55 protein-coding genes and 1 pseudogene (2 of these 56 running past the window's edge) are annotated in these 55,111 nt (G+C 64.6%); 27 read left to right on the top strand and 29 right to left on the bottom strand.

The window, feature by feature from the left end; all coding sequences use genetic code 11:
- Positions 1-391, top strand: the 3' portion of a protein-coding gene (locus LY284_RS04650; RefSeq protein ID WP_014191475.1) for a carbonic anhydrase. 311 nt of this gene lie to the left of the window's left edge; only the last 391 of its 702 coding nucleotides appear in the window; its start codon lies off the left edge, out of view; it ends in the stop codon at positions 389-391.
- A 28-nt stretch (positions 392-419) separates the two neighbouring features.
- Here LY284_RS04650 and LY284_RS04645 read toward each other — a convergent pair whose 3' ends face one another.
- Positions 420-968, bottom strand: a complete 549-nt coding sequence (locus LY284_RS04645) for a DUF4142 domain-containing protein (protein WP_014191476.1) — start codon at positions 966-968, stop codon at positions 420-422.
- 136 nt (positions 969-1,104) lie between these two features.
- On the opposite strand from LY284_RS04645, the gene LY284_RS04640 reads away from it, so the two are divergent.
- Together LY284_RS04640 and LY284_RS04635 are read left to right on the top strand one after the other, a co-directional pair.
- A complete protein-coding gene (locus tag LY284_RS04640) occupies positions 1,105-1,329 on the top strand; it encodes a zinc ribbon domain-containing protein (RefSeq protein ID WP_014191477.1) in 225 nt (74 codons plus the stop codon).
- A 216-nt stretch (positions 1,330-1,545) separates the two neighbouring features.
- A complete protein-coding gene (locus LY284_RS04635) occupies positions 1,546-1,821 on the top strand; it encodes a DUF1488 domain-containing protein (RefSeq protein ID WP_014191478.1) in 276 nt (91 codons plus the stop codon).
- A gap of 81 nt (positions 1,822-1,902) precedes the next feature.
- On the opposite strand, the gene LY284_RS04630 is transcribed toward LY284_RS04635, so the two are convergent.
- Together LY284_RS04630 and LY284_RS04625 are read right to left on the bottom strand one after the other, a co-directional pair.
- Positions 1,903-2,298 (bottom strand): response regulator, encoded by a 396-nt coding sequence (locus LY284_RS04630; RefSeq protein WP_233384676.1) that lies wholly within the window; start codon positions 2,296-2,298, stop codon positions 1,903-1,905.
- A gap of 149 nt (positions 2,299-2,447) precedes the next feature.
- Positions 2,448-2,912, bottom strand: a complete 465-nt coding sequence (locus LY284_RS04625; RefSeq protein ID WP_041730417.1) for a YqjD family protein — start codon at positions 2,910-2,912, stop codon at positions 2,448-2,450.
- A 368-nt stretch (positions 2,913-3,280) separates the two neighbouring features.
- Between LY284_RS04625 and LY284_RS04620 the strand changes: the two genes are divergently transcribed.
- Positions 3,281-4,210, top strand: coding sequence for a DMT family transporter (locus LY284_RS04620; RefSeq protein ID WP_085952605.1), 930 nt, complete (start codon positions 3,281-3,283; stop codon positions 4,208-4,210).
- Between the two features lie 12 nt (positions 4,211-4,222).
- On the opposite strand, the gene LY284_RS04615 is transcribed toward LY284_RS04620, so the two are convergent.
- Genes LY284_RS04615 through LY284_RS04605 form a run of 3 tightly spaced genes read right to left on the bottom strand, consistent with a single transcriptional unit; the run spans position 4,223 to position 5,438 of the window.
- Entirely contained in the window at positions 4,223-4,756 is a 534-nt protein-coding gene (locus tag LY284_RS04615) for a cupin (RefSeq protein ID WP_014191483.1), read from the bottom strand.
- A gap of 58 nt (positions 4,757-4,814) precedes the next feature.
- Positions 4,815-5,069 carry a hypothetical protein gene (locus tag LY284_RS04610; protein ID WP_075644218.1) on the bottom strand — a complete coding sequence of 85 codons (255 nt, stop codon included), beginning with the start codon at positions 5,067-5,069 and terminating at the stop codon, positions 4,815-4,817.
- 30 nt (positions 5,070-5,099) lie between these two features.
- Entirely contained in the window at positions 5,100-5,438 is a 339-nt protein-coding gene (locus tag LY284_RS04605) for a hypothetical protein (RefSeq protein ID WP_014191484.1), read from the bottom strand.
- 224 nt (positions 5,439-5,662) lie between these two features.
- Here LY284_RS04605 and LY284_RS04600 point away from each other — a divergent pair, with 224 nt between their 5' ends.
- The 6 genes from LY284_RS04600 to LY284_RS04575 all read left to right on the top strand — a co-directional run bounded on the left by LY284_RS04600 (position 5,663) and on the right by LY284_RS04575 (position 14,481).
- On the top strand, positions 5,663-6,580 hold the full coding sequence (locus LY284_RS04600; protein WP_014191485.1) for a LysR family transcriptional regulator: 918 nt from the start codon (positions 5,663-5,665) through the stop codon (positions 6,578-6,580).
- Between the two features lie 152 nt (positions 6,581-6,732).
- Positions 6,733-9,054: a filamentous hemagglutinin N-terminal domain-containing protein gene (locus LY284_RS38945; RefSeq protein ID WP_304503005.1), complete on the top strand. Its 2,322-nt coding sequence runs from the start codon at positions 6,733-6,735 to the stop codon at positions 9,052-9,054.
- Positions 9,027-10,790, top strand: a complete 1,764-nt coding sequence (locus LY284_RS04590) for a ShlB/FhaC/HecB family hemolysin secretion/activation protein (RefSeq protein ID WP_233384666.1) — start codon at positions 9,027-9,029, stop codon at positions 10,788-10,790. Before LY284_RS38945 ends, LY284_RS04590 begins: the two co-directional genes overlap by 28 nt.
- A gap of 9 nt (positions 10,791-10,799) precedes the next feature.
- The gene (locus tag LY284_RS04585; protein ID WP_014191488.1) at positions 10,800-11,447 is read left to right on the top strand and encodes a FecR domain-containing protein; all 648 of its coding nucleotides are present in this window, start codon (positions 10,800-10,802) and stop codon (positions 11,445-11,447) included.
- Positions 11,448-11,458: 11 nt separating this feature from the next.
- Positions 11,459-13,687, top strand: coding sequence for a CHASE2 domain-containing protein (locus tag LY284_RS04580; protein ID WP_014191489.1), 2,229 nt, complete (start codon positions 11,459-11,461; stop codon positions 13,685-13,687).
- A gap of 8 nt (positions 13,688-13,695) precedes the next feature.
- Positions 13,696-14,481 carry a 3',5'-cyclic-nucleotide phosphodiesterase gene (locus LY284_RS04575; protein WP_014191490.1) on the top strand — a complete coding sequence of 262 codons (786 nt, stop codon included), beginning with the start codon at positions 13,696-13,698 and terminating at the stop codon, positions 14,479-14,481.
- Between the two features lie 428 nt (positions 14,482-14,909).
- On the opposite strand, the gene LY284_RS04570 is transcribed toward LY284_RS04575, so the two are convergent.
- From LY284_RS04570 to LY284_RS04560, 3 genes are all read right to left on the bottom strand, one after another.
- Positions 14,910-16,778, bottom strand: a complete 1,869-nt coding sequence (locus LY284_RS04570) for an FAD-dependent oxidoreductase (protein ID WP_233384658.1) — start codon at positions 16,776-16,778, stop codon at positions 14,910-14,912.
- Positions 16,779-18,099: 1,321 nt separating this feature from the next.
- Complete coding sequence (gene tehA / locus LY284_RS04565) at positions 18,100-19,137, bottom strand: dicarboxylate transporter/tellurite-resistance protein TehA (protein ID WP_014191491.1); 1,038 nt, start codon at positions 19,135-19,137, stop codon at positions 18,100-18,102.
- Positions 19,138-19,262: 125 nt separating this feature from the next.
- Positions 19,263-19,532, bottom strand: coding sequence for a hypothetical protein (locus tag LY284_RS04560; protein WP_041730426.1), 270 nt, complete (start codon positions 19,530-19,532; stop codon positions 19,263-19,265).
- A 171-nt stretch (positions 19,533-19,703) separates the two neighbouring features.
- Here LY284_RS04560 and LY284_RS04555 point away from each other — a divergent pair, with 171 nt between their 5' ends.
- Complete coding sequence (locus tag LY284_RS04555; RefSeq protein ID WP_014191492.1) at positions 19,704-20,138, top strand: diacylglycerol kinase; 435 nt, start codon at positions 19,704-19,706, stop codon at positions 20,136-20,138.
- A 16-nt stretch (positions 20,139-20,154) separates the two neighbouring features.
- Here LY284_RS04555 and LY284_RS04550 read toward each other — a convergent pair whose 3' ends face one another.
- Complete coding sequence (locus tag LY284_RS04550) at positions 20,155-21,105, bottom strand: alpha/beta fold hydrolase (protein WP_014191493.1); 951 nt, start codon at positions 21,103-21,105, stop codon at positions 20,155-20,157.
- Positions 21,106-21,223: 118 nt separating this feature from the next.
- Between LY284_RS04550 and LY284_RS04545 the strand changes: the two genes are divergently transcribed.
- A complete protein-coding gene (locus tag LY284_RS04545) occupies positions 21,224-21,547 on the top strand; it encodes a hypothetical protein (RefSeq protein ID WP_041730429.1) in 324 nt (107 codons plus the stop codon).
- 4 nt (positions 21,548-21,551) lie between these two features.
- Here LY284_RS04545 and LY284_RS04540 read toward each other — a convergent pair whose 3' ends face one another.
- Positions 21,552-23,030 (bottom strand): NCS1 family nucleobase:cation symporter-1, encoded by a 1,479-nt coding sequence (locus LY284_RS04540; protein ID WP_014191495.1) that lies wholly within the window; start codon positions 23,028-23,030, stop codon positions 21,552-21,554.
- Between the two features lie 161 nt (positions 23,031-23,191).
- On the opposite strand from LY284_RS04540, the gene LY284_RS04535 reads away from it, so the two are divergent.
- The 5 genes from LY284_RS04535 to LY284_RS04515 all read left to right on the top strand — a co-directional run bounded on the left by LY284_RS04535 (position 23,192) and on the right by LY284_RS04515 (position 27,706).
- Positions 23,192-23,362, top strand: a complete 171-nt coding sequence (locus LY284_RS04535) for a hypothetical protein (RefSeq protein ID WP_175582462.1) — start codon at positions 23,192-23,194, stop codon at positions 23,360-23,362.
- 98 nt (positions 23,363-23,460) lie between these two features.
- A complete protein-coding gene (locus LY284_RS04530) occupies positions 23,461-24,372 on the top strand; it encodes a YihY/virulence factor BrkB family protein (protein WP_050878279.1) in 912 nt (303 codons plus the stop codon).
- Between the two features lie 69 nt (positions 24,373-24,441).
- A complete protein-coding gene (locus LY284_RS04525) occupies positions 24,442-25,335 on the top strand; it encodes a DMT family transporter (protein WP_375294232.1) in 894 nt (297 codons plus the stop codon).
- A gap of 492 nt (positions 25,336-25,827) precedes the next feature.
- Entirely contained in the window at positions 25,828-26,598 is a 771-nt protein-coding gene (locus tag LY284_RS04520) for a hypothetical protein (RefSeq protein WP_014191498.1), read from the top strand.
- A 40-nt stretch (positions 26,599-26,638) separates the two neighbouring features.
- Complete coding sequence (locus LY284_RS04515; RefSeq protein WP_014191499.1) at positions 26,639-27,706, top strand: GGDEF domain-containing protein; 1,068 nt, start codon at positions 26,639-26,641, stop codon at positions 27,704-27,706.
- Positions 27,707-27,745: 39 nt separating this feature from the next.
- Here LY284_RS04515 and LY284_RS04510 read toward each other — a convergent pair whose 3' ends face one another.
- Entirely contained in the window at positions 27,746-28,657 is a 912-nt protein-coding gene (locus tag LY284_RS04510) for a recombination-associated protein RdgC (RefSeq protein ID WP_014191500.1), read from the bottom strand.
- 130 nt (positions 28,658-28,787) lie between these two features.
- Between LY284_RS04510 and LY284_RS04505 the strand changes: the two genes are divergently transcribed.
- Positions 28,788-29,102, top strand: a complete 315-nt coding sequence (locus LY284_RS04505) for a transcriptional regulator (RefSeq protein WP_041731077.1) — start codon at positions 28,788-28,790, stop codon at positions 29,100-29,102.
- On the top strand, positions 29,095-29,382 hold the full coding sequence (locus LY284_RS04500; protein WP_014191502.1) for a DNA-binding transcriptional regulator: 288 nt from the start codon (positions 29,095-29,097) through the stop codon (positions 29,380-29,382). Before LY284_RS04505 ends, LY284_RS04500 begins: the two co-directional genes overlap by 8 nt.
- A 13-nt stretch (positions 29,383-29,395) precedes the next feature.
- Here LY284_RS04500 and LY284_RS04495 read toward each other — a convergent pair whose 3' ends face one another.
- Positions 29,396-30,328: a DMT family transporter gene (locus LY284_RS04495; protein ID WP_050878284.1), complete on the bottom strand. Its 933-nt coding sequence runs from the start codon at positions 30,326-30,328 to the stop codon at positions 29,396-29,398.
- 111 nt (positions 30,329-30,439) lie between these two features.
- Here LY284_RS04495 and LY284_RS04490 point away from each other — a divergent pair, with 111 nt between their 5' ends.
- Both LY284_RS04490 and LY284_RS04485 read left to right on the top strand, forming a co-directional pair.
- On the top strand, positions 30,440-30,910 hold the full coding sequence (locus tag LY284_RS04490; RefSeq protein WP_014191504.1) for an Lrp/AsnC family transcriptional regulator: 471 nt from the start codon (positions 30,440-30,442) through the stop codon (positions 30,908-30,910).
- Between the two features lie 68 nt (positions 30,911-30,978).
- The gene (locus tag LY284_RS04485) at positions 30,979-31,302 is read left to right on the top strand and encodes a hypothetical protein (RefSeq protein WP_014191505.1); all 324 of its coding nucleotides are present in this window, start codon (positions 30,979-30,981) and stop codon (positions 31,300-31,302) included.
- Between the two features lie 66 nt (positions 31,303-31,368).
- Here LY284_RS04485 and LY284_RS04480 read toward each other — a convergent pair whose 3' ends face one another.
- Positions 31,369-31,524: a hypothetical protein gene (locus tag LY284_RS04480; RefSeq protein WP_167350985.1), complete on the bottom strand. Its 156-nt coding sequence runs from the start codon at positions 31,522-31,524 to the stop codon at positions 31,369-31,371.
- 190 nt (positions 31,525-31,714) lie between these two features.
- Here LY284_RS04480 and LY284_RS04475 point away from each other — a divergent pair, with 190 nt between their 5' ends.
- Both LY284_RS04475 and LY284_RS04470 read left to right on the top strand, forming a co-directional pair.
- Positions 31,715-33,121: a selenium-binding family protein gene (locus LY284_RS04475; RefSeq protein WP_053568257.1), complete on the top strand. Its 1,407-nt coding sequence runs from the start codon at positions 31,715-31,717 to the stop codon at positions 33,119-33,121.
- A pseudogene (locus tag LY284_RS04470) lies at positions 33,121-33,743 on the top strand (hypothetical protein). The gene LY284_RS04475 and the pseudogene LY284_RS04470 overlap by 1 nt, the downstream one beginning before the upstream one ends.
- A 70-nt stretch (positions 33,744-33,813) precedes the next feature.
- Here the strand turns inward: LY284_RS04470 and LY284_RS04465 are convergent.
- The 12 genes from LY284_RS04465 to LY284_RS04410 form a co-directional block, all read right to left on the bottom strand.
- Entirely contained in the window at positions 33,814-35,301 is a 1,488-nt protein-coding gene (locus LY284_RS04465) for an efflux transporter outer membrane subunit (protein ID WP_041730432.1), read from the bottom strand.
- Between the two features lie 2 nt (positions 35,302-35,303).
- Positions 35,304-36,500, bottom strand: a complete 1,197-nt coding sequence (locus LY284_RS04460) for an efflux RND transporter periplasmic adaptor subunit (RefSeq protein WP_014191509.1) — start codon at positions 36,498-36,500, stop codon at positions 35,304-35,306.
- An 18-nt stretch (positions 36,501-36,518) separates the two neighbouring features.
- A complete protein-coding gene (locus LY284_RS04455; RefSeq protein ID WP_014191510.1) occupies positions 36,519-39,707 on the bottom strand; it encodes an efflux RND transporter permease subunit in 3,189 nt (1,062 codons plus the stop codon).
- Between the two features lie 254 nt (positions 39,708-39,961).
- The gene (paaK, locus tag LY284_RS04450; RefSeq protein ID WP_045450642.1) at positions 39,962-41,302 is read right to left on the bottom strand and encodes a phenylacetate--CoA ligase PaaK; all 1,341 of its coding nucleotides are present in this window, start codon (positions 41,300-41,302) and stop codon (positions 39,962-39,964) included.
- Positions 41,303-41,332: 30 nt separating this feature from the next.
- Entirely contained in the window at positions 41,333-42,847 is a 1,515-nt protein-coding gene (locus LY284_RS04445; RefSeq protein ID WP_014191512.1) for a 3-hydroxyacyl-CoA dehydrogenase, read from the bottom strand.
- Between the two features lie 12 nt (positions 42,848-42,859).
- Complete coding sequence (gene pcaF / locus LY284_RS04440) at positions 42,860-44,062, bottom strand: 3-oxoadipyl-CoA thiolase (protein ID WP_014191513.1); 1,203 nt, start codon at positions 44,060-44,062, stop codon at positions 42,860-42,862.
- A gap of 163 nt (positions 44,063-44,225) precedes the next feature.
- Positions 44,226-45,314 carry a 1,2-phenylacetyl-CoA epoxidase subunit PaaE gene (paaE, locus tag LY284_RS04435; protein WP_014191514.1) on the bottom strand — a complete coding sequence of 363 codons (1,089 nt, stop codon included), beginning with the start codon at positions 45,312-45,314 and terminating at the stop codon, positions 44,226-44,228.
- A gap of 23 nt (positions 45,315-45,337) precedes the next feature.
- Positions 45,338-45,868, bottom strand: coding sequence for a 1,2-phenylacetyl-CoA epoxidase subunit PaaD (gene paaD, locus LY284_RS04430; RefSeq protein ID WP_014191515.1), 531 nt, complete (start codon positions 45,866-45,868; stop codon positions 45,338-45,340).
- Positions 45,869-46,660: a 1,2-phenylacetyl-CoA epoxidase subunit PaaC gene (paaC, locus tag LY284_RS04425; RefSeq protein WP_233384655.1), complete on the bottom strand. Its 792-nt coding sequence runs from the start codon at positions 46,658-46,660 to the stop codon at positions 45,869-45,871.
- Positions 46,661-46,670: 10 nt separating this feature from the next.
- Positions 46,671-46,955, bottom strand: coding sequence for a 1,2-phenylacetyl-CoA epoxidase subunit PaaB (gene paaB, locus LY284_RS04420; RefSeq protein ID WP_014191517.1), 285 nt, complete (start codon positions 46,953-46,955; stop codon positions 46,671-46,673).
- 17 nt (positions 46,956-46,972) lie between these two features.
- The gene (gene paaA, locus LY284_RS04415; protein WP_014191518.1) at positions 46,973-47,977 is read right to left on the bottom strand and encodes a 1,2-phenylacetyl-CoA epoxidase subunit PaaA; all 1,005 of its coding nucleotides are present in this window, start codon (positions 47,975-47,977) and stop codon (positions 46,973-46,975) included.
- A gap of 270 nt (positions 47,978-48,247) precedes the next feature.
- Entirely contained in the window at positions 48,248-48,562 is a 315-nt protein-coding gene (locus LY284_RS04410; protein WP_014191519.1) for a DUF4148 domain-containing protein, read from the bottom strand.
- Between the two features lie 382 nt (positions 48,563-48,944).
- Between LY284_RS04410 and LY284_RS04405 the strand changes: the two genes are divergently transcribed.
- A complete protein-coding gene (locus tag LY284_RS04405; protein WP_014191520.1) occupies positions 48,945-49,268 on the top strand; it encodes a DUF4148 domain-containing protein in 324 nt (107 codons plus the stop codon).
- A gap of 163 nt (positions 49,269-49,431) precedes the next feature.
- Here LY284_RS04405 and LY284_RS04400 read toward each other — a convergent pair whose 3' ends face one another.
- Together LY284_RS04400 and LY284_RS04395 are read right to left on the bottom strand one after the other, a co-directional pair.
- The gene (locus LY284_RS04400) at positions 49,432-50,550 is read right to left on the bottom strand and encodes a hypothetical protein (protein ID WP_014191521.1); all 1,119 of its coding nucleotides are present in this window, start codon (positions 50,548-50,550) and stop codon (positions 49,432-49,434) included.
- Between the two features lie 183 nt (positions 50,551-50,733).
- Positions 50,734-50,943 carry a hypothetical protein gene (locus LY284_RS04395; RefSeq protein ID WP_041730434.1) on the bottom strand — a complete coding sequence of 70 codons (210 nt, stop codon included), beginning with the start codon at positions 50,941-50,943 and terminating at the stop codon, positions 50,734-50,736.
- Between the two features lie 270 nt (positions 50,944-51,213).
- Here LY284_RS04395 and LY284_RS04390 point away from each other — a divergent pair, with 270 nt between their 5' ends.
- Together LY284_RS04390 and LY284_RS04385 are read left to right on the top strand one after the other, a co-directional pair.
- Positions 51,214-52,260, top strand: coding sequence for a DUF2235 domain-containing protein (locus LY284_RS04390; protein ID WP_014191522.1), 1,047 nt, complete (start codon positions 51,214-51,216; stop codon positions 52,258-52,260).
- 220 nt (positions 52,261-52,480) lie between these two features.
- A complete protein-coding gene (locus LY284_RS04385; protein WP_014191523.1) occupies positions 52,481-54,094 on the top strand; it encodes a hypothetical protein in 1,614 nt (537 codons plus the stop codon).
- A gap of 25 nt (positions 54,095-54,119) precedes the next feature.
- Here LY284_RS04385 and LY284_RS04380 read toward each other — a convergent pair whose 3' ends face one another.
- Complete coding sequence (locus tag LY284_RS04380) at positions 54,120-54,443, bottom strand: hypothetical protein (protein ID WP_233384644.1); 324 nt, start codon at positions 54,441-54,443, stop codon at positions 54,120-54,122.
- 161 nt (positions 54,444-54,604) lie between these two features.
- Here LY284_RS04380 and LY284_RS04375 point away from each other — a divergent pair, with 161 nt between their 5' ends.
- Positions 54,605-55,111 carry the 5' portion of an SDR family NAD(P)-dependent oxidoreductase gene (locus LY284_RS04375; RefSeq protein ID WP_014191525.1) on the top strand. Its footprint extends 252 nt past the window's final position, so 507 of the gene's 759 nt are visible here — the first part of the coding sequence; it begins with the start codon at positions 54,605-54,607; its stop codon lies off the right edge, out of view.

Below are 55,111 nucleotides of genomic sequence, written 5' to 3'. Positions count from 1 at the left end.
CGCGCTCAACGTGCGCCAGATCGTGATTTGCGGCCACTCGGACTGCGGCGCGATGAAAGGCCTGGCGTCGGGCGCAACCATCGCCGACGAAATGCCGACGGTCCACGCCTGGCTGCGCAATGCCGAAGCCGCGCGCAGCGTCGTGATGGCGAGAAAGCTGGAAGAGGAGCGCATCGTCGCCGCGATGGTCGAAGAGAACATCCGCCTGCAACTCACGCATTTGCGCACGCACCCGGCGGTCGCGGGGCATCTCGCGCTCGGCAAGCTGCAGGTTCAGGGCTGGGTGTACGACATCGGACGCGGCAAGGTCTCGGTCTTCGACGAAGCCGACGGCAAGTTCGAGTCGCTGGAAGAAGCGCGCCTGCGCATGCTGCGCACAGGCGCGCGTTAGGACGCCGGAGCCGGCCGCCACGCGGGCGTTATTGCACGCCCTTCTTCGCGGCGAGATCCTGCGCCATCTTCAAATGCTTCTGGATCGTCGGCAGTGCCTTTTGCGCGGCCTTCTTCAGATCGGCGTTCTGGCCTTGGTCGATTTCGGTCTGAAACACCTTCACGGCTTCCTCGTGGCCCGCTACGCCAACCTTCTGGATGTACGCCGTATCGAATTCCTTGCCGTGCAGGGATTTGAGCGAATCCAGCACCGCCGGGTCCGAATTGTCCTTCGGCACCGTCACGCCGTGCGGCGCGGCCATCTTGAGCTGCATCGTGAGCTTGGTGTGATCGATCATCATGTGATGGGCGAAGTTCTTCACGTCCTTGTCCTGTGACTGTTTCGTGGCGAGCTTGGCCGCGTCGATCTCGGTCGATCCCGCCGCCGACGCCGCCTGCACGAACGCCTTGTCGGCGGGCGGCAGGTCGTTGCCCATCGTGGCGCTGGCCGCCTGGGTCTGAGCGAGCGCGGAAAGCGGCAGTGCCGCGATGAAGGTCGCGGCGAGCGCCGCGCATAGAGTAGTGGCATTGCGTTTCATGGGGCCTCCCTGGGCAAGGTATGTTGTGATCTTTTCAGCAATGCCGATGCCACAGCCAGCCGGGGCCAGGCCGGGCGTGCGGCATGCTTGCTAAACTCGCCGGTCGCGAGTCGTTATTTTTTCGAATGGGAGCGCCATGCCTGTCTACGATTACGAATGCGCGGAATGCGGCGCATTCGAAGCCGTCCGCCGTATCGCCGAGCGCGACGAACCCGCCGCCTGTCCGCATTGCGGTGCGATCGCCGCGCGCGTGACCGTCGGCGCGCCGAGCGTCGGCGGCCCGAGTTCGCCGGATGGCGGCGCGGAGGAAACCGGCAGCTACGGCATGTCGCATCGCGGCGGTTGTCTCTGTTGCCGCTAATGTTTCATCGCCGCGCTGGGCACGGCCATTGCAAGGTCAGCGTGGCGCCCGCCTCGCGCAGCGCGGGCGTATCATGCAAGACGACGGCGCGTCGTGCGCAAGGCTGCGCGCCGTCAAGGGCATCGCCATTGCAAGGCGCGCTGCGTTCTGTCGTATTCGCGTCTTGCGGTGCGCGCGCTTGAGCGTGTTCCGAACGAATAACAGGAGGTGATAAGGATGACGATAGAGTTCAGCGGGCGACGTCATGTCGTGGCGGCAGCGCGTGTCGCTTTCGAAGCCAGGGTGGACGGGCGCGAGGTCTGGTGCAGCGTCTCCCTCGATGCGCTCAACGATCACTTCGGCAACAGCGGGACGTCTTCGCACGATCTACTCTCCGCGTTCGAAGGAGGACGCATGCAAATCGAGGATGCGGCCCGGCGCGCGCTCGAGCGCAATCACGGCCAGTCGGTCGAACTGGAAACCAACGATTTCAAAGCGTCCCGGGCCACCTGACGCGCGGGCCTGAAAGCGGGCTTTGACGCGGGCTATGAAGCGGGCGGCGATGCATCGGCTGCATCGGCAACACCGCCCGCGTCAGTGGGCATAGAAGCACTTCAATACGTCGAACATCCACCAGACCGGGCACGGCGTTCTGCAAAAGCCGTCGTAACCGGCGTCGAACAGCGCGTCGCGCGGGTCGCGCACGGCGTCGGCGGCCAGCGCGATCAGCAAGTGTTCTTCACCTTCCTGGCGATTTTGCGCGAACGCCTCGCGCAGCGCGTGCGCGAGTCCGTGAACGCGCCGGTCGCCGATGAGTGTGTCGACGAACAGCACCTGCGGCCGCCACTCGCGGGCGAAGCGCAAGGCGCTGGTTTCCTCGCCGATCTGCACGGCCTCGAAGCCGCGCATCGCGAAGAGCAGCGAGAAAGAATCCCCGACGTTCGATTCCGAATGCACGACCAGCACGCGCCGCGGACCGGCAATCGTCATGGTGTGCGGATTCCATATTTCGCACCGTTCGGTGCGCATGTCGTACGAACGTTCTTCCATATCGGTCCGGCACGGCGATGGACGCCGCACCGGCACCGTCGTTTCAGCAAGGTCGAGGCCCGCCTGCGTTTTTTCGATTCGGGAGGCCGCTAGCGCGAAGCGAGCAGGCCCACGATCAGCCCGCCGACCGCCGCGAGCGCAATCGACTTCCACGGATTGTCGTGTACGAAGTCGTCGGTGCCTTCCTTCGCTCGGGCGTACCGCACCGCAACAGCGTCCTGCGCGCCGGCGAGCACGGCACGCGCGCGCCTCGGCACCGGCCGCGCCGGATGAAACTCGCTGCCCTGCCCTTCGGCCGACGCGGACGCCGGCTGGGCGAGCACCGTTGGGCTGTCGCCGCCTTCGAGCACGCTGCCGTGCACATGGTACGGCGCGTACTTCGCGGGCTTGTGCGCCGCGCCGGGCGCGAGCGGCATGACGTTCGTGGCCTGCGCCTGCGCCATGCCCGGCGCGAGCGCCGCATCCATGGCGCTGGCTACCGCGCGGCGTGCGAGCGCCGGCTCGGCGGATGGCATCGAAGGGATAGGAGATGCGTTCCCGTTTGCATTGTCCACGGCTTTTCTCCGGTTGACTGCATCCATCGCGCTGCAAAAAACACCGTTCGCGATCCGATGATGCAAGAGTCGCACCGAATGCGCGCCCCGGCAACCCGGGCGCGCGGCGGTCGTCGAGCGTCACGCAACGCATCCACCGCATGGCAATTTTTTTCACATAACGGTGAGAATTGCTCGTTTGTCGCGGTATCCGTGCGGGCCTTACGATTCGTGGCGTAGAGCGAAGCCGGGCGTGTGTTCCGGAAGAAGCGGCGCAGCACGAGCCGCAGCGCCAGCGCTGCATCTTTCGTTTCACGCCGGGCCGAAACGTCGGCGGTCCGCGCGCCGCTACGATGGCTTCGCTTTCGACTCCTTTTGCGAAGCCCGCCATGAATCCCGTCAATCTCGCTCAACTGTTCATTCTCGCCGCGCTGTGGGGCGGCTCGTTCCTCTTCATCCGGGTCGGCGTCGCCGATCTCGGCGTCGCGCCGCTGATGGCGCTGCGCGTCGGCATCGGCGCTGCGTTTTTGCTGCTGATGCTGGTATTGCGCGGCACCGTGCGGCAGGCGCTCTCGACAATGCGCGAGCGCGCCTGGCCGCTTCTGGTCGTCGGCATCCTGAACTCGTCCGCGCCTTTTTGCCTGTTCGCCTATGCGGAGCTGACGCTGTCGGCGGGCGTCACGTCCGTCATCAACGCGACGACGCCGCTCTGGGGCGCGCTCGTCGCCTTCTTCTGGCTCGACGACCGGCTGACGCGCATGCGTGTCGCGGGGCTCGCGATCGGCTTCGCGGGCGTGCTCGCGCTCGTGTGGGACCAGATGTTCGCGCACGATGCGAGCGCCGCCGCTTCGCCGCTCGCGACCGCGCTTGCCGCGCTCGCCGGACTGGCCGCGACGCTCTGCTACGGCATCGCCGCGAGCTACACGAAGAAGCATCTGATGGGCGTGGATTCGCTGACCGTCGCGGCCGGCACGATGAGCGCGGCAACCCTCGTGCTGCTGCCTTTCGCGCTCGTCTTCTGGCCGGCGGGCGCGGTGTCGCTCACGTCGTGGGGCGCGGTGCTCGGACTCGGCGTTGCGTGCACGGGCGTCGCCTACATGATGTTTTTCCATCTCATCGCGGTGGCCGGTCCCGCGCGCGCGATCACCGTCACCTTCGTGATACCGATCTTCGGCATCCTGTGGGGCGCGCTGTTCCTGGCCGAGCGCGTGTCGCTGGGGATGGCGGCGGCGTGCGTCATCGTGCTCGCCGGCACCGCGCTCGCGACGGGCGTCGTGAAACGCCTGCCGCTGACGGGCGCGCGCCGCGCCAAGGCGTGAGCCCGCCGCGCTTCAGTGCCAGTGACGCGATAGCGGCCCATCCTCCCCGGCAACGGGATCGCAGCGCGGAAACGGCAGCGCTTCCATCGCGACGCGTTCGGCCTCGCTGATCGCTTCGCGCCGGATATCCCATTGCTGGCCTGGCGGATACGCGCCGACCACCTGAAAGCGCCGGCCCGCTGCCAGGAGGCAATGGCCGGTGCCCGCCGGCAGAACGAGCGCGTCGCCGGCGCTGACCGCGATCACGCGCCCATGCGGGCCGCCGAGAATCAGTTCGGCGTCGCCCGACGCGATGCCGAGCGCCTCGTGCGCGGTCGAATGAAAATGGTGATAGTCGAACACGCCGTCGCGCCATTGCGGCGGCCAGCCGTTTTGCTCGAACAGCGCTTCGAAACGGGCGAGGCCTTCGGCGGCGCGGGCATCGATCGCGCCGCGCCATACGAGCACCGGCAAGCGCGAATTGTTCGGCACCCAGCCGTTCGGCGGCAGCATGAAATGCTCGCAGCGCGCATGCTGCGACAGCACGCTCAGGGTGTGTTCAGCCATAGTGCACGTTCTCCGGAAAAGCAGAAGAACGTGCAGCAACCGATGTTCCAGCGCGCGGCTAGCGGCCGTGCCAGCGGCCGCCTCCGCTGCTGAAGCCGACGCCGAGCGACACCGACGGCGCCGCGTAATACCCCGGCGCGTACCCATAGCCGTAGGCGGGCGCGTAGCCGTAGACGGGCGCAGGCGCGGGTGCATACCCGTAAGGCGGCGCATAGACGCAGCCGCCGAGGCCGGCCGCCAGCGCGAGCGCGGCGGATACGCCCAACGAGCGCCTGAGGCGCGCCCCGCTTCGAGTTCGAGATGAAGTTGTCATGATGTGTCCCGCTCCCGGATAGTCCTGTGATTACCAGTGGCGATAACCGTAATACCCGCCGCGATGCGCGTAATAGTCGCGGCGTCCCCAATAGCGATAGCCATCCCAGTAACGATCGCCGTGCCACCCGATGACGACGGCCGGCGCGGGCGCGACCATGACCGGCGCAGGCTGATACACGACGGGCGGGGGTGGCGGCGGCGGCGCCATATACACAGGCGCGGGCGCGACGTAGACAGGCGGCGCGGCATAAACGGGTGCGACCGGAATCCCGAGATTGATGCCGACGTTCACGCCCGCCGTCGCGGCTTCGCAGGCGAGCCCCGCGGACAGCGCGATTCCTACCCCGATCAAGCCCTTGGCGTTCATTTCTTCCTCTTCTTGGAGGGCCGCCACGAAGACCGCGATGCGATCCTGAATTCATATGCGACCATGAATCCATGTTAGCCGCGCGGCTCGCGCGTTGCGTTACAAGGCCTGTAACAGATGTGAGTGCTGAAACGAGGCGTCAGGAACCGTCACCGCCCGCGCGGGTTGCGCGCGGTTGCGCCGCCGTGGGATAGTTCCGGCTTCCTCGAACGGACGGCGGGACGATGGATTTACTGCGGAGCATGAAGATTTTTGCGCGCGTGGCCGAAGCGGCGAGTTTCACCGCGGCGGCGCAGCAAATGGACATCACCACGGCGCAGGCGTCGCGCGCCGTCACCGAACTCGAATCGCACCTGCGCACGCGCCTTCTGAATCGCACGACGCGCCGCGTGGCGCTCACCGACGCCGGCAACCGCTACCTCGCCCGCTGCAAGGAAGTGCTCGAGCTCGTCGATCTCTCCGAAGCCGAAGCGAGCAACGCGCAGCGCTCGCCGAGCGGCACGTTGCGGATGCACGCGCCCATCACCTTCGGCCAGCACTATGTCGTGCCCGCGCTCACGCGCTATCTGGAAGCGCATCCGCAAGTGCGCGTCGAGCTGACGCTGTCGCAGAACGTGCCCGACATGCTCGACGAAGGCTTCGACGTCTTCCTGCAAGTCACCACGTCCACCCTGCCCGACTCCGCGCTCGTCTCCACGAAAATCTGCTCGATGCCGAGCGTGCTGTGCGCCTCGCCCGCGTATCTGGCGCGCGCGGGCGTCCCGGCGGACATCGGCGACCTGCCGAACTTCGCGTGCCTGCAACTGGTGACGACCTTCTTTCCCATCGACCGATGGACCTTCGAAGGCCCGCGCGGACAGGTCGAACTGGAACTGAACCCCGGCCGCCTGCGCGTCAATTCCGCCGATGCGCTCGCCGCCGCGCTCGCGGACGGTCTCGGCATCGCGCCCTTGCCGATGCTCGCGGCGCTGCCGTGGCTGCAAAGCGGCGCGCTCGTGCGCGTGCTGCCCGACTGGGAACTGCAGAGCATGACCGTCTACGCCATGTACGCGTCGCGCCAGTATCTCGATGCGAAGATCCGGACGTGGGTGGCGTTTCTGCGCGAATTCGTCGAAGGCACGCTCGCGAACGAACTCGCCTGAGCAATACGGAAACATCGCATCCCTAAGACGAAACGCCTGCGTACATCGACTTAAACGCGTAGTTGCAAGCATGGTTCGGAACACTAAACTGCTTGATGGTGGGCTCGCATCGCGTCACGACGATGCAGCGCAACAGAAAGGAGTCGGCCGACATGAACGAGACTCTGCGTGCAAGCATCGCGTGCCCCGCGCTTCGGCTCTGCACCGCCGTGCTCATCGCGGCGGCGTTCGCGCAGGCACACGCGGAGCCCACGGGCGCGCGCGTGGTCGCCGGTTCCGGCTCGGTCACGTCCGCGGGCGCGAACACGACCATCCAGCAAAACAGCAACCGTCTTTCGATCGACTGGCGTTCGTTCGGCACGCGCCCCGGCGAATCCATCACGTTCAATCAGCCGGGCGCGAACGCGATCGCGCTCAACCGCGTCACCGGGCCGCGCCCGTCGGCGCTCTTCGGCCGGCTCGATGCCAACGGCCAGGTGTTCATCGTCAATCCGAATGGCGTGATCTTCGGGCCGGGCGCGCAGGTGAACGTGGGCGGGCTGCTCGCCTCGTCGCTCGATCTGTCGTCGAACGACTTCATGGCCGGCCGCTACACCTTCGCGGGCGGACGTCGCCACTGGCGGCGGCATGACGGCGACGGCGCGGCGGTCGTCAATCTCGGCACGATCCGCAGCGCGCCGGGCGGCTACGTCGCGCTGATCGGCGCGCGCGCCATCAACGCCGGCACGATCGATTCGCCCGGCGGTTTTGCCGCGCTCGCGGCGGGCGAGCGCATCGCCGTCACGCTCGGCGATCACAGCATGATCGGCCTGTCGGTAGAGCGCGGCGCGCTCGATGCGCTCGCCGCGAATCACGGTTTGATCGAAGCCGATGGCGGCCAGGCCTGGCTCGCCGCGAGCGCCGAAGACGCGCTCTTCGCCAATGTCGTGAACAACACGGGCGTCATCCGGGCGCGCAGCGCCGTGAACCAGAACGGCGTGATCCGGCTCGTCGCGGACAGCGGCGTGGTGCGCGCGGGCGGCACGCTCGACGCGTCCGCGCCCAATGGCGGCAACGGCGGCCTCATCGAAACGGCGGGCACGCAAGTGCGTGTCGCGCCCGACGCGCAGATCACGACGGCGGCGAGCACCGGACAAACCGGAACGTGGCGCATCGCGAGCGATTTCGTCGCGCTCGTCGGCGCGGACAATCGCTTCGGACAGCGCTTCGGCACGATTCAGAGCGCGACGCTCTCGCGCGTGCTCGAATCGACCAATGTGTCGATCAGCGCCGCCGCGCCGTCCGGCTTCCAGCCGTTCGGCTTCGTGCTGATCGACGGCCCCGTCGCCTGGCGCGGCGCGAACACGCTTTCGCTCGCGGCGCACAGCGGCATTCGTGTCGATGCCGCCATCGGCGCGCCACGCGGCACGCTTTCGATGACCACCGCCGGCCAAGCCACGCAGCGCGCGCCGATCGAAGCGGCGGGCGTCGCGCTGCAAGGCGGCGGCGCGTACACGCTGACGAATGCGGGCAACCGCATCGGCATGCTGGCCGCGAACGCCGGGTCGCTCACGCTCAGCGATGCCGCGCCGCTCGTCGTCGGCAGCGTCGCGAGCCTGACGGGCGTGACCACGAACGGCACGGTGACGCTCGCCGCGCCGTCGCTCACGCTGGCCGCGCCGGTCACGAGCCGCGCGAGCGGCACGGCCATCACGCTCGCCGCCGCGAGCTTCGACAACCGCGCGGGCGCGGGCGCGCTCGCCGCGCCCAACGGCCGCTGGCTCGTCTACACCGATTCGCCGGACAGCGCCGCGTTCGGCGGCCTGCAAAGCGGCAACCTCGCACTCTGGGGCGATACCTACACGGGCAGCGCCGATGCGCGCGCCGCTGCGTCGCCGGGCAACCGGTTCGCGTTCGGCACGGTGCAGCAGGTGACGCTGACGGCGGTGAACATCGACGTGCCCTTCGACACGCCGCGCACGCTCGGCCCGAACGACGTCGCCATCGCGCTGCGCTACGACGGCACGAACTACGGCAACGCGTTCGCGGACAGCCCGCGGGTCCACGAGCCTTTCGTGTTCACGGTGACGAGCACGGGCGCGACGCCCGGCGCGGCGAGCGGCGAATACGCGATCACGGTCACGGCGACGGGCGGGCCCACGGGCTACCGGATCACGACGCAGGGCGGCACGCTGCGCATCGCGGGAGCGCCCATTCCGCCGCCGCCCGTGCAACCCGTGCTCCCGGAAACGCCTCAGACGCCGGAAACGCCCGCAACGCCCGCCACACCCGGCTCGACCATCACGACAGCCGCGACCGTTCCCGGCATCCTCGATTCCGTACGCACCGACGCGGCGAACCCCGTGCCGCTTTCCAATGCGACACCGGGACTTCAGCCGGAATCGGCGCCGCTCGTGCAGCAGCGCACCAGTTCGTCGAGCGACGGCAGCCGCCTGCCGGACGACGCATGGCCCGGTCTCGTATGCCGCATGTGAGCGCGCGGCGCGTGCGACGCTCACTTCCCCCCCGACACGGCCGCGCGGCGTCGCGCCGGCTCGCCGTGCTGTTCGCGGCGCTGGTGGCGGCCGCCGCGCGCGACCCGCGCGATGCGCGGGCGCAGGCGCTGCCGAACGCGGGCAGCATCCTGCGTGAACAGCAGCAGCAATCGCCCGCCCCGCCGCCGCCGTCCGACCTTCGCCTGAACGTGACGCCCGCGCCCGAGCCCGTGCCCGCCTCGCCCGCGCCGGGCGGCATCCGCTTCGAGGTGAAGGGCTTCGACTTCACCGGCAACACGCTCTTTTCTGCCGCGGAACTCATGGACGTGGTGCGCCCCGCCGTCGGGCCGGACCGTTCGCTCGACGATCTCGAAGCCGCCGCCGACCGCGTGAGCGCGCATTACCGCCGCCACGGCTACCTGGTCGCGCGGGCGTATGTGCCGCCGCAGCAGATCGACCACGGCATCGTGCGCATCGCGGTGAGCGAGGGGCGCTACGGGCGCATCGATATCGACAACGAGTCGCGCACGCGCGATGCCGTCATCGCGCGCTTTTTCGGCGGGCTCAAATCCGGCGATGTCATCGACGAGCACGCCCTCACCCGCGCGACGCTGCTCGCGCAGGACGCGGCCGGCACGACCGGCGCGAACGCGACGATCGCGCCGGGCGTGCTGCCGGGCACATCGGACATGACGCTTCGGGTGCCGGCGGTGCGGCCCCTGTCGGGCAGCGTGCAGGCCGACAACTACGGCCAGACGACGACCGGCACGGCGCGTCTCATCGGTGCGCTGCAATGGAACAATCCGCTCGGCCTGGGCGATCAACTGGGGGCGCGGCTGCTCGGCTCGATCACCGGGCAGTTCTACGGCAACATCGGCTACACCGTGCCGGTGGGCGGCAGCGGGCTCGCGTGGGGCGTCGCCTACACGCGCTCGACCTATTCCGTCGGCGGCCAGTTCGACGAACTCGACGCCTACGGCAGCGCCAACGTGTTCTCGACGTTTTTCAGCTATCCGCTCTTGCGCTCGCCGTCGGCGAACGTGTTCACGACGCTCGGCTACGACCACAAGCTGTTGTCGGATCACATCGGCGCATTCGATTCCGTCAGCGACAAGACGAGCGACGTCGGACGGCTCGGCTTGTCGGGCAATCTGACGCTGGAAAAAAGCATCACGACGTTCGATACGAGCCTCCAGCAAGGCAACCTGCGCTTCAAGTCGCCGCAGCCGGAACAGCTTGCGTCGCAGATCGCCGGCGCGTTCACGAAATTCGTGCTCACGCTCACGCATACGCAGGTGATCGGCGCGCAGACCAACGGCACGCAGCTTTATTTCGCGCTCACGGCGCAGGCAAGCTCGCACAATCTCGATTCGTCCGAGCAGATCTCGCTCGGCGGGCCGTACGCGGTGCGAGCCTACGCCACGGGCGACGCGCCGGTCGACGAAGCGTATATCGCGACCTTCGAAGTGCGGCAGACGGTGCGGCAATCGCTCGTGCCGGTGCTCGTCACGCTGTCCGGTTTCATCGATACCGCCGACGGGAAAATCGTCGCGCATCCGGTCGTGCCGGGCACGAATCACGTCCGGCTGTCGGGCATCGGCGTGGGCGCGACCTTCGCCGCGCCGCACGACTTTCTGCTCTCGATGGCCTACGCCCATACCCTCGGCTACGTGCCGCCGACCTCAGGCGCGGGCCACGCGAACCGCTTCTGGGTCGCGCTCACGAAGTCCTTCTGAGTCCCGAACATGATGCGCGCCCGATATTTTCTTCTGCTCGTCTTCCTCAGCCTGGCCGCGCATGCCGCGCACGCCGAAAACGTCGCGACCATCACGGCGCTCGTCGGCAATGTCGCGATCCAGTCCGCGAGCGGCGCTCAGCGCGTGGCGGCCGTGGGCGGCGGCATCGACAACGGCGACACCGTGCAGACCGGTGTCGGCTCCGAAATCGTGATGATCTTCACCGACAAACAGCGCGTGTATCTCAAGCCGGGCTCGGTGTTTCGCGTCGACGACTTCCACTACGCAGCGGGCGCGCCGCAGGAGGACCGCAGTTTTCTGTCGCTCGTGAAGGGCGGGCTGCGCGCGGTGGACGGGCTCGTCGCGAAGGAAGGGAAACCGGAGAACTATCGCGTGAAGACGCCGACCTCCACGATCGGCATACGCGGCACCGAATATTCCGTGACCGACTGCGCGAATCTCGAGCCCGGCGCCACCGCGGATTGCAAGGGCGATCAGATCGTCGTCTACGACGGGCAGATCGTCGTGATCAATCAGGTGGACCGGCAGATCGTGCGCGCGGGCGAAGGCGCGATCGTCGTCAGCGCGCGGCTGCCGTTCGGCGTACTGCCGGCGTCGCGCGTGACGCCGGTGGTGCCGTCGGCGGCGTGCCGCTAGCGGGAGCCGCCGTGAGCACGCGCGAGCCCTTCGCGTTCGCGCTCAGGCGCTCCGGACTGCGCTGGGCGCTCGGACTCGCGCTCGTCGCCGCGCTCGCCGGTCATGCGCTCGGCCGTTACGACATCCGTTTCGCCGATACGCTCGACGCGCTCATCTACGACGCCAAGGTGCGCCTCTTCATGCCGCGCACGGCCGACACACGCATCGCGATACTCGACATCGACGAGAAAAGCCTCGCGGAACTCGGCCGCTGGCCGTGGAATCGCGCGCGCATGGCGGAACTGATCGACGCGCTCTTCACGCGCGAGCATGTGGCCGTGCTCGGCTTCGACATGGTGTTCGCGGAACCCGACGCCAGCTCGGGCCTCGCCGTGCTCGACGACCTCGCGCACGGCGCGCTCGCCGGCGACGACGCCTACCGCCGCGCGCTCGATGCGCTTACGCCGCGCCTCGACTACGACCGGCGCTTCGCCGATGCGCTCGCGGGCCGCCCCGTCGTGCTCGGCTATTACTTTTCGAACGGAGAGGCGTCGAGCGGCGCAATCGGCGCGCCGCTTCTTTCGGACCGCGCGTTCGGCACGCATCCGTTCACGCTCTTCGACTGGACCAGTTACGGCGGCAACCTGCCCGCGCTGCAAAAGGCGGCGCGACGCGCGGGCTACTTCAACCCGGTGATCGATTTCGACGGTTCCGTGCGTCGCGTGCCGCTCATCACGGCCTACCGCGACGGCGTATACGGCGCGCTCTCGCTCGAAGTGATCCGCGCGCTCTTTGGCGACGCCGCCGTCACCCCGCTTTTCGACGATCCCGCCGACCCGGCCGCCCCACTTTCCGGCCTCGCGCTGACGACGCCGCGCGGCACGCGTACGATTCCCGTCGATGAAAACGGCGCGGCGCTCGTGCCGTATCGCGGGCCGGCGGGAAGCTTCCCCTACTACTCCGTCGCCGATGTGCTCGCCGCGCGCATTCCGGCGGGCGCGCTCGCGGGCAAGATCGCGCTCCTCGGCACCACGGCGCCCGGCCTGATGGATCAGCGCACGACGCCCGCCGGCGAGGTGTATCCCGGCGTTGAAGTGAACGCGAACCTGATCGGCGGCATGCTCGACGGCGCGATCCGCTTCAGGCCGCCGTTCGCGTCAGCGTTGCAGGCGCTCGCGCTCGCCGCAGCCGGCCTCGCGATGATTTTCCTGTGGCCGTGGCACATGCCCGCCCGCGCGACGCTCGGCACCGTGCTCCTGCTCGCGGCGATCGTCGCGGCCGATCTTTACGCATTCGCGCGGCTCGGCTGGTCGATTCCGATGGCGCCGCTGCTGCTCGCCGTGCTCGCGCTCTATGTGCTCAACATGTCCTACGGCTATTTCGTCGAGGCGCGCGCGAAACGCCATTTCGCCGCGCTCTTCGGGCAATACGTGCCGCCGGAACTCGTCGAGGAAATGAGCCGCAGCCCGGAGGACTACAGCATGACGGGCCGCCGCGCCGAACTCACCGTGCTGTTCTGCGACGTGCTCGGCTTTACCGCCATAGCCGAGACGCTGGAACCGGAAGCGCTCGCGCGCCTGATGAACGAGTATCTCGGCACGATGACCGAGGTGATCCGCGCGCATCGCGGCACGCTCGACAAGTACATCGGCGATGCGATCATGGGCTTCTGGGGCGCGCCCGTCGACGATCCGGATCACGCGCGCCATGCCGTCGCGGCGGCGCTCGGCATGCGCGCGGCGCTCGTCGATCTGAACCGCACGCTCACGGCGCGCGGCTGGCCGACCTTGTGGATCGGCATCGGCATCAATACGGGGCCGATGACGGTCGGCGACATGGGATCGTCCGTGCGCAAGGCGTACACCGTGATGGGCGATGCGGTGAACGTCGCGGCGCGGCTCGAAGGACTGACGCGGCGCTTCGATATCGACATCATCGTCGGCGAGGCGACGCGCGAGCAGGCGCCGGAATTCGTGTTCCGCGAGATCGACCGCGTGCGCGTGAAAGGCCGCGTCGCGCCGATCGCGGTGTTCGAGCCGCAGCCGCCGCACGAACACGCCGATGCGCTCGCGCGCTGGCACGCGGCGCTCGCGCACTACCGGGCGCGCGAGTGGAGCGAGGCCGAAACGCTACTCGCGACGCTCGCGGCGCAGTATCCTGAGCGGCAGGTGTATGCGCTGTACCGGAAGCGTATCGACGCGCTGCGCGGCGTCGAGCTGCCCGAAGACTGGGACTGCGTGAGCGCGTTCGATGTCAAATGAGATCCAGCATGAACGTTCGGGTACTCGGCTGTAGCGGCGCGATCGGCGGCGGGCCGGACGGCGCTGGTGATCCGGTCGGCACGACCGCGCTGCTCGTCGACGACGACATGCTCATCGATGCGGGCACGGGCGTCGCCGTGCTCGGCGACGAGGCGCTCGCGCGCATCGATCACGTATTCATCACGCATTCGCATCTCGATCACATCGCGTATCTGCCGCTGATGATCGATGCCGTCGGCGATGCGCGCGCCGCGCCGCTGACGGTTCACGCAAGCCGCGCGACGCTCGATATCCTGCAGGCGCATATCTTCAACAATCTCATCTGGCCGGACTTCACGCGCATTCCGTCGCCCGAGGCGCCCGGCGTGCGGTTCGAGCCTTTGGAAACCGGCGAGCGCGCGATGCTGGGCGGGCGCATCGTGACCGCGCTGCCCGCGCGTCATGCGGTGCCGGCAGTGGGGTTCGCCGTGTCAAGCCACACTGCCTCGCTCGCGTTCAGCGGCGACACCACGACGAATCCGGATTTCTGGTCGGCCGCCGCCGCGCTGCCGGGCTTGCGCTATGTGATCGTCGAGACGGCGTTTCCCGATGCGCAGATCGCGACGGCGCATGCGGCGCATCATTATTGTCCGCGGCTCATCGCGGAAGATTTGCGCGGGATCGGGCTGAAGGCGGAACTGCTGATTTCGCATTTGAAGCCGCCGCACGGCGCGCAGATCCTCACGGAACTGCGCGCCGCGTTGCCGGGCGTTGCGTTGCGGGCGTTGCGGGCTGGAGAGGTGTTGAGCGTGTGATTGTCGGGATTCGGTTTAGCTCTGAATTCTGTTCGGTTATCGCTGGCTTTTGGCGGTTGAGCCGATGCGATGGAGGCGAGAGTCGGCGGGGGGTCGCGAGGACGGCGATGACGTGGAGGGGCGGCGAATGACCGACGCTAGCAGCAGGAGTTGTGTGCCCGGTCTCGGCCACGAGGGGACATTTGAGATGCCTCTTCTGAAGACGCTTGAAAGGCTCCTTTGCGTCAGGATCTGCCGTCGAGGTGATGCGAAGCCCAACGGAGCGCATCGGGTCCGGTGCAAGACATTCAATCAGGTTCGTCGCAGTTCATTCGCGCTGCCGTGAATGTCGGACCAAATCGATTTCAACCCGTGGTCATAGCGTCGTTCTTGAGATGACTGATCAGCGGTTGTCACCTTCTCCCACCGTTCTCCGCGCCCGATTCTCGCTACGTACGCGCTTTTGAGTGAGCGTCAGGTTCCGCAGCGGCTTTTCCCATGTCGGGTGACTCACGTAGCACAAACTCCTCGCTGGTGTCGATCGCATCGAGCGACCTGACCCATGTGTCAAGGGCCGCAAAGTCCTCGCTCCCCAACTTGTTTCCCAAGACTGCGTTCACCCACTGCAAATCATCGCGTTCTCCCATGGCAATGAGCAAACGATGTATCGCGTACACCGCTGAGCGCAACGAACCTTCGATGAAGCCGTGATAGTCGGAGTACGCCTCTCCGCATATATGGATCCCGCTGCCCTTTCCCACATCCGCAAGTCGTCTCATGACGACCCAGAACCTTCTTTCCGGACGCCAGGCGTGGTTGGCCGCCCCATACGGTTCTCTACCCCAGTCACGAATTCCGTACCATGGAATGTTGTTCGCGATTACCTTGTCGCCGCTCGCCATTTGTATATAGCTGAGGATCTTTCCTTTGAGTCTAGAATTCAGTCCTACCCCTGCGTAGTCGACAACGTCCGTTTCGTCTCCGGCAGGTGCGTAATTGGACCAGAAGGCGGTCGCGGGGCGGTCGGTATAGGCCATGATCATGCCCGTCGGACTTCCCTCGGTCATGCCATCCCAATAGTACAGTTCGCGTGTTGGGATCAGGGTGGCGTACTGATTACCAGACATCGGCTCCTTCCACCATCTCTTATCGACAAAGGCAAACACTTTGACCATGGGAAATCCGAATGCAGAATCAGTCAGCTCCAAGATTCGAGGCTCAATCTTTTTAAAGTACTCGATATTCCCCCTCACAAGGCCGTTGAGCGGGGCTGCTGGTATGGCAAGTATTACTCGCGAACAATGCGCGTCGGCCCCTTTCTGACCAAATCCCAGCACCCATCCTCGGCCGTCTCTGATCATCCGCCTGACGGTATGCTTCGTTTTGATTCTCAAGTCAGGATTGGTGATCCTGACGCGCATTCGATCTATGATCGATTCCGCCCCCCCGCAGATGCCAGACAGCCGGTGACCGTAAGCCATCCCCTTCATCCACCATATGAGCCATTCCGCTGCGTTGGGATTATCGGGCAGAAGATGGTAGAAGGTTCCCAGCGTCTGAATTTTCATAATCGAGCTGTGGGAAATAACATCCGACAGCAAATTCCAGAAGCCCATCTGGCACAGATTGGTGGGCGCGGCTTCTCCGTTTTTGTGGATGTTTGGAGTTTCTAGCCACTTTCCGTTTCGTTGCAGGTCGGCGTAGTCACCATCATTCAGTTTTGCCAGCCAGTCTACAAGCAGTTCCTTCTGCCCTTCCTCATCAAAACTGTCGATATTCTTGGTTTCCCGAAAACGCTGCAGTTTTTCGGATACGGGAAACGCAGAATCAATCTGTATTGCAAGGAGCACTCTGATGATGCCGAGGCGCAGAAGGCCCAGAGGTGAAATGCACTTCTCCGTTTCGGGACCACCAAAGTCGGGATCCAGAGTGGACACCGAAGACGAGTACGGAGAGAACTCGATCAGATGCGGCTTCCAGTGCCCCAGCTCATTCTGAGGTGCTCTTGTGATTTCCAGCATAGAAAGCAGCGCTTCCATGAGTTTCTGCAAATCTAGTTCCAGGCGCATCGGACCAAAGTCCGCATAGTGGTCAAGGTGTTTTCCGACGTCCTCTCCTTGTTCGACGCACCGAGCGAAATCCTTCCAGACCGTACCATCTTTCTTCAGTCTCACTGTTCTGATTCTGCCGCCCAGCCGGTCAGTCGACTCGAACAGCTTGAACGGGATATTGAGGTGCTGCAGTGCCAGAGCGCAGAACAGTCCTGTGACACCGCCGCCAACAATCCCCACCATTTCTCTATTCTTCTGGACGGTCATCGTGATCTCCTTTTTGGCAGGATCGTATGCTGCGTAACAGTTTGGAATACCGGTTGCCTCTATTTGTCTGATCCAATAGTCTGGCGACCCCGGCAAAATGCGGCGCCTGCGCGGTCTGACGATGCATCATCTTTCGGGCGGCGCTTCAAGTCAATTTGGGATAGCCTCGATTATGGGCGAGGTGCCGAGGGGCCACCATTCGTCATGAGTCAGGACTCGGCCATGAGCCGCCATCCGCCTGGGCATCGCGTATCCATTTTGACGGTCAGAATTGCCGAGATAAGCGGCCAAGTCAGCTTTCACTCACTCGCTCGACGCAGGCCCAATGTGCGCTTGCCCACGCTTGAATGAGGCGATCCTTGCAATCCTTTCGACGCGAATCCAGATTCACTGTCAGCCGATCGGGATCGTAATCCTGTGAGACCATCTCGTTAGGTCTGACCCTTCTCACGGACTCTTCTTTGTGTAACTATCTTTCTAAGCTTTTCCAATCCAGTCTTGCATTTTCGAGATATCGCAAGCAGAAGCACTTGAATGAAACGCTGCAGCGCTAGCCGCAAGAGACACTGAAATGACGATATTTCTACTCACAGTTCTTCGGATCACGACCGCTCCTGAAGTTTCTGTGGAACAGAATTTCCCTGCCGATCCAAACAGGCTTCGGTTGCGCGGGGAAAGCACATAAAACTATGCAAATGGAAACGGAACTTCTGTGCCTTCAAGCGGGGCCTCATCTTCCTTATGCACCCAACCATTCGAAGAGAGCACAAGCGGCCCTTGCTTTTTCAAAGCTGCCCACCCTGCAAGGTCACTTATACCGTCAACCGCAAAATCCGCCGTCTGACCCGACGCTAACCTTATTCTGACAAGGCCTTGCCGGTGCTGTAAATTCCAAGCTAAGTCAATGGATTCTATCTTCGAGGACATTGCTCGTTCCTCCACAAATCGTTGGCGCCAATCGTCACATAGCGTCTGGAGATTGGCTTTCCCTTGACAAGAAAAGTGCGGAAAAAGGAGGATTATGCGTGTTTTCCATACTTGTCTTGCAAGTCGTGGGACTATCGAAGACAGATTAGTCAATCCGGTATGGATTACAAGGCTCCGCAGGGCTATTCGAAACAAGGAATATCGTCTGGATTTCGTGACAGCGTTTCCCGCAAACGTGGCGTCCCAGAATTGCGCTTACCTCCTTTCGAGGTTGTAGCTCGTTCGGTGTTCAAAGTTAAACGAACCGTCGATTCAGAGTTGACTGAACAGCGCGTCGCCCTTCGCCCGCTTCGCCGTCACTGCGATTCAAACTTACGTGAATCTCGACACTGATTCAGCGCGATACCCCCACCGCCCGCTGCTCGATCGACCGCACGTTGTCCCTCACCGCCGCAACAGCCGGAGCCGCAGCGGGCAACAACGTACCGCCCACGATCGCCCGCACCGTTCCAACGATCAGCAGGCCGATCACCACGTTGGCCACGACGAAGGCGACCGGCGCGATCCACGCCATCGGTCCCGTTGCGCCGCGTTCGAGCATGCGGATCGCCATCGTCGGCAAGGCGGCTGCGCCGAAGCTGACGGCCCAATACGACGGCGTGAACGCATGCTGACGGATCCACGGCACGAGGCGCGCAAGCATCAGCGCCTGATAGAGGCCGTAGCCGAGCAGCATGTACGCGAACGTGTCCGGCGCGCCGTGCGTGATCGCGAGATACGTCACGCCTCCCACGACCGGCGGCGCAAGCTGGATGCCGAGGCTCGGGCGCAGCGCATCGGGCAGCGGGTCGTGCACGGCGGCGCGGTGCAGCACGACCGATTCGATCGCGAGCCATGAGAACACGCCCGCGCCGAAGAAGAACATTCCGACTTGCGTGAAGCCGAGTCCCGCCGCCGCCGTTCCCGCGACGAAGCTCGACGCGACCGTCGGCAGATAGATGGCGGGCGTGGTCTGTTCAGGCTTGCGGCCGCCTTGCCAGAAACGTCCGTGGAGATACGCGCCGAGCGCGAGCGCAGCCGCCGCGCCCATCGCGAAAAGTGCGATCGCGAGTTCGCGCGAATACGGCTGCACGGCTTGCGCGGCCAGCATCGTCGAAACCGGAGCGAGCGCCGCGAACGACGACTGCACCGGATGACGCATTTCCTCGATGGCGGCGTCCCGTTCGACGAGCCACTTGCGTCCGTAAGCCACGGACACCGCGAGCCACACGACGAGCGCGGCCGCGGTCAGCAGCGTGGGCGCGGCGGCGGGCATCGACCATACATGGGCCGCCGCGCGCCATGCGCCCGCGAGCGCGAGCGAACCCACAGCGATGCCGAAGAACGCCACCGGCATCGGCGCGCGATTGTTCGTACCATTATTGCTGTTCATTGCCCTTCTCCTTGGATGTCCGTCGAAAGCGTCATGCTCTCGGTGCGTCGTTGGAGAAAGATTAGCGGCCGCGGCCTCGCGTGCGAATGTCGCAACGTCTCGTTCGGCTGCTCGCGCGTCTCATGTCATTCGCCGCCGCGCAGCTTCACGGCGATGTCGTGCCAGTCGCTCACCGCGCGCTTCAGTTCGCGGCCGAGCTTCGGGTCGAGCGCATCGAGACGCGCCCACAACGCCGCAAGCGTTTTTTCGCGCGCCTCGTACACGGCCGCGGCGGCAAGTTTGCTCGCGCCCGACAGACGCGCTTCGGCATCGGCGCACGCCATGTACAGGTGCGCGACATGCGGATCGGCCAGTTCGACGGGACGCAGATGAACAGCGGTAAAGCGTGACTTCATGGCGAATTCCCCGGTCTCTTTTGTAGTTGTCGATGCGCGGGTCAGTATGACGGCGCGCCGATCGTGCTGACAAGGCGATTCGCACGCGATACGTGGACTTCCGAGCGCACGGCGCTTTCGCTTTCGTTTTCCCTTTCGCTTGCGCGCCGGGCGAAGCGGTAACATCGGCCCATGAACCGTTCGGGTCCGCACTCCTCTTCCACGCCTGCGCAGGACGCATCCGTCAAGCGCCGCGGCCTGCTGCGCGGCGTCTTCGCGCTGCGCCATTCATGGGCGGGCCTCGTCGCGACGTGGCGCGAGGAAAGCGCGTTTCGTCAGGAAGTCTGCGTCGCGGCGGTGCTGTTGCCCATCGCCGCACTCGTGCAGGTGAGCGCGGCGGAGCGCGTCATGCTCGCCGCGTCGGTGCTGCTGGTGCTGCTCGTCGAGCTGATCAATTCGAGCATCGAGGCGGCCATCGACCGCATCTCGCTCGAACGTCACGAACTCTCCGCGCGCGCGAAGGATTGCGGCAGCGCGGCGGTGACGATCGCGCTTGTGATCGCGGCGATGACGTGGGCCGTGATCGGCGGCCCGCTCGCCTGGCACTGGCTTCGGGTGCAACTCTAGAAGCGCGCGTCGCGTTCTACTTCGAAACGAACGCATCGACGTGCCGAGCCAGTTCGACCGGATACTGGAACATGAGCGCATGGCCCGCGTCCGCGACCACATCGAGCGTCGCGCGCGGAATGATCTGTTCGAGACGGCGCGCGTTGGCGTCGGCGAGCACCTCGTCGTTCGCGCCCGCCACGATCAGCGTGCGCACCGGCGAGCGCCGCAAGGCATCGGCGGCGGCGGAATCGGCGAACCAGCGCGTCATCGCCGCGTTCTGCTGCGCGGCCACCGCATCCGGCACCGGGCGGCCCTTGTAGCCGTGCGGCGCGAACATGTCGCCGACGAAGCATTGCGACGCCTCGCCCGCCACGTTCGCCGGAAACAGCACGCGCATGATCTGCGGAAACGCGTCCTTGCCCGAGCCCGACAGCACCGCCAGCACGTCCGGCGAAGTCGGCACGGCCTGCGGCCCCGGCGGCGCGGTGGCAATCAGCGTGAGCGATTCGACTTTCTCCGGCGCATCGAGCGCGAGCTGCTGCGCGATCATGCCGCCCATCGACCAGCCGAGCACATCGACGCGCGACAGCTTCAGGCCCGCGATGACATCGGCGGCGTCGGCGGCCATGTCCCTAATGCCGTAATCCGGGCCGAAGCGCCCCTCGATCGCGGCCGTGCGCCCGATGCCGCGATTGTCGAACACGATGACGTCGTGATGTTTCGCCAGCTCGCCGAGAAAGTACGTGTTCCACTCGCCGAGCGTCGCGCGATAGCCGGTGATGAGCAGAAGCGGCGTGCCGCGCCCGAAGCGCGCGTAGCCGATCGGACCGTTTCTGCCCTGCACGGTCTTCACGCGCACGGCGGGGTTCGTGTCGGGCCGCGAGGCCTGCAGGCCGCAAAGCTGATTCGGGCCGAAGGAGACATCGTCGGCATGCGCGGGCATCGACAGCGCGGCGGCGGTCAGCAACGACACGAGGAATTTCATCCGGCGCTCCGGGCGGGTTCGATGAACAAAAAAAGCGGCGCGCGCCGCAACCGCGAGGAATAATAGGCGGCGGATTTCGCACCTTCAACAAGAGCTTAAGAAAAAGGAGTTCCCGCCGATGAACCGACTCTTCCGCTTGTGCCTTGTCCCCGCCGCCGCCGCGCTCATGCTCGCCGCGTGCAGCACGCCCGTCGAATTTTCGGCGAGCGCGAATCCGCCGCCGTGGAACGACACCGGCGACGCCGACTTCAGCGGCATGGACAACTCGATGTCCGCCTGCAAGGCCGTCGCGAAAAAAGCCGGCGCAGGCCGCTGCACGCAGGTGCGCGCCTACGAGGCGTGCATGAAGGACAAGGGCTATATCACCGTGCTCGGCCCGGAGAATCCGCCGAACTGCGGCCAGCCCGAATGGGAATCGGACGTGCGCAAGTGGCTCAAATGAGCGCCTACTTCCGGTTCGCGAGGCGCATGAACACGACGTAGAGCAGCGCGCCCGCCACCGCGCCGATCAGCCAGCCGAGATTGTTCGGCGGCAGGAGCTTGAGCATCTGCGTCGAGAGTTCCCAGCCGACCGAAATCACGCCCGAGGCGATCAGCGCGAAGAGCCCGACCTTGTTCCAGCCGCCGTCGTAATAGAAGCGTCCGTCGGGCTGCATCGTGTAGAGCTCGGCGGTGCGCACCTGCTGGCGCTTGACGAGGTAGTAGTCGGACATCATCACGCCGTACATCGGCGCGAGCACGGCCCCGAACACGCTGACGAAAATCGTGATCGCCTTCGGGCTGTCGACGAAAATCCACGGGCACACGACCACCGCCAGAATCGACGCGATCAGCCCGCCTCTCTTGAAGTCCACGTGCTTCGGAAAGAGATTGGCGATGTCGTAGGCCGGCGAGACGAAGTTCGCGACGATATTGATGCCCATCGTCGCGATGATGAACGTGATGCTGCCGATCGCGACCCACACCTTGTTCTCGATGCGCGACACGATCTCGACCGGGTCCATGATCATGGTGCCGAACACTTTCTCGCTGCCCGCGGTGACGATCACGGTGATGATCGCGAACGCGACGAAGTTGAACGGCAGCCCGAGGAAATTGCCGACCTTCATCTGCCGCTCGCTCTTCGCGAAACGCGAGAAGTCGCCGAAATTCAGCAGCAGCGCGGCGAAATAGCTCACGACGAGCAAGGTCGCGTTGATCATCGCGTGAAGCTGCTCGTCGCCGGAAAGCACCTTGCCCGAGAGCGTGAGGTTCAGGCTGCCGAGGCCCGCGCGATACAGAATCCAGCCCATCAGCACGAACATCACGACATACACGGCCGGCCCGCAAAAATCGATGAACTTGCGGATGATCTCCATGCCGCGCTGAAAGATGATGAGCTGCAACAGCCACATGAAGAGAAAGCTGACCCAGCCGAGCATGTCGAGCCTGAGAAAGCTCGTATCGCGCCACGCCGCGACCGATGGCACGAAGAGGAGCAGCAGCGTCGCCACCGCCTTCGACGCGAAATACGTCTGCACCCCGTACCACACGATGCCGACCACGCCGCGAATCAGCGCGGCGAGATTCGCGCCCATGACGCCCATCGAGACGCGCGCCATCACCGGAAACGGAATGCCGTGCACGAGGCTCGGCTTGCCGACCCAGTTCATCAGCACATACACGATCAGAATGCCGATGGTGAGCGCGAGCAGCACCTGCCAGCCGGAGATGCCGAGCAGGAAGAGACTCGCCGCGAAGGTGTAGCCGCCCACGCTGTGCACGTCCGACATCCACATCGCGAAGATGCTGTAGCCGTTCCAGGTGCGCTTCGCGCGCGGCACGGGCGCGAGGTCGTGGTTGTAGAGACGCTCGTCGGCGTTGACGATTTCGGCGTCGGCGCCATGCGCGGCATCGTCGGCGGAGGTCGTGTGGGAAGCGGCCATGTTGTCCTCCAGTGCCTTCGGCGGGCGCGAGTTATGTACTTAGAGTAGATGATCAAAAATGAGAAAGTGAAGGCATCGGACGGCGTTTTCGGGCATTAAAGTCCGGCCGTGCGGCTGCCGTTATGTGCATCATGAGAAAAAGACGCCTTCACTCCCGCGACATGAACGACGCCTTCGCCGCCGCAGCCGAGGCGCTCGCGCTTTTCTGCCGGCTGCGCAACATCGACGCGGCGGACTTGCCCGCGCGCGAAGTGGACATCATCCTCGATCTCGCGTTCGAGGAAGCCGCGCAACACGCGGCGGCGCGCAGCGAGGCCCGCCGCCCGAGCTGACCCGCGTTTTTTTGCGGCCCCCCTGGCGCGACGCTCGCCATGGGCGCGAAATTTGCTCGGCCGAAAAGGATGGGCAGCGCCCGCGCCGCGGAGGTCCCATGTCGAAGATTCTCGGTCCCGTGCTGGGCCCGCAGGTGAGAAGCGTCGCGAAGCATCCGTTCGGTTTCGCGATGCGCACGATCAAGGCATTTCGCGCCAATCAGGGCTTGCTGCTTGCGGGCGCGGTCGCGTACTACGCGCTGCTGTCCATCATTCCGCTTTTGATCCTGATCGTGATCGTGCTGTCCAAATTCGTCGGACAGCAGGCCTTGCTGGATACCCTCACGCATCTGCTCGAATGGCTCGTGCCGGGCCAGGCGCGCGCGATCGTGCGCGAGCTTGCGAACTTTCTCGCGCATCGCGCGGTGCTCGGCTGGCTGCTGCTCGTCACGATGATCTTCTTTTCCTCCCTCGCCTTCACGGTGCTGGAAAACGCGATGTCGGTGATCTTCGTGCATCGCGTCGCGATCCGCCGCCGGCATTTTCTGCTCTCGGCGCTGCTGCCTTACTGCTACATCCTGTTTCTCGGCGTCGGCATGCTGATCGTCACGCTCGTGTCGAACGGCTTGCAGGCGATGGGCTCCAACAGCGTCGATCTGCTCGGCGTCGAAGTGTCGCTGAAAGGCGTGTCGCGCCTGCTGCTTTATCTGCTCGGCGTCGCGGGCGAGATCTTCGTGCTCACGTCGATCTATCTCGTGATGCCGGTCGGCAGGCCCTCGCTGCGGCTGGCGCTGCTCGGCAGCGTGACGGCGGCCGTGCTGTGGGAAATCACGCGGCACGTGCTCGTGTGGTACTTCGCGACGCTCTCGCAGGTGAGCGTCGTGTACGGCTCGCTGACGACGTCGATCGTCGTGCTGTTCAGCCTCGAAGCGCTCGCGACGCTGCTGCTCTTCGGCGCGCAGGTGATCTCGGAATTCGAGCGCTTCGGCATGGAAGACGAAACGCCGCCGCAGCCCTTCACGACCGATTGAAGCGACGCAGCGTGTTTTCGCGGCGGACGTGCGCTACAGTGAGGCGCCCCTCGTTTCGTCGCGCTGCCGATGTCCAAGCCCGGCTCCCACTCCGCTTTCCCCGCGCCCGCGCAGTACGGCGCGCGCATCGCGATGCTCACCGCCCTCGCAATGCTCGCCTTCGCGGGCAATTCGCTGCTGTGCCGTCTTGCGCTCAAGGGCACGCAGATCGACGCGGCAAGCTTCACGCTCGTGCGCATCGCGGCGGCGGCGCTCGTGCTGTCGGTGATTCTGATGGCCCGTGCCGGCGGCGCACGGCAAGCTTTTCGCCATGCGGGAAGCTGGGCGTCGGCGTTGCCGCTGATCGGCTACGCGGCGGCGTTTTCCTTTGCCTACGTGCGGCTCGCGGCCGGAACCGGCGCGCTGCTGCTCTTCGGCGCGGTGCAGGCGACGATGATCGGCTACAGCATCGCGATCGGCGAACGGCTCGCGGCGATGCAGTGGCTCGGCCTCTCGCTCGCGCTCGCCGGGCTTGTCTGGCTCGTGCTGCCGGGGCTGGCCGCGCCTGATCCGCTCTCGTCGGCGCTGATGATCGTTGCAGGCATCGGCTGGGGCGTGTACTCGCTGCGCGGACGCGGCCAGGCCGAACCGGTCGCGGCGACGGCGGGCAACTTCGTGCGCGCACTGCCTTTCGCGGCGGCGCTATCGGCGGCGGCGTTCGCGCACGCGCGCTTCGACGCCGCCGGTTTCGCCTATGCCGCCGCCTCGGGCGCGCTGACTTCGGGCCTCGGATACGTCATCTGGTACGCGGCATTGAAGGGGCTCAAGCCGGCCATCGCCGCGACCGTGCAACTGAGCGTGCCCGTCATCACGGCGGCGGGCGGCGTGCTGCTGCTCGGCGAGACGCTCGGCGCGCGGCTCGTCGCGAGCTCGGTCGCGATTCTCGGCGGCATCGCGCTCGTCGTGTTGTCGAAACGCCACTGAGCCGACCGTCCCGAGCCCGCCGCCCGCGCGCTCACGCCGCGCCGCAGTCCGTATGTGCGGCAACTCACATACGCGCGGGAACTTCCTCTGAAGAATGATGCATGGACGATTCATCAAATCGGGGTGGGAACGAAAAGTGCTGAAGTAGTGCGCGGTTATGCCTGCAACGGCGTCCCGCGATGTGGGAAGCGCCTCGCGCCCGGTGCGGGGTGACGCTTAACCGGTCCGATGCAGCGGGCATCCGCGCGCTTTTCGCGCGTCCGTTCGAGCATCACCTCGCCACCCCTGATTGTCGCGGTATGAGGTGCGGGTTACATTGATTGGCAAAAAATGAAGCCGGACGGCGTGAGCCGGACCGGCATCCGGCTGTCGTTCCGACAAGCCGCATCGCGCTCGATGGTTCATAGCTTGAGACGCGCTGATTTCGCGCCGTCGGCGGACGTTTCACCGTCCGACGCGCCGTGTGATGAATACGTACTGGAGAGCGCTGTCATGCCTCACCAAGCAAAGCTGCCCGAAGAGAGCGTCGCGGACCACGCGAGTCCGGCGAACGATCCCACTGTCCTCAACCTGGCGGAGCCTGCAATCGATTACGACGACGACCCCGGCCCCGCACGTACGCCGCTGCGCTTCGGACGCCTCGCGCTGTGGATGGCGTCCGCGACGGCGCTCGGGATCGGCGTGCTCGGCACCGTCGCCTACAGCATGTGGTTCAACCACGACCAGCGCGTCTACGCCGAAGCGATGGCGAGCGCGCGCAAGACGCTCGGCATCGATCAGCCGGCGATCGTCGCGCGCACGGAGTCGTCGGGCATGGTCGAAACACCGCTGACCACCACGGTTGCCGGTTACACAAGTCCGTCCGCGACGACCGAAGGACCGCCGCCCGTCGAGACCGCCACGCTCGCCGACAACCCGCCGCCCGGCGACGCCGCCGACGAACCCTCGCTCGCCGTGACGTCCGACACTGCGGACGCTACCGGCGCGGCCGTGCTCGCGACGGCTGCGGCGGCTTCCGCGCAGGCCGGCGAACCGACATCCGCCCCGCCCGTGCAGAGCGCCGCCGTGCAGCGCCGCGGCAATCCGGCGGCGGCGCAGCAGACCGCGTCGAATCGCGCCAGTGCGGCCGCGCAGGCACGCAGGCAGCAGACGCGCGCGAAGCCCGAAAGCGGACTGTTCGCCCGCGTAGGCGCGTTTTTCCATCGAGTGAGCTATCGACACAATGTTCCGAACCGTCAGCGAGAGGAGTATTCACGTCCCTGAGGCGACGCTGGCGAGCCGCGTGCGGCGCGCACTCAGGCGCGTGCCCGTGCCCGGCCCCGCGCCGCTCGCGGGCGCGGCGTTGTTGTGCCTGCTGATCGGGCTGCTGCTTCTGGCGTTCCAGGTCCGGGCGATCTTTTCCGCGCAATTGCAGCAGGAATACGTCGGGCTCGTGCTCGAAGCGGTCGAACGCGCCGACACCGCGCGCGCGGCCGCCCTCTCCTTGCAGAACCTTCCCTCGGACGATACGAAGCATCAGGCCGCGTATCGCGAGACACGCATCGAACTGGCGGGCCGGCTTGCCGCGCTGCATGCGCTCGTCGCGTCCAGTCCGATGTCCGCGCCCTCCGTGCCCGCCGCCGTGCTGTCGCCCTCGGCGGCGCTCGGCGAAGCGAGCACCGCGCTCGATACCACCTACGCCTGGTGGCGCACCGAGCGCGACCGCACGAGCGCGGATGTGCGCGAGCGCATTCTGAGCGTGTCGCATACGCTGATCGCGCTGTCGGCGATCGTGTTCGGCGTGCTGATCACCGCGCTCGGCATGTACGCCAAGCGCAACCGGCAGCTTCTGGGCATCTCGAACGAGTTCGAGCAGGCTTCGCTGCACGATCCGATGACCGGCCTGCCCAACCGCCGCAAGCTCTTCGCGGCGCTGGAGGAAGCCGCGAATGCGCTCGCGGGCGGCGCGCGCGGCACGAAGCGCATCGCGGTGCTGTACATCGATCTCGACGGCTTCAAGCGCGTCAACGATACGCATGGCCACCGCATCGGCGACGAGTTTCTGATCGCCGTGTCGAGGCGTTTCCGCCAGACGGTGCGCGGCGGCGACATGGTCGCGAGAATCGGCGGCGACGAATTCGCGCTGCTCGTGCGCGAGTTTTCGAGCGATGGCGAGCTTGCCGTGATCGCGCAGCGGATCATCGCGTGCGTCGCCGAGACCGATGCGCAGATGGGGCTGTCGATCGTGCGCGCGAGCATCGGCATCGCGAGTTTTCCGGATCGCTGCCACGATTACTGGCGGCTCGTCGCCGCCGCCGACGAAACGATGTACACCGTCAAGCGCAACGGCAAGAACAATTACGCGTTCGCTTCCGCGCCGGCTTCGGCGTAAGGCGCCACAAACGCTTATAAGCGCCTATAAGCGGGGTTTTTACGCCGCCGCGCGTAGATCCTCTTCGCCGCCGAGCGCCTCGGTCAGATCGGCGAGCATGCGCGCGAGTTCGCCCGTCATCAGGATGAAATCGGATTCGAACCGTTCGTCGTCGTTCGCGGCGGTGGGATCGGCCGCGTCCTTGATGACGTCGAGCGGGCTCACGCGCTTCAGGGTGAGCGACGGCGTGAGGACGTAAGACACGCGGTCGTTCCAGGTCATCGCGAGACGCATGCATTGCTTGCCGGCTTCGATATGGCGGCGCATGTCATCCGTTTCGAGCGCGTGGCCGACGTAGCGCACCGTCGCGTTGCCTTCGCCCGTCGAGCGCAATTCAGTGTCTCGGTCGAGCGTGAAACCTGCGGGCGCATCGCCCGAGAGCAGCCATTCGGTCATCGCGGAGACGGGCGAGCGCGCGGTGCGCACGCTGGCGAGCGGCAGATCGGTGACGGATTTCACGAGCAGGCCGATGATGTCGTCGCACACAGTCGCCGATGCCGAATCGATCGCGAGCCAGCCGTTGACCGGATCGATCCACACGCGCGTGTCGCGGCGGATGCTGAAGGCGCGCGGCAGGAGTTCGTCGGTGACTTGTTCCTTGAGCTCTTTCATCTGCTTGCGGCCGGGTTTGAAGCCCTGCTGCTCTTCGAGCTCGGCCGCGCGTTCCTTGACGAACTGCGTGACGACCGAAGCGGGCAACAGCTTTTTCTCCGCGCGATAGACGATGAGCATCTGACGGTTCGCCGAGTAGACGAGCTCGTCGTCGCCGCGCGGCGAGACCCAGCCGCGCCGCTCGTTTTCGATGCTCGACGCAGCGCTGAACGCGAGCGGCGCGAGCCCTTGCTGGATTTGCTGCGGCGTGACGGACCAGTGTGCGGGAAGACGGTGAAGCTGAAGATTCTTGAACCACATGGCGCGGAGTTTCGATGTAGTCGGAGGGGGCGTCATTTTATACGACGGTGCTCGTGACGAAGAATTCGTCCGCACGACGCGGCCGCTTCATGACACTGGACGCTATACGGCAATGCCGTATAATCGTTCGATGTACACGATCATCGAAACCGCCGTATTTCAACGCTATGCTGCCGAGATCTGGCAAGACCCGGAACGCGAGGCGTTCATCGTATGGCTCGCGAACAATCCGCTCGCGGGCGACGTGATTCCCGGCACGGGCGGGCTGCGCAAAGTCCGCTGGAGCACGCCCGGCAGAGGAAAACGTGGCGGCGCGCGCGTCATCTACTACAACGTTCTGGATGACGGCGAGATATGGCTGTTGATCGCGTACTCGAAAGCCAAGTTCGACAATCTGCCAACGGCTTTCCTCAACCAGCTTCGTGAGGCAATTCAACATGGATAAGGAACTCGAGAAGTTTCAGGCCGATCTTCTCCAATCGGTGCGCGACATGAAAAAGGGGCGCACCGCGCGTACGACGCGCGTCGAGCCGACGGTCGCCGCACTGGCGCGTGCGAAGGTCGGTGTCTCTCAATCGGAGTTCGCGGCGTTGCTCGGCGTTTCGATTCGCACGTTTCAGGACTGGGAGCAAGGCCGTCGCAATCCGACTGGCGCGGCGCAAACACTATTGCGTGTAGCCGTCGCGCATCCGGAAGCGCTGCGCGACCTGCCGCGCGCGGCGTAAAGCGCGCGCAAGCTCAGCGGCCTGCCCTGCGCGGCACGATCCGCCACTTCAGATTCACCCCCGCCGCCGCGAGCAGAATCAGCACTGCGCCGGCCGCTTGCAGCCACGCGAGTCGTTGTCCGAACGCGAGCCAGTCGACGATGATCGCCACCACCGGATAGATGAACGACAGCGCGCCCGTGGTCGCCACCGGCAGCTTCTGGATCGCGCCGTACAGCAGCACGTACATGAGCCCTGTGTTCACGACGCCCAGCACGACGAGATCGGCCCAGCCCGCGAACGATGCGGGCGCCGCGTCGAAGCGCGCGAACGGCGCGAGCATCGCGATGCCAAAGATCACGTGCAGCATCGCGATGAGATGCGGCGGCGTGCCCTGCAGGCGCTTCGTGACGATCGACGATATCGCGTACAGGAAGGCCGCGCCGAGCGCATACGCGATGCCTTCGAGATACTGCCCCGGCGTCGCGAGCACGGCGGGCTCGACGCGCACCACCATCACGAGCCCGACGAACGCAATGCCGAGCCACGCGAGCGTCGATGCCGACACGCGCTCGCGCAGCACGATCGCGCCCAGGGCGACGAGCATGAAGGGCTGCGTGTTGTAGACGGTCGTCGCCATCGAGATCGACGCGCGCGAGTACGCGGCGAAGAGCAGCAGCCAGTTGCCGACGATCGCCACGCTGCCGAGCGCCGCAAGCCCGATCACGCGCCACGAGAAATAGCGCTTCTTCAGAAAGCCCAGCGCCGCGCATACGGCGATGAGCGTCGCCGCGCCGAACACGCAGCGGAAGAACACGACGTTCCACGGCGTCTGCCCCGACGACACGACGAGCCAGCCGATCGTGCCCGACATCAGCATGGCGAGCGACATCTCGATCGTGCCGCGACGCAGGTCGTTCGCGCCCGATGCGGCGGTCATGCGGGCATTCATTCTTTCGGTGGTCATGAGGGGTCTGCCATGCGGGTTTCGATGTGTTCAGTCTATCGATGCACTTCCCGCGAAACCATGCCTAAAATGAGGCGCATGCTTCTTTCGACCTCGGATTCGAAGGCCATCATGGGAAAGAACCTAAACGCCCCGCAATACGGAGCGATCGATGCGATCGACCGCGAGCTCATCGGCGTGCTGGCCGGCGACGGGCGCATCGCGATCAGCGAGCTCGCCAAACGCGTGGGACTGTCCGCGCCGAGCACCGCCGAGCGCGTGCGGCGGCTCGAAACGCAAGGCGTGATTCGCGGCTTCACCGTCGATATCGATCCGCGCGCGCTCGGCTATACGCTGCAGGCGATCGTGCGGGTGCAGCCGCTGCCCGGCCAGTTGCATCTCCTCGAAGACGCGATCCGGCGCATTCCCGAGTTCGTCGAATGCGACAAGGTCACGGGCGACGACTGTTTCGTATGCCGCCTCTGGCTGCGCTCGATCGAACATCTCGACGACATCCTCTCGCGCGTCACCGAGCGCGCCGCGACGAGCACGGCCATCGTGAAGGCGACGCCCATCGAAAGACGCCTGCCGCCGCTCGGCTGAGCATTGCGCGTTTTTACCTGCAGACGAACGGCGTTACACTGAGGGGGCTATGCGCGCAAGGAGCGAACATGAGTGACTTCGACGCCACCCGCACCTTCCGCGGCCTTCCGCTGACACCCGAGCAGGATGCCGAAGTGAGGCATTACATCAAGAAGAAGAATCAGCGCGACGAGCCGTGGGACACGCCCGAACTGGAGGCGATGCTGCAGGACATGCTGGAGCCGCCCGCCGAGGAGGACGGCGTCACCGACGACGACACCGAGGACGAAACGCGCTCGGCGGCGGAGCGCGCGTCGGCGTTCATCGACGAAGGCATGGACCCGATCGAGAACAGCGAGGAATGGCACGCCGCGATGGAAGCCGAAGCCATGAAAGGGCCACGACGCGGATAGCCGCACCCACAAAAGCGCCGGTCGATGCCGGCGCCGCATGCGCTTAATTCACGTTGCACTGCACGCTCAATGCCTGTGCCGCCAGTCGCGCGGCGGATGCGTATCCAGCCAGCGCGCCTTCGGAATCTGGATATGCGGGTGTCGGTGATGCATCACGAGAACCACCGCGATGCATAGCACCAGGACGATTCCCGCCATCAGGCTGATCATCGGCTCGGCCATTGCAACCTCCTCTGTGGGTCAAGGGGCAATGCCTCTATTTTAAGCACAGTTTTGCATGCCGAAAAAGCGCGACGCGCGAGAAAGCCTCCACGAAACAGGCGAAAGCATGCCGCGCCCTTGTGTCCTATAGTGCTTGCACGTGTGTGCTTCGTGAGTGTTTTGCCATTAGCGAACAACTGGGAGACGCAGCATGGCGACCTGGAAACCCGATCCGAGCTTCTACCCTTCCCCGCGGCTCGCCGCCAAGGCGCCGCGCGAAACGCTGGCCTACGTCGCGACGTTCGATCCCGAGCGCAAGTCGCCGGACAAGATCGCCGTCGTCGATGTCGATCCGGATTCGCCGGACTATACGAAGATCGTCGGTGAAATCGCGATGCCCGATACCGGCGACGAACTGCATCACTTCGGCTGGAATGCCTGCTCGTCGTGCCTGTGCCCGAACGCGCCGCATCCGCACATGGAGCGGCGCTATCTCGTCGTGCCAGGGCTGCGCTCGTCGCGCATTCATATCATCGACACGAAGCCCGATCCGAAGCAGCCGGTCATCGTGAAGACGATCGAGCCGGAAGAGCTCGCGGAAAAAACCGGCTATACGCGCCCGCACACGGTGCATTGTGGGCCGGGCGGCATCTATATCACCGCGCTCGGCAACGCCGAAGGCAAAGCGCCCGGCGGCGTGCTGATGCTCGATCAGCAGAGTTTCGATCCGCTTGGCCGCTGGGAAGTGGATCGCGGCCCGCAACAACTCGCCTATGACGGCTGGTGGCATCTCGGCTACGACACCATGGTCACGAGCGAATGGGGCACGCCCGATACCTTCGAGAACGGCCTCGTGCCCGAGATCCTGCTCGGCGCGAAATACGGGCGCAAGCTGCATTTCTGGGACTTCACCAAGCGCAAGCACATACAGGAAATCGACTTCGGCGACGAATATCAGCTCGTGTTCGAACTGCGCCCCGCGCACGATCCGACCAAGGCCTACGGCTTCGTCAACTGCGTGATCAGCCTCAAGGATCTGTCGTCGTCGATCTGGACCTGGTATCGCGACAAGGACAAATGGGCGGTGAAGAAAATCATCGACATTCCCGCTGAGCCCGCCGACGCGTCCCTGCTTCCGCCGCTCCTGCAGGGCTTCGGCGCGGTGCCGCCGCTCGTCTCCGACATCGATCTCTCGATGGACGACCGCTTCCTCTACGTGTCGTGCTGGGGCACCGGCGACATGCTGCAATACGACGTCTCCGATCCCTTCGCGCCGAAGCTGACGGGCAAGGTGCGCATCGGCGGCGTGGTCGCGAAAGCGACGCATCCGGGCGCCGCGAACGGCAAAAGCAACGGCACGCTGAACGGCGGCCCGCAGATGGTCGAAGTGAGCCGCGACGGCCGCCGCGTCTACTTCACGAACTCGCTGTACGGCGCGGTCGATGCGCAGTTCTATCCCGAAGGCATCGAAGGCTGGATGGTGAAGCTCGACGCCGATCCCAACGGCGGCCTCGCGGTGGACGACAAGTTTTTCATCGACTGGCCGAAGGGGCAGCGGCCGCACCAGATCCGGCTGCAAGGCGGCGATTGCTCGTCGGATTCGTACTGCTATCCGTGATGGACGCCGCGTCGCCCGCGCTCGTCGCCACCGCCGCGGGGCTCGGCGCGTTCCACGGCCTGAACCCGCGATGGGCTGGCTCTTCGCGGTCGCGCTCGGCCTCTACGCGCAGAGCCGCCGCGTCGCGCTGGTCTCGCTCGTGCCGATCGCGCTCGGGCACGCGGTATCGGTTGCGCTCGTGCTCGCGGGCGCGCTCACGCTCGGCGCGTTCGCCGGCCACGACATGCTGGCGCGCGCGTGCGGAGTGCTCCTGATCGGCTGGGGCGTGTGGCGCGCATGGCGCGGGCATCGCGGGCGGCCGACCGTGGGCATGCGCACCGGGCTTGCCGGGCTCGCGCTGTGGTCCTTCGTGATGTCGAGCGCGCACGGCGCGGGATTGATGCTCGTGCCCGCGCTCCTGCCGCTGTGCACGGGCAAGGTGGCGGCGGGCGCATTCGAAGCCAGCGCGATCGCGCTGACGGTGCACACGGCCGCGATGCTCGCGGTGATCGCCGCGATTTCGATGTTCGCGATGTCCGTGCAGGCACGCGGCGGGCTCGGCTTTCTGCGTAGCGGATGGATCAACGTCGACTGGATCTGGAGCGCGGCGCTGATCGGATGCGGCGTGTTTCTCTTCGTATAGCGCCGGCATTCGGCGTGCGGCATTTTGCATGCATCATGCGCGATGGCATTTTGCATGCATCGCGCAAAATTCAATCTCGGCGCGACACTTCCTCCGCGCTCGGCAGCGCCGCCGTGCTCCATCCGCCGCCCAGCGCCTTCACGAGCGCGACACTCGCCGCCATGCGCCGCCGCTCGATGCTCACCGCCGTGCGCTGGTCCGACAGCACGATGGCCTGTGTCACCACCACGCTCAAGTACGTGATCGCGCCGTTTTCATACCGGTTGCTCACCTTGCCGAGCGCGCGCTGCGCGGCATCGACGGCTTTGCGCTGCGCTTCGCTTTCGCGGCGCAGCACGTCGAGCGCATTCAGATTGTCCTCGACCTGACCGAACGCGGTCAGCACCGTTTGCCGGTAATCCGCGACACTCTCGTCATAGGCCGCGCGCGCGGCATCGCGTGCCGCCGCGCGGCCGCCGAAATCGAGCACCGTGAACGCAAGCTGCGGACCGAGCGACCAGAAACGGCTGGGCGCTTCGAGCCACGAGGAAAAGCGCGTCGCTTCGAGACCGCCAGTCGCGGCAAGCAGGAGATTCGGGAAGAACGCCGCCGTCGCCACGCCGACGCGCGCATTGGCCTCGGCGACGCGGCGCTCGGCCGCCGCGATATCCGGCCGCCTTTCGAGCAGCGCGGACGGCACGCCGAGCGGCAGCGCGTCGAGCGCCGCTGCGGGATGTGGCGCATGCGCCTCGTTGAGCGGCGCGACATCGAGCGTGAAGCTCGAAGGCGTCTCGCCGACGAGAATCGCGATCGCATTCACGAGGCTCGTGCGCGTGGTCTCCAGATCGATCAGTTGCGCCTGTGTCGCGCGCAATTGCTCTTCCGCCTGCGCGACATCCGATTCCGCCGCAACGCCGCCCGCGAACCGGTCCTGGGTGAGCGCGAGCGCCTTTTCATAGGCTTGCAGTGTCGCCTGCAGCAAGCGCTCCTCCTCCACCGTGCCGCGCAGTTCGAAGTAGCGCGTGGCAAGCTCGGCCTGCATCGATAGAAGCGCGCTTTGCAGATCCGCCGCGCTCGCCTGCGCTTCAGCGCGCCCGCCTTCGACCGCGCGGGATATGCGGCCCCACAGATCGGGCTCCCACGAGATTTGCGCGTCGACCAGATAATCGGGCACGGTCACGCCCGCGCTCGATTTGTACAGCACGTTCGACGACGCCCGCGTCTGATTGAACGCCGCGTTTGCCGTGACGGTCGGAAACCACGCCGAACGCGCTTGCGCAGCCGCTGCCCGCGCGCCGCGAAAACGCGCGGCGGCCGCGGCCACGGTCTGATTCGCGCTCGCGACGCGTTCTTCGAGCGCATTGAGTTGCGGATCGCCATAGACTTCCCACCATGGCGCGCGCGGCTTCGCGTCGGCGGGTTGCGCGGCCTTCCAGTCCTGCGATGCCGCATCCGAAGACGGCTGCGATTTGTACGCGGCTGGCACGGGTAAGTCGGGCCGCACATAGTCGGGTCCGACCGTGCATCCGGCAAGAACGGAAATCGTTAGCAATGCGATGGATCGGACTAGATGGCGCATCGTCACGACTCGCTGCCTTCGGTCTTCGATGCGCCGCCATGCGCATCCGCCCGGCCGACGCGCACCGTCGCGCCGTCGATGATCGAATCGGGCGGATTCACGATCACGCGCTCGTCGCCATTCAATCCCGAGACGATGGACACGCGCGTGCCGTAGTCCGTGCCGAGCGTGAGCGGCAACAGCTTCACGCGATTGTTCGCGTCGACGCTTGCGGCATGCACGCCATCGGGGCGAAACAGCAGCGCATTGCCCGGCAGCGTGTACGAAGGATTGGCGCTCGTGAGACGGAAGCGCACCTGCGCATACGCGCCCGCGAGCAACTCGCCGGTCGGGTTCTTCACATCGACTTCGACGCGCATCGTGCGCGCGACCGGATCGACCGCGCCCGCCGTGCGCACCGTGACGCCCTCGAACTTGCGGTTGCGCTCTTCGTTGAGCAGCAGCTCGGCGGGCAGACCCACCGTGATCATGCGCGCATACGCCTGAGGCACATCGACGAACACGCGCAGCGTCGACGCATCCTGGATGTGAAAGAGCTCGCGGCCCGCGGCGCCGCTGCCCGCATCGATCAACTGACCGACATCCGTATTGCGCGCGGTGACGACGCCATCGAAAGGCGCATAGATCTTCTGGAACGATACGAGCTGCTCGAGCCGCGACACGTTCGCCTGCGCCGCGTTCAGCGCGGCTTCCTTTGCGAGCATGTCGCCATTCTTCTCGTCGGTCTCCTGTCGCGACACCGAGTTGTTCTTGAGCATCTGCGCCCAGCGCTCGGACGTGGTCTTCGCAAGCAGATAGTTCGCGCGCGCGGTCTGCGCGTCCGCGCGCGCCTGACGAAGCTGATCGTTGATTTCGGGCGCATCGATCTCCGCGAGCAATTCGCCCTTCTTCACCTTCGTGCCGATATCGACGGTCCAGCGCTTGAGATAACCATTCGTGCGCGCGAAGATCGGCGCATCGGAATACGCGCGGATATCGCCCGCGAGCGTGAGATCCTGCGAGGCCTTCATGCGCAGCGGCTTGATGACCTCGACCGTCTGCACGCCATGTTCGCTGGCATCGCGTTCGAGTTCCGCATGCGCCGCGCGCCGCGACCAGATGCCCTGCGCGATGAGCGCGACGATCACGATCAACGCAAGCACGATCACTAGGCGTGTGCGTTTCGTGTTACCCGATCGTTGCGACAACTGCTCGTCCATTCTTGCTCCGCTTCCTGTTTATTGCGCCGCTTCACGGGTCTTCGCGCTCGGGCCTTTGCCGCGCGCTTCCATGCGCCGATAGATCATCGAGAAAACGATCGGCACGAAGAACAGCGTCGCGATGGTGCCGACCATGAGCCCGCCGATGACCGCGCGCCCGAGCGGCGCGTTCTGCTCCCCGCCTTCGCCGAGGCCGATCGCCATCGGCACCATGCCGATCATCATCGCGAGCGCCGTCATCAGCACGGGCCTGAAGCGCGTATAACCCGCTTCGAGCGCGGAAAGCATCGCATCGCCGTGCTCGGCGAGCGCCGTGCGCGCGAAGCTCACCACGAGAATGCTGTTCGCCGTCGCAATGCCGATACACATGATCGCGCCCGTCAGCGCGGGAATCGAAAGCGTCGTGTGCGTGAGAAACAACATCCAGACGATGCCCGCGAGCGCGCCCGGCAATGCGGTGATGATGATGAACGGATCGAGCCACGACTGAAAGTTCACGACGATCAGCAGATACACGAGCACGACCGCGAGAATGAGACCGAACGCGAGACCGGAGAACGAACCGTTCATCGTCTCGACCTGGCCGCGCATCTCGATCGTCGAGCCTTTGGGCAACTCGCCGCGCACTTCGTCGAGGATACGCTGCACGTCGTCCGACACCGCGCCGAGATCGCGCCGCTCGGTGCTCGCATAGAGATTGATGGTGGTCTGCGCGTTGTAGTGATACACGACCGCATCGCGCGCGCCTCGCGAAAGCGTTGCGAGCGCGCCGAGAATATTGGTCTTGCCGCTCGCGGACGTGACCGGAATGTTGGCGACCGATTGCAGCGAATCCATGTCGTACTGCGGCGCGGTCGTGATGACCTGATAGCTCACGCCGTTTATCGGATTGAGCCAGAACGTGGGCGTGGTCTGCTGGCTGCCCGATAGCGTGATGAGCAAATTGTTCGCGACATCGCGCTGCGTGAAGCCCGCCTGCAACGCCTTCGTGCGATCCACCTCGACGTTGATTGTGGGCAGATCGGACGGCTGCTGAATGCGCGCATCGACGAGACCGGGCACACGGCGGATCTTTTCGAGCACACGGTTCGCAATGGCGCGATTGCCGCGCACATCGCGCCCGGTAATCGCGATATCGATCGGCGCGGGCACGCCGAAGTTGAGGATCTGGCTCACGATATCCGCGGGCAGGAACGAGAACGTCACGCCCGGAAACTCTTGCGGCAGCCGCTTTCTCAGTTCGTGGATATAGCGTTCGGTCGGCGCATGACCTTCATTGAGGCTGATGAGCACATCAGCATCGGCGGCGCTCACCGTGCCCGTGTTGTTATACGAGAGATTGATGCCCGATACCGGCAAGCCCATGTTATCGATGATCGAGCGAATCTCGCCGCGTGGAATCAGTTGCCGGATGCGCGCATCGACACGATCGGTCAACGCCGCCGTTTCCTCGATACGTGTGCCGGTTTTCGTGCGCATGTGCAGCGCGATCACGCCGGAATCGACCGACGGAAAGAAGTCGCGTCCGAGAAACGGCGCAAGGCCGAGCGAGAGCAGGCAGCATAAGAGAAAGATCGATGCGAAGCGGCCCGGATGCGCGAGCTGCGCTTCGAGAAAGCCGCGATAGCGCTTGCGCACCGATTCGAAATGACGCTCGAAGGAAAGATGAATGCGCACGAAAACGTTCCGCGAGCCTTTCATCGATTCGACATCGCCGCCCATATGCTCGTGATGGCGCAACAGATACTTCGCGAGCGTCGGAACCAGCGTGCGCGAAAAGAAGTAGGACGCGAGCATCGCGAACACGACGGCCTCGGCCATCGGCACGAAAAGATAATGCGCGACGCCCGTCAGCAGGAACATCGGAATGAAGACGATGCAGATGGACAGCGTCGAGACGAGTGTGGGCACGGCAATCTGCTGCGCGCCATCGAGAATCGCCTGCTCCAGTTCCTTGCCTTGTTCAAGGTTCTGGCTGATGTTCTCGATCGCAACGGTCGCGTCGTCCACGAGAATGCCGACCGCGAGCGCGAGGCCGCCAAGCGTCATGATGTTGATCGTCTGCCCGATCGCCGAGAGCGCGACGATCGATGTCAGCATGGAAAGCGGTATCGAGATCGCGATGATGAGCGTCGCGCGCCAGCTTCCGAGAAAGAGCAGGACCATCAACGCAGTCAGCCCCGCAGCGATGACCGCTTCGCGCAAGACGCCTTCCACCGATGCACGCACGAAAAGCGATTGATCCGCGACCGGCTCGATCTTCAGCGACTCGGGCACCATGCCGCGCAGCGTCGGCAACAGATTCTTCACGCGCGCGACGATATCGAGCGTCGATGCGTTGCCGCTCTTGTTGATCGTGAGTAGCGATGCGCGCGTGCCGTCCACGCGCACGATATTGGTTTGCGGTTGGAAGCCATCGCGCACATGCGCGACGTCCTTGATATAGATCGTGCCGCCCGGGCCGGTGCGTATCGGTATGTCGTTGAGGCCTTCGATCGAACCCGGACTCGCGTTCAGGCCGACCGAATATTCCGTCGAGCCGATCTTCGTCGTGCCCGTGGGCAGGATGAGATTCTGCGCGCTGATCGCGTTGACGACATCGGTCGGCGCGAGGTTCTTCGCCTGCAGTTTGCGCGAATCGATATCGACCATGATCTGGCGCTGCTTGCCGCCATAAGGCAGCGGCACCGATGCGCCCTGCACGGTCGCAAGCTGCGTCTTCAGAAAGCTGTTGCCGAAGTCGTAGAGTTGTTGCTCCGTGAGTTCCGCCGAGGATAACGCAAGCCGAAGAATCGGCACCGTCGATGCGTTGAAACGCAGAATGTTCGGCGGCGTGATGCCCGGCGGCAGCGAGCGCAATTGCGTCTGCGAAAGCGCGGTGATCTCGGCAATCGCTTCGTCGACGTTCGCGTTCGGCTGAAAGTAGATGCGAATAACCGCGATGCCCGGGAGCGATTCCGACTCGATATGCTCGATGTCATTCACCGCCACCGACAAGCCGCGCTCATAGTTGAGCGTAATGCGGCGTTCCATCTGATCGGGCGGCAGTCCCGTATAAGACCAGATGACGCTGACCACCGGAATATCGATGTTGGGAAAGATATCGGTCGGGGTGCGCACAATGACGAGCGGACCGATGATCAGCAAAAGCAGCGACAGAACGATGAACGTGTACGGGCGCCTGAGCGCGAGTCTGACGATCCACATCTAAGTTCCGCCTGCCCCGTTTGGTGTTCGTTATTCGAATACTGTTCGCCTGCTCAAGCTTGTCCGAGCGAATGCACCCGCTACGATGACACAACTAAAGCTTACATAACAATTTGCGCAAACGATTGCGAGGGTTTATGCGGAACTATTTCTGCAGAGGAATGCGAGGCCGCAACAAAAGTGGAACACGCGCTCCACTTGGTGGGAATGACGTTACGCCCCGCGGAACGCGGGGCGCTTGACTTCGAAGAGGCTTAGACGGTCGCGGGACGCAGATCGACCACGCGTTTCGCCTTGCCGGTGGCGGTTGTCGGAATTTCGCCGGAATCGAGCACGCGCACTTGGGTCGATACACCGACCATCGTCTTGACGCGATGCTGAAGCTCACGCGACAGTCCGGCGCGATCGCCTTCACTCAAGGTCGCGCAGACTTCGGCGCGCGCTTCGACGGAAACGGCCAGCGAATCCATATGTCCCTCGCGCGACACGCACAACTGATACTGGCCGCTCAAACGCGGAATCGCAAGAATCAGTTCTTCGATCTGGCTCGGGAACACGTTGACGCCGCGAATGATGAGCATGTCGTCCGAGCGGCCCGTGATCTTCGCGAGACGGCGCATCGAACGCGCGCTCGGCGGCAGAAGCGAAGTCAGATCGCGGGTGCGATAGCGGATCATCGGCATCGCTTCCTTGGAGAGCGACGTGAAGACCAGTTCGCCCGTGCTGCCTTCGGGAAGCACTTCGCCGGTAATCGGATCGATGATCTCGGGATAGAAGTGATCTTCCCAGATCGTCGGGCCGTCCTTCGTTTCGATGCATTCGCACGCGACGCCCGGCCCCATGATTTCCGACAGGCCGTAGATGTCGAGCGCCTGAATGCCCGCACGCGTTTCGATCTCGCTGCGCAAGCCCTGGCTCCACGGCTCGGCCCCGAAGATGCCGATCTTCAGCGACGTGTTCGCCGGGTCCATGCCCTGACGCGCCATCTCGTCGATCAGATTGAGCATGTAGGAAGGCGTGACGAGAATGATCTTCGGCTCGAAGTCACGGATCATCTGCACCTGCTTTTCCGTTTGGCCGCCCGACATCGGCACGACCATGCAGCCGAGACGTTCCGCGCCATAATGAATGCCGAGGCCGCCCGTGAAAAGGCCATAGCCGAAGGCGTTATGCAGCGTGTCGCCCTTACGGCCGCCTGCCGCGCGAATCGAGCGCGCGGTCACGTTCGCCCATGTGTCGATGTCCTTCGCCGTATAGCCTACGACCGTGGGCTTGCCCGTCGTGCCGCTCGATGCGTGCACGCGCACGACCTGATCGCGCGGCACCGCGAAGAGACCGAAAGGATAGTTATCCCGAAGATCCGTTTTCGACGTGGTCGGAAAGCGCGCGAGATCGGAAAGCTCGCGCAGATCGTCGGGATGCACGCCGGCCGCATCGAAGGCGCGCCGATAATGCGGCACGTTTTCATAGGCGTGACGCAGCGTCCATTTGAGGCGCTCGAGTTGCAATGCCTGAAGTTCGTCGCGGCTCGCGCGTTCGATCGGTTCCAGTTCGCTCTGTTGTGCAATGGCTTGGACCACGGTTGTCTCCTGCATGAATGCCCGAAAAATAATGACGCGAAAGCATCAATGAAAACGTTGCCCCGACTGACGCAAGGCCGCGATGAGCGGCGATGCGCGATAGCGGTCTTCGCCATAGTGCGCCGCGAGGTGTAGCAGCACATCGTGAATACGCGCGATGCCGATACGTTCGCCCCACGCGAGCGGTCCGAGCGGATAGTTCACGCCCTTCTCCATCGCGAGATCGAGATCGGCGCTCGTGCAGACGCCTTGATTCACCGCATCCGCCGCCTCGTTCACGAGCATCGCGACCGTGCGCATCACGGCCATGCCGGCGACGTCCTTCAAGGGCACCACGGCATAGCCGGCCTTCGTCAGCGCGCCGACCGCCGCGGCATAGGCTTCGTCGGCGCATTGACGCGCACGCGTCACCGCAATGCTTTTTGCATTCGCATAGTCGAGCGCGAGATCGATCAGCACGACGTTGTCGATGCCGAGCGCATGCGCGCGTGCGGTCGCGGTGCGGCCATCGGTGAGAAAGAGATACGCATCGTCGATCTGCGCGATAAGGCCGGGCAGCGCATTGCGGCTCGTGCTCTCGCTTGCGATGCGCGATTGCAGGCGTTCGTATAGCGGCGCACTGTCGCCGAGCACGATATGCGAAGGCGTGCGCATGTTCGTCTCGATGCGCACGGCGGGCTTTCCGGCATCATCGGCATAGTCGTAGAAGCCGCGGCCGGTCTTGCGGCCGAGAAAGCCCGCATTCACCAGTTCCTGCTGAATCAGCGAAGGCGTGAAACGCGGATCGTTGAAATACGCGTTGAACACCGATTGCGTCACCGCGAAGTTCACATCGTGACCGATCAGGTCCATCAACTCGAACGGGCCCATTCTGAAGCCGCCCGCATCGCGCATCACGGCATCAATCGAAGCCGCGTCCGCGCCCTCTTCGTTGAGCACGCGCAGGCCTTCTGCATAGAACGGTCGCGCGACGCGATTGACGATGAACCCCGGCGTGGACTTCGCATGGACCGGCTTCTTGCCCCATGCCGCCGATGTCGCGTACACCGTCTGCGCAACGGCTTCGGAGGTGGCAAGACCGCGCACGACCTCGACGAGCGCCATCAACGGCGCGGGGTTGAAGAAGTGCATGCCGACCACGCGCGACGGATGTGTCAGCGGTGCGGCAATCGCCGTGATCGAAATGGACGACGTGTTGGTCGCGAGAATGCAATCGGACGTCACGATGCGTTCGAGCTCGCCGAACAGCGCCCGCTTGACGTCGAGCCGTTCCGCAACGGCTTCGATGACGAGCGACGCGGCGCGCATGTCGGTGAGATTCGTGATGCTGCGCACGCGGTCGATCGCCGAGCGTCCCGCGCTTTCATCGAGCTTCTTCTTGTCGATGAGACGCTGCACGTTCGCCGCGATGCCGGCGCATGCCCGGTCGAGTGCATGCGCATCGAGATCGTGCAGCAGCACGGTATGGCCCGCGAGCGCCGCGACTTGCGCGATGCCGGCGCCCATCGCGCCTGCGCCGATCACGCCGACGATGTCCGATGCCTGAATAGCCTGTGCCATGTCGTGCGGCCCTCAGACGCGCTCGATCGCGATCGCGATGCCCTGCCCCACGCCGATGCACATCGTGCACAGCGCATAGCGGCCATTGCGTCGCTCGAGCTCATACATCGCGGTCGTCACGAGACGCGCACCCGATGCGCCAAGCGGATGGCCGAGCGCAATGGCGCCGCCGTTCGGATTGACGCGCGGATCGTCTTCGGCGAGCCCCAGTTGACGCAGCACCGCGATGCCTTGCGATGCAAAGGCTTCGTTGAGTTCGATCACGTCGAACTGTTCGAGCGTGAGACCCGTGCGCGCCAGAAGCTTCTTCGTCGCGGGCGCGGGACCGATGCCCATGATGCGCGGCGCGACGCCTGCCGTCGCCATGCCGATGATGCGCGCACGCGGCGTGAGTCCATTACGCTTCGCCGCCTCTTCGTTCGCGATGATGAGCGCGCACGCGCCATCGTTCACGCCCGATGCATTGCCCGCCGTCACGCTGCCATCCGGACGCACGACGCCCTTGAGTTTCGCGAGCGTTTCGAGCGTGGTTTCGCGCGGATGCTCGTCGCGTTCGACCGCGATCGTTTCGCCCTTCTTTTGCGGCACGTGAACCGCAACGATCTCCTGCGCCAGCGTGCCGTCCGCCTGCGCGCGTGCGGCGCGTTGCTGGCTGCGCAGCGCGAAGCGGTCCTGCGCGTCGCGCGAGACGCCGAAATCGACGGCGACGTTCTCGGCCGTCTCGGGCATCGAATCGACACCATAACGCTCGCGCATCGCACGATTGATGAAACGCCAGCCGATGGTCGTATCGAAGATATCGGCCGAACGCGAGAAGGCGCTCGACGCCTTGCCCATCACGAACGGCGCGCGCGTCATGCTTTCGACGCCGCCCGCGATATAGAACGCGCCATCGCCCGACTTGATCGCGCGTGCGGCGCTGCCGACCGCGTCCATGCCCGAGCCGCACAGACGGTTGATCGTCGAACCGGGAACGTCGATGGGCAAGCCCGCCAGCAGGCCCGACATGCGCGCGACATTGCGGTTGTCCTCGCCCGCCTGATTCGCGCAGCCGTAGAGCACGTCGTCGATCTGCGTCCAGTCCACCGATGCGTTGCGCTTCATGAGCGCCGCGATCGGCACGGCGCCGAGATCGTCCGCGCGGACGTCTTTGAAAACACCGCCGTAGCGGCCGATAGGCGTGCGAATCGCGTCGCAGATGAAGGCTTCAGTCATGACAAGTCTCGATGTGTTGGATGATCGGCCGCGACGAAGCCGCGCAATGCTCGCATTGCCAGCGACTTCTCGCCTGAACTGGTTTTGGATGCTTCGGGTTCGCGCGCATCGTTGCGATACGCGCGATGGGATGCGGCGGCTCTCAGGCCCTAGTCGTATGGTTTTAGCGCTCGTCGAAACTCACGACCACACGCTCGCTCACCGGATGGCACTGACACGTCAGCACGAAACCGTCATCGATCTCATGCTGTTCGAGCGTGTAGTTCTTCTCCATCTTCACTTCGCCTTCGAGCACTTTCGCGCGGCACGTGCAGCACACGCCACCCTTGCACGCATACGGCAAGGCGAGGCCTGCTTTGAGACCCACATCGAGCACGCTCACGCCTTCATACGGCAGACGCAGCTTGCGCTTCTTGCCGTCGATGATCAGCTCCAGATCCGCCGCCGGCGTGTTTTCCGTGATCTCGACCGTCGGCGCGCCCGCCTGCGGCAGCGGCGAGCCAAAGCGCTCGACATGAATCTGCCTGGGCGCCACGCCCGAGTCCTTCAATGCCGCTTCGGCCGCATCCATCATCGGGCCCGGGCCGCAGATGAACGCTTCGTCGATTTCCTCGGGCGAGAGCAAGGTCTCCAGAAACGCCTTGCACTTCGCCTGATCCAGCACGCCGTTGAACAGCTCGACGTCCTGCAAATCATCGGACAACACGTGATACAGCGAGAACCGGTCCATATACCGGTTCTTCAGATCTTCGAGCTCCTCGGCGAACATGATCGCGTCCACGCTGCGATTGCCGTACACGAGCGTGAAGCGGCTCGTCGGCTCCATGTCGAGCGTCGTCTTGATGATCGCCAGCACCGGCGTGATACCCGAGCCGCCCGAGAACGCCACGTAATGCTTCGCGTGATCCGCGTTCAGATGCGTGAAGAAGCGCCCGTCGGGTGTCATCACGTCGATTTCGTGCCCCGGCTGCAAGGTGTCGAACGCGAAGTTCGAGAAGCGCCCGCCGCGCACGCGCTTGATGCCGATACGCAATTCGCCGTCGCGATCGTAGTCTGTCACGCCCACGCAAATCGAATACGAACGGCGCGTCTCTTCGCCGTCGATATGCGTCTTGAGCGTCACGAACTGCCCTTGCGTGAAGCGAAATGCGTCGCGCAGCGCGGGCGGCACGTCGAACGAAACAGTGACCGCATCGGCGGTTTCGGGACGCACGTCGCGGATACGCAGCGGATGGAATTGCGGAGTCGCCATGATGTCGATGATGTGAAGTCGGTTCAGTACGGCTTGAAGTAATCGAACGGCTCGCGGCAATCGATGCAGCGATACAGCGCCTTGCACGCCGTCGAGCCGAATTGCGCCAGCGTCTCGGTGTGCGTCGAGCCGCAGTGCGGGCAGGCGACGACTTCTCGCTTGCGCGGCACGAAGCGGATCGGCTTCTCCGCTGGCACGTTCGCGTTGCCGCACGCGCCCGCGGGCGGCGCGATGCCATAGCGGCGCAGCTTCTCGCGCGCTTCGTCCGTGATCCAGTCGGTGGTCCACGCCGGCGCCAGCACCGTCTCGATGCGATGCGCGCCGAGCGCGGCGCTGTCGATCGCCTGCGCGATGTCCTCCGCGATCTGCGACATCGCCGGACACCCCGAGTACGTCGGCGTGATCACCACTTCGAGCACGCCATCGGCGCCGTGACGCACGTCGCGCAGAATGCCCAGCTCGCGAATCGAGACCACCGGAATCTCCGGATCGGGCACCGCTTCGAGCACCGACCACGCGCGCTCGATCGTCGTGTTTGCGTGGGCCGTATTCATTTACCAGCTCGCGCCCGGATGCTGACGCGCAAGACTCTGCATCTCCGCCAGCAGATAACCCATGTGCTCCGAGTGCTCGCCGAGCTTGCCCGTGCTCACGTGCTTGACTGCGGCGGGCGCGGTGAGCGTCGCCTCGTCGAGCGCGGCTTGCACCTGCTCGCGCCACGCCGCTTCGAAGTCGCTCGCGAGCGGCGCGATGCCGGCTTCGGCCACCGCGCGCTCGATGTCATCGGCCGCGAAGAATTCATGCGTGTACGGCATCAGATAATCGAGCGCCGCCTGCGTGCGCCGATGCGATTCCTCCGTGCCATCGCCCAGACGCACCAGCCAGTCGTGCGCGTGATGCAGGTGATAGCGCGTCTCCTTGATCGACTTCGCCGCGATCGCCGCGAGTTGCGTGTCGCTTGACGTTTGCAGCGCCGTCCATACTTGCGCCATCAGCGCGGAGTACAGGAAGTTGCGCACGATCGTCACCGCGTAATCGCGCCCGGTGCGCGCCGTGCCCGCGAGCGGGCCGAGGTGCGGCAGCTCCGTGATCGTGTAGTTGCCGAACTCGCGCTCGGTGCGAAAGTACGCGTAATCGTCTTCGGTTTTATTCGAACCTTCGAGCGTTGCTGCATGCGTGTAGAGCAGCCGCGCCTGACCGATCAGATCGAGACTGATGTTCGCCAGCGCGATGTCTTCTTCCAGCGCCGGGCCGTGGCTGCACCATTCGGCATTGCGCTGGCCGAGGATCAGCGCGTTGTCGGCCAGTCGCAGGACGTAAGCGAGATGTTGATGCGCGTGTGTCATGAATCGCGCCTCACATATGATTGATTTCATCGGGCAGCACGAAGAACGTCGGATGCCGGTAGATCTTGTCGGCCGCCGGCTCGAACAGTTCGCCCTTGTCCGCCGGGTCCGATGCAGTGATCGCCGCCGACGGCACCACCCAGATGCTCACGCCTTCCTGACGACGCGTGTACACGTCGCGCGCCATGCGCAACGCCGCGCCCGCATCCGGGGCGTGCAGGCTGCCGCAATGCTTGTGATCCAGTCCCTGCTTGCTGCGCACGAACACTTCCCAGATCGGCCATTCCTTGTTCATCTCTCTCGTCTCCTGAATTACGCCGCTTCGCGATGTGCGCGCGCCTTCTGTTTCTCGGCATAGGCAAGCGCGGCCTCGCGCACCCATGCGCCCTCGTCGTGCGCCTTGACGCGCGTGGCGAGACGCTCCTTGTTGCAGGGGCCGTCGCCGTTGACCACGCGCCAGAATTCTTCCCAGTCGATCTCGCCGTAGTCGTGCGCGTTGCGCGCCGCGTTCCACTTCAGATCCGGATCGGGCAGCGTGACGCCCAGAATCTTCGCCTGCTCGACGGTGGCATCGACGAACTTCTGGCGCAGGTCGTCGTTCGAAATGCGCTTGATGCCCCACGCGAAGGACTGGCCGCTGTGGATCGAGTCCTTGTCGCTCGGACCGAACATCATCAGCACCGGCCACCACCAGCGGTTCACCGCCTGCTGCACCAGATCCTTTTGCGCCTGCGTGCCTTTCATCATCGCGAGCAAGGCGTCGAAGCCCTGGCGCTGATGGAACGACTCTTCCTTGCAGATGCGGATCATGGCGCGCGCATACGGGCCGTAGGTGCAGCGGCACAGCGGAATCTGATTCATGATCGCCGCGCCATCGACCAGCCAGCCGATCACGCCGACATCGGCCCAGGTGGGCGTCGGATAATTGAAGATGCTCGAATACTTGGCCTTGCCCGCGTGCAGCGCCGCGACCAGTTGATCGCGCGAGACGCCGAGCGTTTCGGCCGCGCTGTAGAGATAGAGGCCGTGGCCGCCTTCGTCCTGCACCTTCGCGAGCAGAATCGCCTTGCGCTTGAGGCTCGGCGCGCGGCTGATCCAGTTGCCTTCGGGCTGCATGCCGATGATCTCCGAATGCGCGTGCTGCGAAATCTGACGCACCAGCGTCTTGCGATACGCCTCGGGCATCCAGTCCTGCGCTTCGATCTTGCCGTCGGCCTGCATGACCGCGTCGAAGCGGGCTTGCTCGGGCGAGGCCGCGGATGGGGACGCCTCGGCTGCGGGTGTGGTACTCGGGAGGTCGAGGGATTGGGTGTACATGGGGCTCCGCCGTCTTTTTTGAGATGCGATGGAGCGAGTATAACTATTAACCGACCGGACGGTTGATTAATTTTATAGCGAACTATTTCGAGACAAATAGCGTCGCGTTAACCCGGAAACGATGCGTCCGATGAATGCAAAAAAGCCCAGCCGCTAGAACGGCTGGGCAAACCACCGGAATCCGGCGGCGGAGGTTGCTTCACGACCGCGTCACCCACGCCAGAAGTGCCTTTCGAATTTTGTATGCAATGAACCGAGCTTCGATTTACGTTATTGCCCGAAGAACACGCCTTGCGGATCGACGCGCTTGGCCGCGTGCCCCGACTGCGACGCCGATCCCGTCGACGAGCCGTAACCTTCGGCTTGCGCCTGAGCAAGACGCACATCGGCGACGCGTGCCTCGGCTGCCTGCAGCTTCGCCGGATAGGAGGCGTCTTCCGCGACCGGCGAGTAACCCGCCTTTTCCACCTGAACGAGTTCCGCGCGCACTGCGGCACGGCTCGCCGGCGCGCTCGATTGCGCGAACGATGCCAGCGGTGCGGACAGGACGGCGGCTACGGCGATTACATTGACCCACGATTTCATGATCGGCTCTCCCAGTTTTAGATGAAGCGCGGCGACTTCAGAACGTCAAGCACGCCGAGCAGATGACCGAAGTGTAGGGAGATGTCCGCAAATGATCATTCGCCGGTCCAAGGAAGCATCTTTGCAAAATTTGCAAAGATGTCGGATTGTGCTGTTGCAGCGCAAGATGGCGGCCGGGGCTGGCGTCAGATTCCAATTGCCCGACACGGACCACACTTCCTGCGCCGCAACGAAGCGTCTTCGCGATTATTCGCAATCCGACAAAGATCATTCAACAGAAACGAGAATGATCTTCTATGAAGTCGTCTCTACACTCCGTTCACAAGCTGCTCAACACGAAACCGGCAGCACGATCAGAAATCCGAATCGGAGGTAGTTCATCATGAAAACGCTCATTTCCGCAGTCGTCGTTGCCGCCGCGCTTGCCGCGCCCGCCCTGTCGTTCGCGCAATCCGACGCGCCGCTGACCCGCGCCCAAGTGCGTGCGGATCTGGTTCAGCTGGAAAAGGCCGGCTACAACCCGAACATCAGCGACCCGTCGTATCCGTCGAACATCCAGGCCGCCGAAGCGCGCGTGAGCGCCCAGACGGTCGCACAAGCGCCGGTGCAGTCGAGCGACTACGGTTCGGTCGCGAACGGCTCGTCGCAGTCGGGCCGCACGATCGGCGCACAGCCGCGCGCGCTCAACACGTACTTCGGCCAGTAAGCGTCGAAGTCTCGGCCGATCCCGCGATCGGCCGAAAAACCAAAGGGCGATATCTCGCGATATCGCCCTTTGGCTTTTTGCATGCGAAATGCGAAATGCGTAATGCCCGATTGCCGATGGCATTTCGCATTCCGCGCGACAGACCGCGCCGCGCCCGCCGCGTCTAGTTCGCCGGAATCGTCACGACGGGCGATTTCGCGGTGTCTGTCACTTCGGCGAGCGCCATCAGATTCTGCACGACCGTGAAGGCGTATTTCGAATCGAAGTCGCCGCGATCGATCCAGTAGTTGGACTTGTCGTAGAGCACGCTCACGTAAGCGTCCTGCGGCGCTTTTTCTCCCGTCTTCACGACGATCGTCGGACGCGTTTCGCCGCCGATGAGACCAATCGTCGGTTTGGTCGCGCCGCTGCCTATCTGATCCGAGGGCACCGAAATCTGCGCGCCGAGGTCGGTGAGGATGCCGAGCACCGAGCGTGTGACCATCGGGATGCGGCTCTGATCCGCCGACTGTCCATAGACAAACTCATACGTCTTCATTTTCGGCGAGAGATGAAGAAGCCTTCTCACGAGCGCGAGATCATCCGTGACTTGCTTCGAGGTGCCGCTGCGCGTCGCGCCGAGCGTGATGAACACGCCGCCCTTGTCGCCGCTATTGCCGCCCTTCACGCTCGACTCGGTCTTGACGGGCTTGTTGCCGTCCGTATTGCGCGTTTCGATGTTCAATTCGCCCGCCAGTTGCAGCCTGCGCAACGCCTGCAGCAGCAGGAAGAAATCGGACGACCCGGCTGCGTTCGGCCCGCCCAGCGCCGTGCCGTTCTGCAGGCCGCTGATCGATTGCACCGTGATGCGCAACAACAGATCGATCGGAATGCCGCTTTCGGCAAGCGGCATCACGAGCGTCGGCGAAAGCGGCCGGATATAGGCGCTCGCGTAGGCATCGCCCGTGGTCGGCGTGAACGTGAAGGTCGGATGATTCGAATAGGAGACGCTGCCCGTCGCCTGCGCGTAATTCGGCTGCGCGCCGGAGCCGGCATTCAGAATGACGCCGCCGGACGTATCGAACGAATACGCGGCGATGATGCTGCTCACCGTAAGGAACGACGGCGCGTCCGCGAAGCGCAATCCGACAATCGCTGCAAGAATTTCACGCTTCTTCGCATCGCCGAGCGCGCGGGCGTAATCGACCTGATCGGCTTTCAGACGGCCCGGGCCAATGCCCGCGCAGCCCGCTGCGAGAAAGGAGACAGAGAGAACGGCGATCGATAGGGCTTTCCTTGTCATGGCGCTCATTGAAGGTGGAGGGAGGATCGTCGGCGCTTGGCCGCGGAACACCCGGGCCGCGGTCGCAAATTTCGTACCTTTTGCGTAGGCGGCAGGTGCGAACGATCCCCTCCGGCGCGTTGCACGCCGGTTCCTTCGAGCGTCGCGGCCGATGCTAACGGCCGTACCGCGACCGACTTCCGGTCACGAAGCGCCGTGCTGCGCTTCCGACTGCGCGCGCTGCGTCTGCGCCTGACCCTGCCCCTGCGCGATGTGACGGCTCGCTTCCTTGTGCTGCGCGACGAGCGTATCGAGCCGGTCCTGCGCGAAGCGCGGACCGTCGTCACGTGCGAAGACAGGCGTAGCGAGCGTCGCCGTGAGAACGGCGACTATGGCGAAAGGCGTTCTTTTCATGATTCACCCCGCGTTTTTCCATGCGCGGCATTCCCCATTGCAGCCGCCCGACTAGCATCGCACATCGACGCCGAAGCCGCCCGGCGCGCGTCGCATCGACCCTTCGCATCCCTCGTCTTTCCGCCAAAATCCAGCGCGGCCCCGCATGCGCCGCGCTTTGCACCATGCGCGTGCTTGCGGTCCGCGCCCGGATTGCCTATTCCTTAGTTCGAGACACGGCGTTGCGTACTCCGCGCCGACGCGCCTGCAAGACCACGGAGACCCGCGCTCATGAACCTCGCCATCTTCTTCGACGGCACGTGGAACGAGCCCAACGACCGCACCAACGCCTATCTGCTCTACAAGCTCGCACCCGAGACCGACCAGCAGGAAACCTTCTACGTGGCCGGCGTCGGCACGCAAGGCCAAGGGCTGTTTGCGCTTGCCAACAAATTTCTGGGCGGCGCATTCGGCGACGGCCTGAGCGAGAACATCAAAAGCGGCTATGCATGGCTGTGTCAGCGCTACCAGCCCGATGCGAAGATCTTCATCTTCGGCTTCAGCCGCGGCGCGTACTCCGCGCGCAGCCTCGCCGGGCTGATCCGCAAATGCGGACTCGCCAAAGACTGGAGCGCGCAGTCGATCGATCAGGCTTACGGCATCTATCGCGACAAGGACGTCGGGCCGTCGGATCAATCGGTCGTGGACTTTCGTAAGCAGTTCACGCGCGAAGTGGATGTGGAGTTCATCGGCGTGTGGGATACGGTCGGCGATCTCGGCATTCCGCTCGATGGCCTGCCCGTGCCCGGATTTTCGAGCTACTACAAATTCCACGACACGACGCTCTCGAACAGCACGAAGGCGGCTTATCACGCGGTCGCGGCGAATGAATTCCGCTCGCTCTACAAGCCGACGTTGTGGACGCCCGGCGCCGACGTGCGCGGCAGCCATCTGCCGCTCGAACAGCGCTGGTTCGCGGGCGCGCATGCGAACGTGGGCGGCGGCTATGTGACGCCGCCGCGCACGCCCGAAGATCTGTTGCCGCTCATTCCCGCCGAGTGGCTTCGTCAAAAGGCGGCGGACACGGGACTTACGATCGACGGGCCGATCACGATTCCGCCGCAGGCGTTCCAGTCGCAGCCGATCGACTCGTACGCCGAATTCACCGCGCATCATCCTTTCCTGCAGATGGTGTGCGAGAAAAAGCCGCGCGTGGCGGGCACGGCGATCAACGAGACGATCGACCCGAGCCTGCTTGCGCGCCTCGAAGCGCCCGGCTTTCTCGACATGTATCCGGAACTCGTCGCGCAATTGAAGGCGCTGCCGATTGGAAAATAACTCAGGCATCCGAATCATTTGCCGGATTGTGTGCGCATGCACGCACACGCTGTGCGATCGCGACGCCTAGAATTCAGCTACAAACGTTTGCGCTGCAAACGCATCGCGTCGTGAGACGCATAGTTTCGATAACCGGCCGCGAACAACGACAACACGACGCGCGCGGCCGGCAAGCACGTCCGCCCGCAGCCTGCGCTTCGCCCGGACATGGGAGACCGGCATGAGCGTACCTACGACCCCGGAATTCGCCGGGCATCCGAGCGGCGACGTCGATGACCCTACGAACGCCGACGACTTGAGCGACGGTCAGCCCGGCCCGCGCGCGGAAGCGGACATTGCCAAGTGCGAAGCGCTCATCTCGCATGCGGCCGAGACCGGCGCGCGCCTCGACAAGGCCGATGTCGATGCGGTGCGCGGCGCGCGATCCGCCTTCGATCAGGGCATCTGGAGCCGCGCGATCGGCAGCGCGTTTTACGGCGCGATGAGCCGCATCGCGGCATCGGTGCAATATCCTGGAAGACGCATCGTCGACGATCTCGATCACTGCCGCGACATGGTTTCCTATGGCGCGCAAAACGGCAAACCGCTCGACGAGCGCGACGTCGAAGCGATGTCGAAAGCGCGCGCCGCACAGCAGGACCATACGTGGAATCCGGAAATCGAGAGCGCGTTTTACGCGGCGATGAGCCGCATCGCGCATGCCGTGACGCCGGTCGTCGCGGAAACGGCGGGAGACGAAGCGCGGCGCGGCGCGCGGCGCGCGATCCGCATCTACACGCATTCGGCGATCGCGCTGACACTGCTCGTCGTGTCGCTTTCGTGTCTGCTGTTCGTTGCCAATCAGGTATCGACCGATATCGCCGCGGTCGTCAAGGCGAACGATGCCGCCGCGCTCACGCTGCACAATCAGTTGCAGGCTCACGCGGTCGCTATCGCCGATGCGGACAAAAAGAAGGACGCGCTCGCCATCATCGCGCTGCAGAACTCGCAGCCCGCATTGCAGATCAAGGAAGCGTTGCAGAGCTTCGCGACCAACAACCGGCAGCTTTTCGCCGATGTGTCGCGCATCAGCGCATTCACGACGAGTCTCGGTCTGGGAGCAATTCGTAGTCCGTATAAAGCGCCCTGCGATGCCGAAGAAAACGTGCTCAATTTCCAGGGTGCGTATCGCACGTCGCATTCGCCGAAATACTACAGCGGCAAAGTGGAGAGCGGCGACTGGCAGTGCAATCCGGATGTCGCGCGCAAAGTGCTGGAGATCACGCTGCCGCTGCTCGCCAAGCCCAACGCCGAACCGGGCGCCGCCAATCCGCCGACCGATCTCGACGCGGTCGCGCAAGGCTTTCAGAAGATCGCGGTGTATCAGGACATCCGCGCGATGGCGCTCTATGCCAATGACATCATCCTGTCGATCGTCGGCGCGGTGACGGGTTTTCTGTTGCCGGTGCTCTACGCGTGGCTCGGCGCGTGCGCGGCAATCCTGCGTCAGCTTTCCGCCGACTCGGCGGCGAACACGTTCCATCCTGAGCATTCGAAGGTCGCGAATCGCGCGCATGTGACGAGCGCGATCATCGTCGGCATTTCGATCGGGCTTTTCAGCAAGCTGCTCGAAGGCGGCAAGGATGTGTCGCCGCTGGCGATCGCGTTTGTCGCGGGCTATGCGTCGGACAAGTTCTTCTTTTTCGTCGACCGGCTCGTCGGGGCGATGTTTCCGCCACGCGGCGATCCGCCCGCCCATATCACGCGCAACGACGGCGGCGCCCCACGCGCGTCTCGTGCCGTCGCGCCCGCTGCGAAGACCGCGCTGCCTGGCAATCCGCCGCCTAGCGTCTGAGCGTGCGCTTGTTCATGTCACCCGGCTAGCTTTCGTCGAGCTCGAATTCGACGCTCGGATAGTCCTGCAGCCGGCCGCTCACTTCGGCTTCGCGCTCGCTCGTGAAAAGGCCGTCGAGATAGTCGAACGACAGCTTGCCGACGAGCGCCTTCAGCGCAAGTTCGGGGCTGCGCCTGGGCTCGGTCGCGAGATCCCCTGAATCCAGGCGCGCACAGAATTGCCCGTTCTTCGATTCCATCGCGCCGATGTCGATCACCTTGCCATCGACGTTCTGCGCGAGCACGCGGTCTTCGACGGCAAACAGCCTGAACGGTCGTTCGAAGCTTTCCTTACCTCTCTCATCGCTCATGGTGCGGTTCTCCGCGCATTTACATCGATAAAGCCGTGCAGCAAGGCCCGCGCCCGGCGCGTGTGCAATGCAGCATCGAGATGCCTTTCCTGCGCGCGCCGCGCCGTCCTACAGTGACCATCATCGGCCCAACGACAGGAGCAGTCATCGTGAATGGAAACTTGAGCGGCAAAGTCGCGGTCATCACGGGCGCGAGCCGCGGACTCGGACGCAACGCCGCGCTGAAACTCGCACAGCAAGGCGCGGGCGTGATCGGCACTTACCAGCACAACGCGCAAGCCGCGCAATCGCTCGTCGACGATATCGCCCAGGCCGGCGGCAAGGCGGCCGTGCTGCAACTCGACGTCGCGCGATGCGACACCTTCGCGGCGTTCGGCGACGCGCTCTGCAAGACGCTCGAAACGACCTTCGAGCGCGAGAATTTCGATTTTCTGGTGAACAACGCGGGCATCGGCATTCACGCGCTCTTCGCCGAAACGACGCCCGAGCAGTTCGACGAACTCGTGAACATCCAGTTGAAGGGGCCGTTCTTTCTGACGCAGACGCTGCTGCCGTATCTGCACGAGGAAGGCGCGATCCTGAACGTCTCGAGCGGACTCACGCGCTTCGCGCTGCCGGGCTTCGCGGCCTATGCCGTGATGAAAGGCGGAATCGAAGTGCTCACGCGC

Origin of the sequence: Caballeronia sp. PC1 (assembly GCF_021353155.1) — a bacterium.
Classification (GTDB): Bacteria; Pseudomonadota; Gammaproteobacteria; order Burkholderiales; family Burkholderiaceae; genus Caballeronia; species Caballeronia cordobensis.
This window is presented reverse-complemented; position numbering and strand designations above follow the sequence as displayed.

What these genes read in the sequence shown, in the direction of transcription:
- LY284_RS04645 (WP_014191476.1), bottom strand. Translation starts at nt 968, where the DNA reads ATGAAACGCAATGCCACTACTCTATGCGCGGCGCTCGCCGCGACCTTC.
- LY284_RS04640 (WP_014191477.1), top strand. Translation starts at nt 1,105, where the DNA reads ATGCCTGTCTACGATTACGAATGCGCGGAATGCGGCGCATTCGAAGCC.
- LY284_RS04635 (WP_014191478.1), top strand. Translation starts at nt 1,546, where the DNA reads ATGACGATAGAGTTCAGCGGGCGACGTCATGTCGTGGCGGCAGCGCGT.
- LY284_RS04630 (WP_233384676.1), bottom strand. Translation starts at nt 2,298, where the DNA reads ATGACGATTGCCGGTCCGCGGCGCGTGCTGGTCGTGCATTCGGAATCG.
- LY284_RS04620 (WP_085952605.1), top strand. Translation starts at nt 3,281, where the DNA reads ATGAATCCCGTCAATCTCGCTCAACTGTTCATTCTCGCCGCGCTGTGG.
- LY284_RS04615 (WP_014191483.1), bottom strand. Translation starts at nt 4,756, where the DNA reads ATGGCTGAACACACCCTGAGCGTGCTGTCGCAGCATGCGCGCTGCGAG.
- LY284_RS04610 (WP_075644218.1), bottom strand. Translation starts at nt 5,069, where the DNA reads ATGACAACTTCATCTCGAACTCGAAGCGGGGCGCGCCTCAGGCGCTCG.
- LY284_RS04605 (WP_014191484.1), bottom strand. Translation starts at nt 5,438, where the DNA reads ATGAACGCCAAGGGCTTGATCGGGGTAGGAATCGCGCTGTCCGCGGGG.
- LY284_RS04600 (WP_014191485.1), top strand. Translation starts at nt 5,663, where the DNA reads ATGGATTTACTGCGGAGCATGAAGATTTTTGCGCGCGTGGCCGAAGCG.
- LY284_RS38945 (WP_304503005.1), top strand. Translation starts at nt 6,733, where the DNA reads ATGAACGAGACTCTGCGTGCAAGCATCGCGTGCCCCGCGCTTCGGCTC.
- LY284_RS04590 (WP_233384666.1), top strand. Translation starts at nt 9,027, where the DNA reads ATGGCCCGGTCTCGTATGCCGCATGTGAGCGCGCGGCGCGTGCGACGC.
- LY284_RS04585 (WP_014191488.1), top strand. Translation starts at nt 10,800, where the DNA reads ATGATGCGCGCCCGATATTTTCTTCTGCTCGTCTTCCTCAGCCTGGCC.
- LY284_RS04575 (WP_014191490.1), top strand. Translation starts at nt 13,696, where the DNA reads ATGAACGTTCGGGTACTCGGCTGTAGCGGCGCGATCGGCGGCGGGCCG.
- LY284_RS04570 (WP_233384658.1), bottom strand. Translation starts at nt 16,778, where the DNA reads ATGACCGTCCAGAAGAATAGAGAAATGGTGGGGATTGTTGGCGGCGGT.
- tehA (WP_014191491.1), bottom strand. Translation starts at nt 19,137, where the DNA reads ATGAACAGCAATAATGGTACGAACAATCGCGCGCCGATGCCGGTGGCG.
- LY284_RS04560 (WP_041730426.1), bottom strand. Translation starts at nt 19,532, where the DNA reads ATGAAGTCACGCTTTACCGCTGTTCATCTGCGTCCCGTCGAACTGGCC.
- LY284_RS04555 (WP_014191492.1), top strand. Translation starts at nt 19,704, where the DNA reads ATGAACCGTTCGGGTCCGCACTCCTCTTCCACGCCTGCGCAGGACGCA.
- LY284_RS04550 (WP_014191493.1), bottom strand. Translation starts at nt 21,105, where the DNA reads ATGAAATTCCTCGTGTCGTTGCTGACCGCCGCCGCGCTGTCGATGCCC.
- LY284_RS04545 (WP_041730429.1), top strand. Translation starts at nt 21,224, where the DNA reads ATGAACCGACTCTTCCGCTTGTGCCTTGTCCCCGCCGCCGCCGCGCTC.
- LY284_RS04540 (WP_014191495.1), bottom strand. Translation starts at nt 23,030, where the DNA reads ATGGCCGCTTCCCACACGACCTCCGCCGACGATGCCGCGCATGGCGCC.
- LY284_RS04535 (WP_175582462.1), top strand. Translation starts at nt 23,192, where the DNA reads ATGAACGACGCCTTCGCCGCCGCAGCCGAGGCGCTCGCGCTTTTCTGC.
- LY284_RS04530 (WP_050878279.1), top strand. Translation starts at nt 23,461, where the DNA reads ATGTCGAAGATTCTCGGTCCCGTGCTGGGCCCGCAGGTGAGAAGCGTC.
- LY284_RS04525 (WP_375294232.1), top strand. Translation starts at nt 24,442, where the DNA reads ATGTCCAAGCCCGGCTCCCACTCCGCTTTCCCCGCGCCCGCGCAGTAC.
- LY284_RS04520 (WP_014191498.1), top strand. Translation starts at nt 25,828, where the DNA reads ATGCCTCACCAAGCAAAGCTGCCCGAAGAGAGCGTCGCGGACCACGCG.
- LY284_RS04510 (WP_014191500.1), bottom strand. Translation starts at nt 28,657, where the DNA reads ATGTGGTTCAAGAATCTTCAGCTTCACCGTCTTCCCGCACACTGGTCC.
- LY284_RS04505 (WP_041731077.1), top strand. Translation starts at nt 28,788, where the DNA reads ATGTACACGATCATCGAAACCGCCGTATTTCAACGCTATGCTGCCGAG.
- LY284_RS04500 (WP_014191502.1), top strand. Translation starts at nt 29,095, where the DNA reads ATGGATAAGGAACTCGAGAAGTTTCAGGCCGATCTTCTCCAATCGGTG.
- LY284_RS04495 (WP_050878284.1), bottom strand. Translation starts at nt 30,328, where the DNA reads ATGACCACCGAAAGAATGAATGCCCGCATGACCGCCGCATCGGGCGCG.
- LY284_RS04490 (WP_014191504.1), top strand. Translation starts at nt 30,440, where the DNA reads ATGGGAAAGAACCTAAACGCCCCGCAATACGGAGCGATCGATGCGATC.
- LY284_RS04485 (WP_014191505.1), top strand. Translation starts at nt 30,979, where the DNA reads ATGAGTGACTTCGACGCCACCCGCACCTTCCGCGGCCTTCCGCTGACA.
- LY284_RS04480 (WP_167350985.1), bottom strand. Translation starts at nt 31,524, where the DNA reads ATGGCCGAGCCGATGATCAGCCTGATGGCGGGAATCGTCCTGGTGCTA.
- LY284_RS04475 (WP_053568257.1), top strand. Translation starts at nt 31,715, where the DNA reads ATGGCGACCTGGAAACCCGATCCGAGCTTCTACCCTTCCCCGCGGCTC.
- LY284_RS04465 (WP_041730432.1), bottom strand. Translation starts at nt 35,301, where the DNA reads ATGCGCCATCTAGTCCGATCCATCGCATTGCTAACGATTTCCGTTCTT.
- LY284_RS04460 (WP_014191509.1), bottom strand. Translation starts at nt 36,500, where the DNA reads ATGGACGAGCAGTTGTCGCAACGATCGGGTAACACGAAACGCACACGC.
- LY284_RS04455 (WP_014191510.1), bottom strand. Translation starts at nt 39,707, where the DNA reads ATGTGGATCGTCAGACTCGCGCTCAGGCGCCCGTACACGTTCATCGTT.
- paaK (WP_045450642.1), bottom strand. Translation starts at nt 41,302, where the DNA reads ATGCAGGAGACAACCGTGGTCCAAGCCATTGCACAACAGAGCGAACTG.
- LY284_RS04445 (WP_014191512.1), bottom strand. Translation starts at nt 42,847, where the DNA reads ATGGCACAGGCTATTCAGGCATCGGACATCGTCGGCGTGATCGGCGCA.
- pcaF (WP_014191513.1), bottom strand. Translation starts at nt 44,062, where the DNA reads ATGACTGAAGCCTTCATCTGCGACGCGATTCGCACGCCTATCGGCCGC.
- paaE (WP_014191514.1), bottom strand. Translation starts at nt 45,314, where the DNA reads ATGGCGACTCCGCAATTCCATCCGCTGCGTATCCGCGACGTGCGTCCC.
- paaD (WP_014191515.1), bottom strand. Translation starts at nt 45,868, where the DNA reads ATGAATACGGCCCACGCAAACACGACGATCGAGCGCGCGTGGTCGGTG.
- paaC (WP_233384655.1), bottom strand. Translation starts at nt 46,660, where the DNA reads ATGACACACGCGCATCAACATCTCGCTTACGTCCTGCGACTGGCCGAC.
- paaB (WP_014191517.1), bottom strand. Translation starts at nt 46,955, where the DNA reads ATGAACAAGGAATGGCCGATCTGGGAAGTGTTCGTGCGCAGCAAGCAG.
- paaA (WP_014191518.1), bottom strand. Translation starts at nt 47,977, where the DNA reads ATGTACACCCAATCCCTCGACCTCCCGAGTACCACACCCGCAGCCGAG.
- LY284_RS04410 (WP_014191519.1), bottom strand. Translation starts at nt 48,562, where the DNA reads ATGAAATCGTGGGTCAATGTAATCGCCGTAGCCGCCGTCCTGTCCGCA.
- LY284_RS04405 (WP_014191520.1), top strand. Translation starts at nt 48,945, where the DNA reads ATGAAAACGCTCATTTCCGCAGTCGTCGTTGCCGCCGCGCTTGCCGCG.
- LY284_RS04400 (WP_014191521.1), bottom strand. Translation starts at nt 50,550, where the DNA reads ATGACAAGGAAAGCCCTATCGATCGCCGTTCTCTCTGTCTCCTTTCTC.
- LY284_RS04395 (WP_041730434.1), bottom strand. Translation starts at nt 50,943, where the DNA reads ATGAAAAGAACGCCTTTCGCCATAGTCGCCGTTCTCACGGCGACGCTC.
- LY284_RS04390 (WP_014191522.1), top strand. Translation starts at nt 51,214, where the DNA reads ATGAACCTCGCCATCTTCTTCGACGGCACGTGGAACGAGCCCAACGAC.
- LY284_RS04385 (WP_014191523.1), top strand. Translation starts at nt 52,481, where the DNA reads ATGAGCGTACCTACGACCCCGGAATTCGCCGGGCATCCGAGCGGCGAC.
- LY284_RS04380 (WP_233384644.1), bottom strand. Translation starts at nt 54,443, where the DNA reads ATGAGCGATGAGAGAGGTAAGGAAAGCTTCGAACGACCGTTCAGGCTG.